General features: G+C 66.9%; 54 protein-coding genes (1 of these 54 running past the window's edge). 28 read left to right on the forward strand and 26 right to left on the reverse strand.

Annotated elements, in window-relative coordinates:
* Nucleotides 1-2,184, forward strand: the 3' portion of a protein-coding gene (locus AC4ELH_RS34930; protein ID WP_498889430.1) for an AAA family ATPase. 657 nt of this gene lie to the left of the window's left edge; 2,184 of the gene's 2,841 nt are visible here — the last part of the coding sequence; the start codon falls outside the window, past its left edge; the stop codon is at nt 2,182-2,184.
* Here the strand turns inward: AC4ELH_RS34930 and AC4ELH_RS34935 are convergent.
* A complete protein-coding gene (locus AC4ELH_RS34935; RefSeq protein ID WP_448442331.1) occupies nt 2,142-5,081 on the reverse strand; it encodes an aminotransferase in 2,940 nt (979 codons plus the stop codon). The genes AC4ELH_RS34930 and AC4ELH_RS34935 overlap by 43 nt on opposite strands.
* The gene (locus AC4ELH_RS34940) at nt 5,078-5,914 is read right to left on the reverse strand and encodes an alpha/beta fold hydrolase (protein WP_448442408.1); all 837 of its coding nucleotides are present in this window, start codon (nt 5,912-5,914) and stop codon (nt 5,078-5,080) included. Before AC4ELH_RS34940 ends, AC4ELH_RS34935 begins: the two co-directional genes overlap by 4 nt.
* A 135-nt stretch (nt 5,915-6,049) precedes the next feature.
* Between AC4ELH_RS34940 and AC4ELH_RS34945 the strand changes: the two genes are divergently transcribed.
* From AC4ELH_RS34945 to AC4ELH_RS34965, 5 genes are all read left to right on the forward strand, one after another.
* On the forward strand, nt 6,050-6,691 hold the full coding sequence (locus AC4ELH_RS34945) for a TetR/AcrR family transcriptional regulator (RefSeq protein ID WP_448442333.1): 642 nt from the start codon (nt 6,050-6,052) through the stop codon (nt 6,689-6,691).
* Between the two features lie 130 nt (nt 6,692-6,821).
* Entirely contained in the window at nt 6,822-7,481 is a 660-nt protein-coding gene (locus AC4ELH_RS34950; RefSeq protein ID WP_448442335.1) for an Rv1363c family protein, read from the forward strand.
* Nucleotides 7,478-8,278 (forward strand): hypothetical protein, encoded by an 801-nt coding sequence (locus tag AC4ELH_RS34955; RefSeq protein ID WP_448442337.1) that lies wholly within the window; start codon nt 7,478-7,480, stop codon nt 8,276-8,278. The genes AC4ELH_RS34950 and AC4ELH_RS34955 overlap by 4 nt, the downstream gene beginning before the upstream one ends.
* The gene (locus tag AC4ELH_RS34960) at nt 8,275-9,180 is read left to right on the forward strand and encodes an alpha/beta fold hydrolase (RefSeq protein WP_448442339.1); all 906 of its coding nucleotides are present in this window, start codon (nt 8,275-8,277) and stop codon (nt 9,178-9,180) included. Before AC4ELH_RS34955 ends, AC4ELH_RS34960 begins: the two co-directional genes overlap by 4 nt.
* A gap of 25 nt (nt 9,181-9,205) precedes the next feature.
* On the forward strand, nt 9,206-10,426 hold the full coding sequence (locus AC4ELH_RS34965) for a WS/DGAT domain-containing protein (RefSeq protein ID WP_448442410.1): 1,221 nt from the start codon (nt 9,206-9,208) through the stop codon (nt 10,424-10,426).
* A 9-nt stretch (nt 10,427-10,435) separates the two neighbouring features.
* Here AC4ELH_RS34965 and AC4ELH_RS34970 read toward each other — a convergent pair whose 3' ends face one another.
* Nucleotides 10,436-11,035 carry a TetR/AcrR family transcriptional regulator gene (locus AC4ELH_RS34970; protein WP_498889434.1) on the reverse strand — a complete coding sequence of 200 codons (600 nt, stop codon included), beginning with the start codon at nt 11,033-11,035 and terminating at the stop codon, nt 10,436-10,438.
* Nucleotides 11,036-11,059: 24 nt separating this feature from the next.
* Between AC4ELH_RS34970 and AC4ELH_RS34975 the strand changes: the two genes are divergently transcribed.
* The 3 genes from AC4ELH_RS34975 to AC4ELH_RS34985 all read left to right on the forward strand — a co-directional run bounded on the left by AC4ELH_RS34975 (nt 11,060) and on the right by AC4ELH_RS34985 (nt 14,236).
* Nucleotides 11,060-11,833, forward strand: a complete 774-nt coding sequence (locus AC4ELH_RS34975; protein ID WP_498889436.1) for an SDR family NAD(P)-dependent oxidoreductase — start codon at nt 11,060-11,062, stop codon at nt 11,831-11,833.
* A 22-nt stretch (nt 11,834-11,855) separates the two neighbouring features.
* Complete coding sequence (locus AC4ELH_RS34980) at nt 11,856-12,377, forward strand: DoxX family protein (protein ID WP_064882941.1); 522 nt, start codon at nt 11,856-11,858, stop codon at nt 12,375-12,377.
* 107 nt (nt 12,378-12,484) lie between these two features.
* Entirely contained in the window at nt 12,485-14,236 is a 1,752-nt protein-coding gene (locus AC4ELH_RS34985; protein WP_498889438.1) for a DUF3556 domain-containing protein, read from the forward strand.
* 36 nt (nt 14,237-14,272) lie between these two features.
* Here AC4ELH_RS34985 and AC4ELH_RS34990 read toward each other — a convergent pair whose 3' ends face one another.
* A complete protein-coding gene (locus AC4ELH_RS34990) occupies nt 14,273-15,064 on the reverse strand; it encodes a FadR/GntR family transcriptional regulator (RefSeq protein ID WP_064882945.1) in 792 nt (263 codons plus the stop codon).
* Nucleotides 15,065-15,266: 202 nt separating this feature from the next.
* Between AC4ELH_RS34990 and AC4ELH_RS34995 the strand changes: the two genes are divergently transcribed.
* The 3 genes from AC4ELH_RS34995 to AC4ELH_RS35005 are packed head-to-tail and all read left to right on the forward strand — an operon-like array spanning nt 15,267 to nt 18,358.
* Entirely contained in the window at nt 15,267-16,415 is a 1,149-nt protein-coding gene (locus tag AC4ELH_RS34995; protein ID WP_498889441.1) for a thiolase family protein, read from the forward strand.
* Nucleotides 16,412-17,212 carry a crotonase/enoyl-CoA hydratase family protein gene (locus tag AC4ELH_RS35000; RefSeq protein WP_498889443.1) on the forward strand — a complete coding sequence of 267 codons (801 nt, stop codon included), beginning with the start codon at nt 16,412-16,414 and terminating at the stop codon, nt 17,210-17,212. Before AC4ELH_RS34995 ends, AC4ELH_RS35000 begins: the two co-directional genes overlap by 4 nt.
* A 3-nt stretch (nt 17,213-17,215) precedes the next feature.
* Nucleotides 17,216-18,358: an acyl-CoA dehydrogenase family protein gene (locus AC4ELH_RS35005; RefSeq protein WP_448442351.1), complete on the forward strand. Its 1,143-nt coding sequence runs from the start codon at nt 17,216-17,218 to the stop codon at nt 18,356-18,358.
* 105 nt (nt 18,359-18,463) lie between these two features.
* Here the strand turns inward: AC4ELH_RS35005 and AC4ELH_RS35010 are convergent, their stop codons facing one another.
* Nucleotides 18,464-19,174 carry a fasciclin domain-containing protein gene (locus tag AC4ELH_RS35010; protein ID WP_498889445.1) on the reverse strand — a complete coding sequence of 237 codons (711 nt, stop codon included), beginning with the start codon at nt 19,172-19,174 and terminating at the stop codon, nt 18,464-18,466.
* A 158-nt stretch (nt 19,175-19,332) separates the two neighbouring features.
* Nucleotides 19,333-20,670, reverse strand: coding sequence for an MFS transporter (locus AC4ELH_RS35015; RefSeq protein WP_498889447.1), 1,338 nt, complete (start codon nt 20,668-20,670; stop codon nt 19,333-19,335).
* Nucleotides 20,671-20,710: 40 nt separating this feature from the next.
* Here AC4ELH_RS35015 and AC4ELH_RS35020 point away from each other — a divergent pair, with 40 nt between their 5' ends.
* The 4 genes from AC4ELH_RS35020 to AC4ELH_RS35035 are packed head-to-tail and all read left to right on the forward strand — an operon-like array spanning nt 20,711 to nt 24,064.
* Entirely contained in the window at nt 20,711-21,667 is a 957-nt protein-coding gene (locus tag AC4ELH_RS35020) for a GlxA family transcriptional regulator (protein ID WP_498889449.1), read from the forward strand.
* 31 nt (nt 21,668-21,698) lie between these two features.
* Nucleotides 21,699-22,220: a gamma carbonic anhydrase family protein gene (locus AC4ELH_RS35025; RefSeq protein WP_064882980.1), complete on the forward strand. Its 522-nt coding sequence runs from the start codon at nt 21,699-21,701 to the stop codon at nt 22,218-22,220.
* A gap of 46 nt (nt 22,221-22,266) precedes the next feature.
* Nucleotides 22,267-23,418, forward strand: a complete 1,152-nt coding sequence (locus AC4ELH_RS35030; protein WP_498889452.1) for an NAD(P)H-binding protein — start codon at nt 22,267-22,269, stop codon at nt 23,416-23,418.
* A complete protein-coding gene (locus AC4ELH_RS35035; protein ID WP_448442360.1) occupies nt 23,384-24,064 on the forward strand; it encodes a CPBP family intramembrane glutamic endopeptidase in 681 nt (226 codons plus the stop codon). The genes AC4ELH_RS35030 and AC4ELH_RS35035 overlap by 35 nt, the downstream gene beginning before the upstream one ends.
* On the opposite strand, the gene tet(V) is transcribed toward AC4ELH_RS35035, so the two are convergent.
* Nucleotides 24,061-25,341, reverse strand: coding sequence for a tetracycline efflux MFS transporter Tet(V) (gene tet(V) / locus AC4ELH_RS35040; protein ID WP_110917033.1), 1,281 nt, complete (start codon nt 25,339-25,341; stop codon nt 24,061-24,063). The two genes, AC4ELH_RS35035 and tet(V), sit on opposite strands and share 4 nt — an antisense overlap.
* A gap of 77 nt (nt 25,342-25,418) precedes the next feature.
* A complete protein-coding gene (locus tag AC4ELH_RS35045; protein WP_064960542.1) occupies nt 25,419-26,222 on the reverse strand; it encodes an enoyl-CoA hydratase in 804 nt (267 codons plus the stop codon).
* A 135-nt stretch (nt 26,223-26,357) separates the two neighbouring features.
* Between AC4ELH_RS35045 and AC4ELH_RS35050 the strand changes: the two genes are divergently transcribed.
* The 3 genes from AC4ELH_RS35050 to AC4ELH_RS35060 all read left to right on the forward strand — a co-directional run bounded on the left by AC4ELH_RS35050 (nt 26,358) and on the right by AC4ELH_RS35060 (nt 29,286).
* On the forward strand, nt 26,358-27,443 hold the full coding sequence (locus AC4ELH_RS35050; protein WP_498889455.1) for a CaiB/BaiF CoA transferase family protein: 1,086 nt from the start codon (nt 26,358-26,360) through the stop codon (nt 27,441-27,443).
* A gap of 65 nt (nt 27,444-27,508) precedes the next feature.
* Entirely contained in the window at nt 27,509-28,264 is a 756-nt protein-coding gene (locus AC4ELH_RS35055) for a 3-hydroxyacyl-CoA dehydrogenase (protein ID WP_064882985.1), read from the forward strand.
* Nucleotides 28,265-28,272: 8 nt separating this feature from the next.
* The gene (locus tag AC4ELH_RS35060; protein WP_064882966.1) at nt 28,273-29,286 is read left to right on the forward strand and encodes an NAD(P)H-dependent flavin oxidoreductase; all 1,014 of its coding nucleotides are present in this window, start codon (nt 28,273-28,275) and stop codon (nt 29,284-29,286) included.
* A 68-nt stretch (nt 29,287-29,354) separates the two neighbouring features.
* Here AC4ELH_RS35060 and AC4ELH_RS35065 read toward each other — a convergent pair whose 3' ends face one another.
* Together AC4ELH_RS35065 and AC4ELH_RS35070 are read right to left on the reverse strand one after the other, a co-directional pair.
* Nucleotides 29,355-29,486, reverse strand: coding sequence for a hypothetical protein (locus AC4ELH_RS35065; protein ID WP_088305117.1), 132 nt, complete (start codon nt 29,484-29,486; stop codon nt 29,355-29,357).
* 245 nt (nt 29,487-29,731) lie between these two features.
* Nucleotides 29,732-30,268 (reverse strand): DoxX family protein, encoded by a 537-nt coding sequence (locus AC4ELH_RS35070; protein ID WP_498889458.1) that lies wholly within the window; start codon nt 30,266-30,268, stop codon nt 29,732-29,734.
* Between the two features lie 155 nt (nt 30,269-30,423).
* Between AC4ELH_RS35070 and AC4ELH_RS35075 the strand changes: the two genes are divergently transcribed.
* The 3 genes from AC4ELH_RS35075 to AC4ELH_RS35085 are packed head-to-tail and all read left to right on the forward strand — an operon-like array spanning nt 30,424 to nt 34,080.
* Complete coding sequence (locus tag AC4ELH_RS35075; protein ID WP_064882678.1) at nt 30,424-32,727, forward strand: MMPL family transporter; 2,304 nt, start codon at nt 30,424-30,426, stop codon at nt 32,725-32,727.
* Nucleotides 32,728-32,734: 7 nt separating this feature from the next.
* The gene (locus AC4ELH_RS35080; RefSeq protein ID WP_498889556.1) at nt 32,735-33,439 is read left to right on the forward strand and encodes a TetR/AcrR family transcriptional regulator; all 705 of its coding nucleotides are present in this window, start codon (nt 32,735-32,737) and stop codon (nt 33,437-33,439) included.
* Between the two features lie 5 nt (nt 33,440-33,444).
* Nucleotides 33,445-34,080 (forward strand): class I SAM-dependent methyltransferase, encoded by a 636-nt coding sequence (locus AC4ELH_RS35085; protein ID WP_064882679.1) that lies wholly within the window; start codon nt 33,445-33,447, stop codon nt 34,078-34,080.
* Here AC4ELH_RS35085 and AC4ELH_RS35090 read toward each other — a convergent pair.
* Nucleotides 34,077-34,805: an NAD-dependent deacylase gene (locus AC4ELH_RS35090; RefSeq protein ID WP_064882681.1), complete on the reverse strand. Its 729-nt coding sequence runs from the start codon at nt 34,803-34,805 to the stop codon at nt 34,077-34,079. The two genes, AC4ELH_RS35085 and AC4ELH_RS35090, sit on opposite strands and share 4 nt — an antisense overlap.
* 37 nt (nt 34,806-34,842) lie before the next feature.
* Between AC4ELH_RS35090 and AC4ELH_RS35095 the strand changes: the two genes are divergently transcribed.
* Nucleotides 34,843-35,208, forward strand: a complete 366-nt coding sequence (locus tag AC4ELH_RS35095; protein ID WP_064882684.1) for an Rv1152 family transcriptional regulator — start codon at nt 34,843-34,845, stop codon at nt 35,206-35,208.
* Nucleotides 35,209-35,219: 11 nt separating this feature from the next.
* On the opposite strand, the gene AC4ELH_RS35100 is transcribed toward AC4ELH_RS35095, so the two are convergent.
* Nucleotides 35,220-36,449 carry an Rv1453 family transcriptional regulator gene (locus AC4ELH_RS35100; RefSeq protein ID WP_448449180.1) on the reverse strand — a complete coding sequence of 410 codons (1,230 nt, stop codon included), beginning with the start codon at nt 36,447-36,449 and terminating at the stop codon, nt 35,220-35,222.
* A 100-nt stretch (nt 36,450-36,549) separates the two neighbouring features.
* Between AC4ELH_RS35100 and AC4ELH_RS35105 the strand changes: the two genes are divergently transcribed.
* The gene (locus AC4ELH_RS35105; protein WP_448449179.1) at nt 36,550-38,028 is read left to right on the forward strand and encodes a flavin-containing monooxygenase; all 1,479 of its coding nucleotides are present in this window, start codon (nt 36,550-36,552) and stop codon (nt 38,026-38,028) included.
* Between the two features lie 9 nt (nt 38,029-38,037).
* Here the strand turns inward: AC4ELH_RS35105 and AC4ELH_RS35110 are convergent, their stop codons facing one another.
* A complete protein-coding gene (locus AC4ELH_RS35110; protein WP_498889462.1) occupies nt 38,038-38,871 on the reverse strand; it encodes a class I SAM-dependent methyltransferase in 834 nt (277 codons plus the stop codon).
* A gap of 103 nt (nt 38,872-38,974) precedes the next feature.
* On the opposite strand from AC4ELH_RS35110, the gene otnI reads away from it, so the two are divergent.
* Nucleotides 38,975-39,760 (forward strand): 2-oxo-tetronate isomerase, encoded by a 786-nt coding sequence (gene otnI / locus AC4ELH_RS35115; protein WP_498889464.1) that lies wholly within the window; start codon nt 38,975-38,977, stop codon nt 39,758-39,760.
* 4 nt (nt 39,761-39,764) lie between these two features.
* Here the strand turns inward: otnI and AC4ELH_RS35120 are convergent, their stop codons facing one another.
* From AC4ELH_RS35120 to AC4ELH_RS35130, 3 genes are read right to left on the reverse strand one after another with little or no spacing between them, the layout of a single operon-like run.
* Entirely contained in the window at nt 39,765-40,280 is a 516-nt protein-coding gene (locus AC4ELH_RS35120; RefSeq protein WP_448449008.1) for a DUF1697 domain-containing protein, read from the reverse strand.
* A 17-nt stretch (nt 40,281-40,297) separates the two neighbouring features.
* A complete protein-coding gene (locus AC4ELH_RS35125) occupies nt 40,298-41,284 on the reverse strand; it encodes an alpha/beta hydrolase family protein (RefSeq protein ID WP_448449007.1) in 987 nt (328 codons plus the stop codon).
* Nucleotides 41,285-41,310: 26 nt separating this feature from the next.
* Nucleotides 41,311-42,141: a class I SAM-dependent methyltransferase gene (locus AC4ELH_RS35130; protein WP_463794983.1), complete on the reverse strand. Its 831-nt coding sequence runs from the start codon at nt 42,139-42,141 to the stop codon at nt 41,311-41,313.
* Nucleotides 42,142-42,172: 31 nt separating this feature from the next.
* Here AC4ELH_RS35130 and AC4ELH_RS35135 point away from each other — a divergent pair, with 31 nt between their 5' ends.
* Both AC4ELH_RS35135 and AC4ELH_RS35140 read left to right on the forward strand, forming a co-directional pair.
* Nucleotides 42,173-42,616: a PPOX class F420-dependent oxidoreductase gene (locus tag AC4ELH_RS35135; RefSeq protein ID WP_064882694.1), complete on the forward strand. Its 444-nt coding sequence runs from the start codon at nt 42,173-42,175 to the stop codon at nt 42,614-42,616.
* A 42-nt stretch (nt 42,617-42,658) separates the two neighbouring features.
* A complete protein-coding gene (locus AC4ELH_RS35140) occupies nt 42,659-42,829 on the forward strand; it encodes a DUF5302 domain-containing protein (RefSeq protein WP_110777269.1) in 171 nt (56 codons plus the stop codon).
* Nucleotides 42,830-42,908: 79 nt separating this feature from the next.
* Here the strand turns inward: AC4ELH_RS35140 and AC4ELH_RS35145 are convergent, their stop codons facing one another.
* The 9 genes from AC4ELH_RS35145 to AC4ELH_RS35185 all read right to left on the reverse strand — a co-directional run bounded on the left by AC4ELH_RS35145 (nt 42,909) and on the right by AC4ELH_RS35185 (nt 52,115).
* Nucleotides 42,909-44,234 carry an acyltransferase family protein gene (locus AC4ELH_RS35145; RefSeq protein WP_498889468.1) on the reverse strand — a complete coding sequence of 442 codons (1,326 nt, stop codon included), beginning with the start codon at nt 44,232-44,234 and terminating at the stop codon, nt 42,909-42,911.
* Nucleotides 44,235-44,269: 35 nt separating this feature from the next.
* Entirely contained in the window at nt 44,270-45,448 is a 1,179-nt protein-coding gene (locus tag AC4ELH_RS35150; protein WP_498889470.1) for an MFS transporter, read from the reverse strand.
* Nucleotides 45,449-45,565: 117 nt separating this feature from the next.
* The gene (locus tag AC4ELH_RS35155; protein ID WP_498889472.1) at nt 45,566-47,197 is read right to left on the reverse strand and encodes a monocarboxylic acid transporter; all 1,632 of its coding nucleotides are present in this window, start codon (nt 47,195-47,197) and stop codon (nt 45,566-45,568) included.
* Nucleotides 47,194-47,538: a DUF485 domain-containing protein gene (locus AC4ELH_RS35160; protein WP_498889474.1), complete on the reverse strand. Its 345-nt coding sequence runs from the start codon at nt 47,536-47,538 to the stop codon at nt 47,194-47,196. The genes AC4ELH_RS35155 and AC4ELH_RS35160 overlap by 4 nt, the downstream gene beginning before the upstream one ends.
* 150 nt (nt 47,539-47,688) lie before the next feature.
* The gene (locus AC4ELH_RS35165) at nt 47,689-49,419 is read right to left on the reverse strand and encodes a sodium/solute symporter (protein ID WP_498889476.1); all 1,731 of its coding nucleotides are present in this window, start codon (nt 49,417-49,419) and stop codon (nt 47,689-47,691) included.
* Nucleotides 49,416-49,784: a hypothetical protein gene (locus tag AC4ELH_RS35170; protein WP_498889478.1), complete on the reverse strand. Its 369-nt coding sequence runs from the start codon at nt 49,782-49,784 to the stop codon at nt 49,416-49,418. Before AC4ELH_RS35170 ends, AC4ELH_RS35165 begins: the two co-directional genes overlap by 4 nt.
* Nucleotides 49,777-50,568 (reverse strand): LytR/AlgR family response regulator transcription factor, encoded by a 792-nt coding sequence (locus AC4ELH_RS35175; RefSeq protein WP_498889480.1) that lies wholly within the window; start codon nt 50,566-50,568, stop codon nt 49,777-49,779. Before AC4ELH_RS35175 ends, AC4ELH_RS35170 begins: the two co-directional genes overlap by 8 nt.
* A complete protein-coding gene (locus AC4ELH_RS35180) occupies nt 50,565-51,764 on the reverse strand; it encodes a sensor histidine kinase (RefSeq protein WP_498889482.1) in 1,200 nt (399 codons plus the stop codon). Before AC4ELH_RS35180 ends, AC4ELH_RS35175 begins: the two co-directional genes overlap by 4 nt.
* Before the next feature lie 48 nt (nt 51,765-51,812).
* Nucleotides 51,813-52,115, reverse strand: coding sequence for a DUF732 domain-containing protein (locus tag AC4ELH_RS35185; RefSeq protein WP_463794973.1), 303 nt, complete (start codon nt 52,113-52,115; stop codon nt 51,813-51,815).
* Nucleotides 52,116-52,206: 91 nt separating this feature from the next.
* Between AC4ELH_RS35185 and AC4ELH_RS35190 the strand changes: the two genes are divergently transcribed.
* A complete protein-coding gene (locus tag AC4ELH_RS35190; protein ID WP_498889484.1) occupies nt 52,207-52,791 on the forward strand; it encodes an HhH-GPD-type base excision DNA repair protein in 585 nt (194 codons plus the stop codon).
* Nucleotides 52,792-52,836: 45 nt separating this feature from the next.
* Here AC4ELH_RS35190 and AC4ELH_RS35195 read toward each other — a convergent pair.
* Nucleotides 52,837-53,611 (reverse strand): IS30 family transposase (locus tag AC4ELH_RS35195; protein WP_498889486.1); only part of this gene is annotated, 775 nt, incomplete at its 5' end.

The raw sequence follows: 53,611 nt of genomic DNA on the forward strand, positions 1-53,611 counted from the left end.
GAGACCCGGGGTAATCCGCTTGCGTTGGTTTCACTTCCGCATGATCGTGCCGCCGCAGAACTTGCCGGGGCGCTGCGCCGCGGCGACACCCCGTCGGGGGTCAAAAGAATCGAGCTCGACTATGTCGAGTTGATTCGCGCGCTGCCCGAATCGACTCGGCAGCTGCTCCTCGCCGCTGCGGCCGAGCCCGTCGGTGATGCCGCTGTGTTGGGTCGCGTCGCGGACCGGCTTGGGATCACTGCCGACATGCTGGCGCCCGCGGTGGTCGCCCGAGTGATCGAAATCGACTCCGATGTGCGGTTTCTGCACCCCCTGGCCCGGTCGGCCGCTTACCACGCTGCCGACCCGTCCGCACGCCGCGAGATGCACCGTGTACTGGCCGAAGTCACCGATGTCGAGATCGATCCGGACCGCCGGATCTGGCATATCGCCAACGCCGTGACGTGGCCCGACGATGAGGTGGCAGCGCAACTGGAAGTCGCTGCCGGTCATGCGCACGCGCAGATCGGTATGGCCGTTGCCGCAACATTTCTCGAGCGGGCCGCGGTCCTGACATCGGTTCCGGAACTTCGCTGTGACCGCGCGCTGGCCGCAGCGCGGGCCAAGCTCGATGCCGGCGCCTTTTCCGATGCCGACACGTTGCTCGGCGTGGCAGGCCTGGCACCGATGACCGGCCTGCAGCGGGCACGAGCCGCGCGGTTGTCCGCGCAGATGGAGTTCGCCAAGCGGCGCAGCGGCGACGGCGCGGCGGCTTCGTTGAGTGAGATAGCATCCCGGATGAGTGATGCTGCAGTCGAATTCGAGCACTTCGACGCTGAAGTGAGCCTTGAGACGCATCTCGAAGCTCTCGCTGCGGCGATGTACGCAGGCCGGCTCGGAGATATCCCGGCCGTGGCGCGGACGGCCGAGACCGCGCGGTGCGGTATCGAACGCCTATCCACCGGTTCTGGGCCGGTGGGCACCGTGTTGCGGGGCATGACGGCTCAGATCACCGGTGTTCCGTATGCCGGGGAGGGATTGCCGGCGGCGGTGGAGAGGCTGGGCGCGCATCGTCTCGATGCCGATTCCCCGGCGTCGCGGTGGATGGTGCCCGCGCTGCCTCTCATCCAGCAGTCCACGGCCTATGAACTATGGGATGACGGGTTGGTGCACCGGCTCTCCACGGCGGCGGTGCGACGAGTCCGGGCGTCCGACGCGTTGGCGCTGCTTCCGGAGACCCTGGCCTACCGGGCCGTCGTGCACATGTTGGCCGGCGAGCTCGTTTCCGCCGAAGCCCTTCTGACGGAGGCTGATTCGACCTTTCTGTCGACCCGCTACTACTCACCGCTGCGCTATCACTCTCTTGCGCTGGATGCGTGGAAGGGTGATCCGGAAGATCTCGATGCGCTCAAGGCTGGTGCCGAGGCGGCATCGGCCTCTGGGGAAGGCCGGGTGCTGGGCCTGGCCCGATATGCGACCGCCGTGCTCTGCAATGGTCTGGGCCGCTATGAGGAGGCGTTCGTCGCGGCCCAGCAGGCTGCCGAGTATGAGGACCTCGGACTGTACGGCTGGTATCTGGTCGAACTGATCGAGGCGGCGACCCGCATCGGCAACATCGACGCTGCGCAGGAGGCCTGCGGGCGCCTTACCGAGCGTTTATCGGTTCGCGACACGGATTGGGCTCTGGGGACTTTGGCGGGTGCACGGGCTCTGGTGGCCGACGATGGAGATGCCGAGGCTCACTACCGTGAAGCGATCGACCGGTTGGGGCGTACCCGCATCAGGGTCCACCTGGCCCGGGCCCATCTGCGCTACGGAGAATGGCTGCGCCGTCGGAAGCGCCGGTCGGCGGCCAAGGAACAGCTCACCATCGCGCACGACATGTTCCGCACCTTCGGTGCCCGGGCTTTCGCTGATCGTGCCGGGCGCGAGTTGATCGCGAAGGGCGAGCGCGCGGGCCGGCGGCCGGTCGCCGGCGGCGACGTCCTGACGGCTCAGGAGGCACAGATCGCGCGGCTCGCAGCAGCCGGACTGACCAACGCTGCGATCGGAGAGCAGCTGTTCATCAGCACCCACACGGTCGAGTGGCACCTGCGGAAAGTGTTCGCCAAGCTCTCGGTTACCTCTCGTCGGCAACTTCGGGGCTTGTCGGACAGCCTCGCTCACCAGCCTTCGGTAAGTACCCGGTCCAGGGTGTCGGCGTAGAAATCGGCCGCTTCGATGTCGATGCACAACGGCGGCTTGGTTTTCAGGATGTTCTGGTGGTCGCCGGTCGGCTGGATGATCACCCCGAGTTCGAGCATCCGATCACAGATGAGGGCCGTTTCCTCGGTGGCCGGCTCGAGGGTGTCGGGATCGCGGATCATCTCGACGCCGAGGTACAGGCCGACGCCATGGACGGTGCCGATGATCGAGTGCCGCTCGGCCAGTTCCTCCAGTCGCGACTTCAGATGAGCGCCGACGCGGGACGCGTTGCCTTGCAGGTCTTCGTCGTTCAGCACGTCGAGCACCGTCATTCCGATCGCGCATGACAGTGGACTGCCGCCGGTGGAGGAGAAGAAGTAACCCTGGCTGCGGAAGGCCTCGGCGATGGCGCGGCTGGTGACCACCGCCCCCAGCGGATAACCGTTACCGACCGATTTGGCCATCGACACAATGTCGGGGACCACTCCCTGTTGGTCGAAGCCCCAAAACCATTCGCCCAGACGACCGTAGCCGACCTGGACTTCATCCGCGACCGCGTATCCGCCCGCCCCGCGCACCGCCGCGTAGACCTGCTCCAGGTATCCGTCGGGTAGGGCCATGCCGCCGGCATTGCCGTATACCGTCTCGCAGATGAACGCGGCCGGGGCGCGCCCCTCGGCGATCAACTGGTCGATCTGGGCCACCGCGTCCACCGCGTATCGCCCGACCTCACTACCGCGGTACTTGCCGCGGAAGCTGTTGGGCGATTCGACGGTGTGCACCCAATCCGGCCGGGTGGTGAGCGCATTCGGGTTGTCCGCGGTAGAGGTCGACACGGCGTCGGTGCCGTACGTCCAGCCGTGATACGCCTCGCGCATCGCCACCACATCGGGGCGCCCGGCCGCTGCGGTCGCCAACCGCAGCGCCAGGTCACTGGCCTCAGATCCGGAGTTGACCAGAAATACCGTGTCGAGCGGATCTGGCAGGAGCTCGGCCAGGCGTTCGCTGAATTCGACGACGGAGGCGTAGTTGAACCGTGAGTTGGTGTTCAGCTTGCGCAGCTGCCGGGCTGCTGCCGCCGCGACCCGCGGGTGCGCGTGGCCCAACACCGTGACGTTGTTGACCATGTCCAGATAGCAGCGTCCGCTGGTGGACATCAGGAAGTGTCGCCAGCCCCGTTCGATTCGCGGCGGTCGGCGGTAGTAGTGCTCCTGTACGGGTGCGAATGCGCGGTCGCGCCGGACCATCAGATCGGGCTCGGAATCATCGGCGGATAGTGGCGGTAATCCCAGCAGCGGCCGTGGATCTCGGCACAGTGCCAGCCAGCCGGGAGCGAGTGCGGGCGTGGTCAGATGCGGTGCCACCGGCGCGCCGACGGGCCGCACTGCGAGTTCGACACGTCGACTCGGTGCGGCCACGCCCATCCCGTCTCCCGAACCGGCGCTCACTCCGGTCAAAGTCAGCTCGAAGTCGGTGCCGCGGAACGTCACCGCAGAGGCTGAGCGATCGACGATCTCACCGCTGAAAGGCACTACCAGCGGGGTGGATTCAGCAGCCCACATACTGATTCCGGTCGGCACCACGGCCGGCTCGTCCTGGCTCAACGCGGGAGCCTGCGCGATCCGCGGTTGTCCGTACCGGGTCACCACCAGGGCGGCGCCGTCGGCCAGTGCGGCCCTGGCCAATTCGTCTTCGATATCGGGTTTCACCCAGCCGCCGGCCGTGAAGGCGTCGCTCAGATCATCGGACGTCGCACCCAGATCCAGCGTCACCACCGGCCCCGGCACGGTGAGCATCGGCCGGTCAACCGGAACCGGCTCGGGCGGTGCGGCCAGCCCGAGGTCGGCCTTGATCAGCGCCGTCATCACGTCCATCGGCACCGAGGTGGCGGACTCGAACATCTGCCACTCGCCGTCGGACTGCTCGGTGAGGTAGTCGTTGTCCGGGTCGAAACCGGCCTGATGTGCTCCGCTGACGATCAGCACCGCGGTGCGCAGTACCAGCAACGGCCACAACGCTTCTGCCTCGGTAACGCTCAAGGGTCGGATGGCATGGAAGGCTCGGATGCCGGGCAGCACGGCCACCGGGTCGGCTCCGGGATGTTGCAGTACCGAGGACAGTGTGATGGCCAGTTCGCTCACGGCCCAACTGTCGGCCAGATCGCCGAGATCGATGATGCCGTCGGGGTGCACGGTACCGCCGACGCCGCGGGAGACCACGACATTGGCGTCGGTCAGGTCCATGTGCACGGCTTGCCGGGGCAGTGCGTCGGCCAGTGGTGCGATGCGGGCCCACGCCGCATCGGCCGCAGTCTCCAGGCGGGTACGTGCAGCATCGTCGTCGACGTGGACTGCCAGGTGGGATACCACCTCGGCGCCGTAACGCAGGTCCCACTGCAGGATCCGGTCCAGGCCGGGATGGCTGAAACCGGCCAATGCTCGGCTGACCCGTCCGGCCAGTGCACCCAGTTCGGCGACCGTGGCCGGCGGCAGGTAGCCGGACTCGATGAGGGTTCCGCCGGGCAGGTGTCGCAGCAGTCGCACGTAGGCGGTGTCGTCGGTCCGGTTCAGGCCCAGACCGGTTACCGCGGTGAGCTTTTCGCCGCACTGATTGGGCAACGGCTGCGCCACGCGCAAATTCGGTTCGGCTGCTGCGATCAGGTCCGCGGCCAACTCCTGAGCAGTCAGCTCGATCTCGTTGAACGCGGGGTTCGCGATCTTCAGCACCCCGGTGATCGCGTCGTCGCCGTCACCCACCAGGAAATTCTTATCCTGCTGGCTGCCCAGGGATTTCACACTTGCCCGTAGGCCGAAATGGGTGGCCAGGATGTCGCGGGCGGATGATTCGCCGACCTGAGGTGCGGGCAGCTCAGGCTGGCGCAGAAAGTTGAAGCCTACGGTGTCGCGGGTGGCGCTCACCGCCCGACGAACTCCACGACGACCTCGGTGAATGCGTCGTTGTCGTCCCCGGCGGCGGTGTGCCCCGCATCGGACAGCTCGACGAACTCGGCGGCAGGCACCTTCTCCAGAAAGTCCTGCACGCCCTCGGGGCTGACCACATCGGAGAGCTTGCCGCGGATCAGCAGGATCGGGATGGTCAGGTTCATCGCGGCTGATTCCAGCTTGTCCACCCGGGCGAACGGATCGTCCTCGGGCTTGGTGAGGAAGGCCGGATCCCAGTGCCAGTACCAGCGCCCGTCGCGCTGCCGCAGGTTCTTCTTCAGCCCCTCCGGGCTGCGCGGCTTCGTGCGGTGGGGCAGGTAGGCGGAGACCGCCTCGGCAGCCTGTTCGAGGGAGTCGAAACCGTCCACGTTGGTGAACATGAAGTCGCGGATACGCGCGCTACCGCTCTTCTCGAACCGGGGCACCACATCGACCAGCACGAGTTTGGTGACCAGCTCCGGGCCGGCCTCGTGGGACGCCAGGATGCTGGTCAGCCCGCCCATGCTGGCCCCGATCAGCACCACCGGCCGGCCGACTTGATACAGCACGTGCTGCACGTCGGAGCTCAGCGCTTCCACCGAATAGTTCGCGCTGGGGGAGCGGTCGCTGTCGCCGTGACCACGCGCGTCGAGCGCGATCACGTGCAGGCCGTCGTCGGCCAGGATCTGCCCGGTGTTCTTCCAGGAGTACCGGTTCTGCCCGCCGCCGTGAAGTAGCAGAACCGTAGGTCGGCCAGCAGCGGACGCGGCGTCGCGGTTCCATTCGTCGCCGACCAGATTCAGATCGTCGACGCCCCGGAACGTGACGATGCTTGACTCGCTGTGCGCGGTTTTCCCGGTGCTCACGGACATTCCTCTCGGCAGGCCCCGGAAGTCACGTTACCCAGGGGTGTTTTCGTCGCATCTGCGACCCGTGCAAGCGGGCCGTTTCTAGAATCGTCAATCGTGCGGATTGATCCAGGTATCGAGCCGGATGACGCGGCGCGGGACGCCGCCGAGCGCCGCGCGATCATCAGGGCCGCCTTCACCTGCCTGGCCGAGCCCCACACCGGTGCCGTGCCGATCGCATCGGTGCTGGCTCGCGCCGGGCTGTCCACCCGGGCCTTCTATCGCCACTTCGAATCCAAGGACGCGTTGTTCCTGGCCATGCAACAGAGCGCGGGCAGGGCGTTGGGTCGCAGGCTCGACGAGATCGCCGACGACACCGATGGTGCGCCCGCACAACAGCTCGAGCAGTGGATCAGGGTGTCGTTCGACGTGATACACGACGCGCGACTGCGCGGGCAGGCGTTGGTTCTGGACCTGGAGGAGGTTCGCTCGGCCAAGGGCTACCTCGCCGGGCAGGAACAGTGGCGGATCGACCGCGAACGGTCGCTGGCAGCTCTCCTGCGCCGCGGTCTGGACGACGCGTCGTTTCCGCTGACCAGGCCGGAGCGGGATGCCGCGGCCATCCGCGCAGTGGTCAGCCATGAGCTGTCCCGGCTGGGAGCCGACGGGGATTGGGAGGGTGCGTGCGCCGCCGCGGTGGACTTTGCGCTGCGTGCGGTGGGGGCGCGCATCACGTGCAGAGAGCCCGGTAGCACGTAAGGGCGGCCGCCCGAGAGGCGTATCCGGGACTGCCGGTACCGCTGATGACGGTGTGACCGGTGCCACGTACGTTGGACCGCACGCGTGCTGTCGCACGCGCGATACCGCAGTGCCACCGAGGAGCAGATGTATGGCAGACGACAGCGCCGACGCCGAGTCGGTCGAGCCGACCGAGGCCGAGGAGCCGAGCCCGTCCGCCCCAGAACCCGACGCCGAGGCTGTCGAACAAACCGACGAGGACGCCGACGGTGAGGTCGCCGAGGAAGAGTCGGACGAGGCCGAGCACACGGCCCCCGAACGACGCCGGTCCCTGCGCCCGAAGATTGTGTCGGTTGTCGGCGGCGCGTTCGTCGTCGCGCTCGTGGCGCTGACCGGTTGGCTGGGCTTTGACTACTACCAGGTCCATCAGGAACAGCAGCGACGTGACATGTTCCTGGAAACTGCCCGCCAAGGCGCGACCAACCTGACAAGCATCGACTGGGAGCACGCCGAAGACGACGTCCAGCGAGTGCTCGACTCATCGACCGGACGGTTCTACGACGACTTCGAGAAACGTTCGAAGTCCTTTCTGGACGTGGTCAAACAGATCAAGTCGAAGTCGGTGGGCACGGTTACCGCATCGGCTCTGGAGTCCTACTCGGAGGACAAGGCGGACGTGCTCATGTCCGTGACCGTTCGGTCCACGAACGCGGGCGTGCCCGAGCAGGATCCCCAGGTATGGCGAATGGTGTTGACAGTGCAGGATATTGAGGGCAAGGCGAAGGTTTCCAACGTGGAGTTCATCCAGTGAGCGGCCGGCACAAGATGCCGCCGGCGGGGCGTCGTAAGGCCGCAGCCGAATCCGCAGAGATCGCCGAGCCCGTAGCCGCCGAGCCGGTCAACCTGGAGAAGGCGAGCCCCGAGCCCGACAGCGTCGAGTCGGGCAGTGCCGAGTCGGACAGCGTCGAGCCGGACGGTGCCGAGGAGGCGGCGGTCGAGGAATCGGTCGGGCCAGCCGACGAGCCCGTCGTCGCCGACAAGCCCGCCGACGAAGCCGACGAAACCGAAGAAGCTGACGAGGCGGTGGAGCCCGCGGAACGCGCCGAAGAGGCCGAACCGTCCCATCCGCGCGCTCGGGTCAGCCTGCCTGTCGTGCTGGCGATCATCGCCTTGGTGTTGGCGACGGCCTCTGGGGTGCTGCGCTGGCTGACCGTGTCGCAGAACGAAAGTGACACGGCACGAGTCGAATCGGTTCAGGCGGCCAAGGACATCACGGCCCAGATGCTGTCGTATGAGACCGAAACCGTCGACCAACAGCTCACCGCGGCCCGCGACCGGATGACCGGGAATTTTCGCGGTACCTACACAGCGATGATCAACGAGGTGATCCCGGCCGCACACGCGCAGCGGATCGCGGCAGTCGCCGACGTACTGGAGGCTGGGACCGCGACCGCGAAACCCGACCGCGTCGAGTTGGTGCTGTTCGTCAATCAGAGTGTCCAGGTCGGCGACGAAATGCCGAAGAAGCACCCGTCGGTGGCGCGGGTGACGATGGTCAAAGACGGTGGCCAATGGCTGATGTCCGAGTACGAGCCGGTGCCACTGTGACCGAGCCGCGCTGGATCGATGTCGCCACCCCTGCAGTACAACTGCGGGCGTTGGCGTGGGGGCCCGATGACGGTCCGGTGGCGTTGTGCCTACATGGGTTTCCCGACACCGCCTACGGTTGGCGCAAGGTCGCCCCGACCTTGGCGGAGGCCGGCTGGAAAGTGGTGGCGCCGTTCATGCGGGGCTACGTGCCCTCGTCGATTCCTGCCGACGGCAGCTATCACGTCGCTGCGCTGATGGACGACGCGCTGAACCTCTTGCAGGCGGTCGGACCGACGGGGCGTGATGTGATCATCGGCCATGACTGGGGTGCCATGGCGGCAGCGGGAGTGGCTGCGCTGCCGGACAACCCGTTCGCCAGAGCGGTGATCATGTCGGTACCGCCGATGGCCTCGTTCCAGCCGCTGGGACGGGTGCCTGACGCGGGCAAGCTGTTGGCTCAGCTGCCGCGTCAGGCATTGCGCAGCTGGTACATGATGTACTTCCAATTGCCTTGGTTGCCTGAGCGTTCCGCGTCCTGGGTGGTGCCGCGGTTGTGGAAGACATGGTCGCCGGGATACGACGCCGCCGAGGACCTGCGCCACGTCGACGCCGCGATCGGGGCGCCGGACCGCTGGCGCGCCGCGCTGGGCTACTACCGGGCCACGATCCGGATGAGCAAGCCACCGGCCCGGTACGCCGAGCTACACGAGCACTTGGCGTTGCCGCCGGTGCTGCCGTCGCTGTATCTGCACGGTACCGATGACGGCTGTGCCGCACCGGATTACATCCGCTGGGTGCGCGAGGTGCTGCCCGCAGGCAGCGACACCCATGTCGTCGAATCCGGTGGTCACTTCCTGCAACTCGATCAGCCCGACGCCACAGCGGCCCGCATCCTGGACTTCATCGGACGTGCCGGTTAACCGACTCACTGCGGTCGATGCGCAGATGTTCTGGATGTCGTCCAGGATGCCCAACGACACGTTCCTGCTGTACGGATTCGACGGTGTGCCCGTCGATCTGCCCGGGGTGCTCGCCGAGTTGGCTGCCAACGCCCGCACCAGCCCTGACCTCTCGCAGCGGATCGATGACGGCGCACGGCTGCACTACCCGTCCTGGGTACCAGCTCCGGTCGACGAATTCCGGTTCGTGGTACACGATCTCGATCAGCCGACCTGGCTGGGTTGTCTGGCCGCCGTGGGCGAGCTGGTGGACGCTCAACTCGATGCGCAGCTGGCGCCGTGGCGGCTTCATGTCTTCCCCGGCGTCGAGGGGATACCTGGTGTCACTGGTGCCGGCACCGTTGCGGTCCTGCAGATCACGCACGCCCTCGGCGGTGGTGGGCGCACCTGCGGTCCGGCGGCGCTGATGTTCGGTCGTCAGGGAGCGGTTGCACCGGTTGTGCCGGTGTACGGCCACCCGGCGATGCTGCCTTGGCGGAGCATCGAAGCGGCCCGGGCGCACCGGCAGTTGGTGGCCGACACCGAGGCCGGGCGGGTGCCGCCGGCCGCGACACCGCGCCGTCCTTTCCGGACCAACGACCGTCCGACGGGTGTACGGAGTATGCGGACGGTGGTCCGCGATCGGGCGCAGCTCTCGGGCGCCACCGTGACGGTCTGTGCCCTGGCCGGAATCTCCGAAGCCCTGGCCGGGCAGCTCCGTGAGCTCGGGACGGATCCGGCCACTCTCGGTGCCGAGGTGACCATGGCGAAATCCGGTCCTCGCCAGGCCTACAACCATTTCGGCACGGTCGGCGTTGGGCTGCATCCGTCGCTGCCGGTGACGCAGCGCCGCGCCGCGATCGCTGCTGAACTGGCGGCGCGGCGGGAACGCGCCGCACACCCGGCGATGCGGGCCTCGGAACGTGCCTTCGCCGCCACTCCGGCCCTGCTTCTGCGGTGGGGGATCGGCCAGTTCAATCCCGACGCACGTTCGGCGACGGTCACCGGGAACACCGTGGTGTCCAGCGTGAACTGCGGCGCCGCGGATTTCTCGTTCGGAGGTATGCCGGTACGGCTGGCTGCGGCGTTTCCCGGATTGTCGCCGATGGTGGGGCTCACTCACTGCGTGACGGGCGTGGGGGACACCATCTCGATCAGTGTGTTCGGGGCAGAGTCGGCGATCGGGGACGTCGACGGGTATATCGAGCGACTCGAAGCGGCGTTGTGAGTGATCGGCCTAGCGACGCAGCATTTCGATGCCGACATCCAGCGCGGACTCGAGGTAGCTCAGGTCACCGGAGGCCAGCATCACGCTGACCCCGCCCTGGATCCCGGCCAGCAGGGCGGCGCCCACCTTTTCGGCATCCAGATCGGCAGCCATCTTTCCCTGCGACTGCATGTGCCGGATACCTGCTGAGATCTCGTCATGCCATTGCTGCAGTAGGGCTTTGGTGACCGCCTGGGCGCCGGGAGTGGTGCGGCCGATCTCTGACGTCAGCAGACTCAGCGGGCAGCTCTGTCCCTGGCGGCGGTAGCGTTCCACGACCGCGTCGCGCCAGCGCTGCCAGGCGGCCCAGGAGGTCAGCTCACCGAGGTAGGGCTGCTGATCCTCCAGCACCATCTGGGCTTCGCGTTCGGCCACCGCGAGCAGCAGTTGGTCCTTGCCGTCGGGAAAGTAGTGGAACAGCTGGCTCTTGGACGTCTGGGTATGGGCGCGGATATCGTCCAACGTGGTGGCAGCCACCCCGTGGCTGCGGATCACCGATGCGGCACCCTCGACGATGCGGCGTCGGGTGGCCTCGCCCTTGGCGGTCAGTTTCTGGACTTGCAGGTCCATTTTTAGCGGCCTATACCTGGACTCATGAGTCCAAACACTACGCGCCTCCAAGGCCGCACAGCACTTGTCACAGGATCCACCGGCGGCCTCGGTGTCGCCATCGCCAAGGCCCTCGCCGCGCAGGGTGCCTTGGTCATCGTCAGCGGCCGCAACAAGGAACGCGGCGACTCCGTCGTCGCCGAGATCCGTGCCGCCGGAGGGCGAGCCGAGTTTGTCGCCGCCGACCTCGGGGCCGGGGCGGGCGAGGTGCAGCGCCTGGCCCAGCAGGCCCGCGAGGTCGCTGCGGCGGCCGGCGGGCAGCTTGACATCCTCGTCAACAACGCCGGGGTCTGGGGGATGCCCGAACCTACCGGCGAGGTCACCGAGCAGGCGCTGCTGGAGTCCTACCAGACCAACGTCATGGCACCGTTCCTGCTGACCGGAGCGCTGGCGCCGGCCATGGCCGAACGTGGCCACGGCGCGGTGGTCAACGTCGGCTCGATCACGGGACTGATCGGTGGAGACCGCGCGGCGCTGTACTCGTCGACCAAGGCGGCGGTGCATTCGCTGACGAAGTCGTGGGCGGTCGAGTACGGCCCGCGCGGGGTGCGGGTGAACGCGGTGGCTCCCGGCCCGATCGCGACCGAAAGGGCAGCTGACGTGGCCGACGAGATCGGACCGGTGCTGGCCCGCATCCCGTCGCGTCGGATGAGCACCCCCGAGGAGGTCGCCGCGGCGGTGACCTTCCTGGCCGGTGACGATGCCGGAAACATCCACGGCGTGATCCTCAGTGTGGATGGGGGCTGGGCGGCGGCTTAACAGATGTCCTAGATTCTGTTACATGGCTTCCTCTGCTTACGACACTGCGATCCTGCTCCTGCGCGTGGTGCTCGGCCTGACCATGGCCGCACACGGCTACAACAAGTTCTTCGGTGGCGGGCGGATCCCGGGCACCGCGGGATGGTTCGACAGCATCGGCATGAAGCCGGGACTGTTCCACGCCCGGGTCGCAGCCAGCACCGAAATGGCGGCTGGGCTGGGCTTGGCTTTGGGCCTGCTGACCCCGGTGCCCGCAGCCGGGTTCGTGGCGCTGATGCTGGTGGCGGCCTGGACCGTGCACCGGCACAACGGCTTCTTCATCGTCAAGGAGGGCTGGGAGTACAACCTGATCCTCGCGGTGGCCGCCGTGGCGATCGCCGGCACCGGTGCAGGTCGCTACAGCCTCGACCACCTGCTGTTCTCCAGTTCGAGCTTCTACCACTACCTGCATGGCTGGTGCGGTCTGGCGATCGCGGTCGTCCTCGGCCTGGCCGGTGGCATCGGCCAGCTGGTGATCTTCTTCCGCCCGCCCGTGAAGTCCTAGCTTTTCCCCGCCGAGCAGACGCCAACTCGCACATCTCCGGGTCGATTTGTGCGAGTTTGCGTCTGTTCGCGTGAGGTCCGACTAGAACACGTTCTAATCTGTCGGGCATGGGTTTTCTCAAACAGGAATCGCCCCAGATCGACTTCGAGCAGTGGAGCAAGGGCACGCGCGCGGAAAAGATCCAGCCGATGGCCCGGCACTGGGCGGAGGTGGGGTTCGGAACCCCGGTTGTGCTGCACCTGTTCTACGTCGTCAAGATCCTGGCCTACATTCTCGGTGCCTGGCTGATCGCGCTGACCACCGAAGGCGTCGACGGGTTCACCAACGTCGCCTCCTGGTACGCCGAGCCGATCGTCTACCAGAAGGTCGTCTTCTACACGATGCTGTTCGAGGTCATCGGCCTCGGCTGCGGCTTCGGCCCGCTCAACAACCGGTTCTTCCCGCCGATGGGGTCGATCCTGTACTGGTTGCGGCCCAAGACGATTCGGCTCCCACCGTGGCCCAGCCGGGTCCCGCTGACCAAGGGTGACGACCGCACCATCGTCGACGTCGCACTGTACGGCGCGCTGCTGGTGATGCTGGTGGTGGCGCTCGCCTCGCAAGGTACCGGTCCCATCCCCGCGCTCGGCAGCGAGATCGGCGTGCTGCCGGTGTGGCAGACCGCGGCGATCGTCGGCCTGCTGGCCGTGGCCGGCCTGCGCGACAAGGTGATCTTCCTGGCGGCCCGCGGCGAGGTGTACGGGTCCCTGGCGGTCTGCTTCCTGTTCAGCGGGGCTGACATCGTCATCGCGGCAAAGCTGATCTGCCTGACGATCTGGATCGGCGCGGCCACCTCGAAACTCACCAAACACTTCCCGTTCGTCATCTCGACGATGATGAGCAACAACCCGGTGTTCCGGCCACGGTTCATCAAGCGCAAGTTCTTCGAGCACTTCCCGGATGACCTCCGGCCAGGGCGGCCGTCGCGCTTCGTGGCGCATTTCTCCACTGCCATCGAGGGTCTGGTCCCGTTGGTGCTGTTCTTCTCGCACGGCGGGTGGGCGACGGCGATCGCGGCCTTCGTGATGCTGGTGTTCCACTTCGGGATCCTGAGCGCCATTCCGATGGGCGTGCCGCTGGAGTGGAACGTCTTCATGATGTTCTCCGTGCTGGCGCTGTTCGTCGGGCACGCCGGCGTGGGTCTAGGGGATCTGGGCAGCCCGTGGCCGATCGTGCTGTTCGCGGTGGTGGCAGGCACTGTGGTGCTGGGAAACCTGTTCCCGCGCAAGGTTTCGTTCCTGCCGGGTATGCGCTATTACGCCGGCAACTGGGACACCTCGCTGTGGTGCGTCAAGCCGTCGGCCGCGGAGAAGATCGAAAAGAACATCGTCGCGATCGCCAGCATGCCCGCCGCCCAGATGGAGCGTTACTACGGCAGCCCCGAGGTCGCCCAGATGTACCTCTACATGGGATATGCGTTCCGTGGCTTCAACTCTCACGGCCGGGCGCTGTTCACTTTGGCGCACCGGGCGATGGCCGGCTGCAACGAGGACGACTATGTGTTGACCGATGGCGAGCGCATCGTCTCGACGGCCATCGGCTGGAACTTCGGTGACGGGCACATGAGCAATGAGCAGCTCGTGGCGGCCCTGCAGAAGAGGTGCCATTTCGAGCCGGGGGAGGTGCGGATCGTGATGCTCGACGCGCAACCGATCCAGCATCAGACCCAGCAATACCGATTGGTCGATGCGGCCACCGGGGAATTCGAGCGGGGATACGTCAAGGTGGCCGACATGGTGACGCGGCAGCCCTGGGACGACGAACTGCCGGTCCATGTCGAATCGGTATCGACTGTGCGTTCAGATCGCGATTCGGGCTGAGTTTCCGATCTGAGCGCACGTTCGGCGAAAATCGCCTCAGCGCATGACGTCGCGGACCTTGACGCTCTCGATGTCCTGCAGCATCAGGATGCGTGCGGTGTCGAGGTGCTTGCGCCAATGTGCTTCGGCGGCATCGCCGTCGCCGGAGCGAATGATCTGGATCAGCTTGCGGTAGGACCGCATGAGCTTGTCGTAGTCGGTCTTCGACACCGGCCGGCGCTCTTTGAACAGGAAGGCGTGGTGGCGCACGGTGATCTCGTGCAGCATGCCGGCGATGATGCCCAGTGTGGCGTTGCCCGACAGCTCCACCACCCGGCGGTGAAAGTCGCCCGTGGTTGCGGCCAGTTGGTCCGACAGATGGTCCTTGGGGATGTGCTCGTCGAGCATCTGCTCAAGTTCGGCGAACGCCGCCTCGTCGCCCTTCTCGGCGAGCAGGCGGGCGGCCATGGGCTCGATCGCCGCACGGCCCACCAGGAGATCGGCGATGTCGGCGCCGGACAGCTCGAGCAGAAGACCCGCCGGGCGGGCGACGATCTCAGGGCCCGGAACCCGGACGCGGGCTCCTGTCCGCGAGCCGCGGCGGACCTCGACCAGGCGCTCGGATTCCAGCACCCGCACGGCCTCACGCAGTGTCGGCCTGCTGACCCCGAAATGCTCCATGAGCTCGGCCTCGTTGGGCAGGAAGTCGCCCTCTTTGAGCTGGCCGTCGACGACCATGCGCCGTAGGGTGCCCGCGACGAGCTCGGCGGTCTTCGGGGAACGGACCGGTGCCTGCGGTGCGATCGCGTCGGGGCCGATCATCGGCGCCAGCGGTGTGGTTCGAGCCACCAGACACTCCCAGGTGAGACAACTTTTAGGCTGGCCGGATGGTCAGCTGTACAACTCAGTAAACCATCTGTTCACCGTGGGAACGGTACATCGACGTCTACCAACCAGTAGGTTGACCTAGTAAACCTACTGGTCTATTTTCACCTCGAGTGCCCCGTTTGGGTCCAACCGGGGTAGCACCCCACCCTTCAAAGGAGAAGTCATGGCTGAAGCCGTCATCGTCGAGGCTGTCCGGTCACCAGTCGGGAAGCGCAACGGCGCCCTGTCGGGTGTGCATCCGTCGGAGCTGTCGGCCCAGGTGCTCAACGGTCTGGTGCAGCGCGCCGGCATCGACCCCGCCCTCGTCGACGACGTCATCTGGGGCTGCGTCATGCAGGCCGGTGAGCAGGCGCTCGACATCGCCCGGACCGCCGTGCTGACCGCGGGCTGGCCCGAGACCGTCCCCGGTGTCACCGTCGACCGCCAGTGCGGTTCGAGTCAGCAGTCCCTGCACTTCGCCGTGGCCGGGGTCGTCGCCGGGCACTACGACGTCGTGGTCGCCGGTGGTGTCGAGTCGATGTCGCGCACACCGATGGGTTCCTCGCTGGCCAACGGCGGCCACCCCTACCCGGAGGCGTTCCGGGAGCGCTACAACGGCCAGACCCCGAACCAGGGCGTCGGTGCCGAGATGATCGCCGAGCAGTGGGGCCTGTCGCGGACCCAGCTCGACGAGTTCTCCCTGCGCTCGCACGAGAAGGCGGCGGCCGCACAGGATGCGGGTGCGTTCAAGGACCAGATCGTCGGGATCAAGGACCAAGATGCCAACGTCGTGTTGGAAGACGGCGGCATCCGCCGCGGCGGCACCGTCGAGTCCATGGCTGCCATCAAGCCGGCCTTCAAGGAGGACGGCGTGATCCACGCCGGTAACTCCAGCCAGATCTCCGACGGGTCGGCCGCGCTGCTGATCATGTCGGCCGACAAGGCAAAAGACCTGGGGCTCAAGCCGCTTGCGAAGGTGCACACCGCGGTGCTCGCCGGCGCTGATCCGGTCATCATGCTGACCGCGCCGATCCCGGCCACCCAGAAGGCGCTGGCCAAGTCCGGGCTGAGCGTCGACCAGATCGGTGCGTTCGAGGTCAACGAGGCCTTCGCCCCGGTTCCGATGGCCTGGCTCAAGGACATCGGCGCCGACGAGGAGCGCCTCAACCCCAACGGCGGCGCAATCGCGCTCGGCCACCCGCTCGGCGGCTCCGGCGCGCGCATCCTGACCACGCTGCTGTACCACATGCGGGACAACAACATTCAGTACGGCCTGCAAACCATGTGTGAAGGCGGCGGCCAGGCCAACGCGACCATCCTGGAGCTCCTGTGACCGACACCGACACCCAGCCAGGCGCGCTCGTTGAAAAGCGCGGCAACGTTCTGCTCATCACCATCAACCGGCCCGAGGCGCGCAACGCGATCAACGGCTCCGTCAGCATCGCTGTCGGCGATGCGTTGGAGCAGGCCCAGAATGATCCCGAGGTCCGGGCCGTGGTCATCACGGGTTCGGGGGACAAGTCGTTTTGTGCCGGTGCCGACCTCAAGGCGATCTCCCGCGGCGAGAACCTCTTCCACCCCGAGCATCCGGAATACGGATTCGCCGGCTACGTCAGCCATTTCATCGACAAGCCGACGATCGCCGCGGTCAACGGCACCGCCCTTGGCGGCGGCACCGAACTGGCTCTGGCCAGTGACCTGATCGTCGCCGAGGAGAGCGCCAAATTCGGTCTGCCCGAGGTGAAGCGCGGCCTGATCGCCGGTGCCGGTGGCGTTTTCCGCATCGCCGAGCAGCTGCCCCGCAAGGTGGCCAACGAGCTGCTGTTCACCGGTGAGCCGATGTCCTCGGCCGATGCGCTGCGGTGGGGTCTGATCAACCAGGTCGTGCCGGACGGCACCGTTGTCGACGCCGCACTCAAGCTGGCCGAACGGATCACGGGCAACGCACCGCTGGCCGTGCAGGCCAGCAAGCGCGTCGCCTACGGCGTCGACGAGGGCGTCATCACCGGCGACAAGGACGGCTGGAAGCGCACCAACCGCGAATTCAGCACGCTGCTGAAGACCGAGGACGCCATGGAAGGGCCGCTGGCCTTCGCGCAGAAGCGCGAACCTGTTTGGAAGGCAAAGTAAGCCATGAAGCGACAGATCTACACCTCGGAGCACGAGGCATTCCGGGAGACGGTCAAGGAATACATCGAGCGTGAGCTCGTCCCCAATTCCGAGAAGTGGGAGACCGAGCGCATCGTCGACCGGTCGGCGTACACCGCCGCGGGCAAGTACGGCGTCATCGGGTTCAACATGCCCGAGGAGTTCGGCGGCGGCGGTTCAGATGACTTCCGGTTCAACGCGATCATCGACGAGGAGATCGCCAAGGCCGGCGTGCACGGCCCGGCGCTGAGCCTGCACAACGACGTTGTCGGCCCGTACTTCAAGGACCTCACCAACGACGAGCAGAAGCAGCGCTGGCTGCCCGGCATCGCCAGCGGCGAGACCATCATCGCGGTCGCGATGACCGAACCGGGCGCAGGCAGCGACCTGGCCGGCATCCGCACCTCCGCGGTACGTGACGGTGACGACTGGATCATCAACGGCTCCAAGACGTTCATCTCCTCGGGTATCAACTGCGACCTGTGCGTCGTGGTGGCCCGCACCGACCCCGAGGCCGGCCACAAGGGCTTCACGCTGTTCGTGGTGGAGCGCGGCATGGAGGGCTTCACCCGCGGTCGCAAGCTCGACAAGATGGGCCTGCACAGCCAGGACACCTCCGAGCTGCACTTCGAGAACGTCCGGGTGCCGAACGCCAACCTCCTGGGCAAGGAAGGTCGCGGGTTCTACCACCTGATGACCAACCTGCCCTCGGAGCGGCTCTCGATCGCCATCTCGGCGATCTACGGTGCGCGCGCGGTCTTCCAGGAGACGCTGCAGTATGCCAAGGACCGCAAGGCTTTTGGGCAGCCGATCGGCAGCTTCCAGCACAACCGGTTCCTGCTCGCCGAGATGGATACCGAGCTGGAGGTCACCGAGAACTACCTCGACCGCTGTCTGCAGGGCGTGGTCGACGGTGAACTGACCGCCGTCGAGGCGGCCAAGGCCAAGTGGTGGGCGACCGAGGTCGCCAAGAAGGTCATCGACAACTGCGTGCAGCTGCACGGCGGCTACGGCTACATGATGGAGTACCGCGTTGCGCGGGCCTACGTCGACGGACGGATCCAGACGATCTTTGGTGGCACCACCGAGATCATGAAGGAGATCATCGGCCGCGATCTCGGCGTCTAGTTCTTTCGCCGAACAGTCCCCCGCAAGCGGGAGGGGCCCCCACCAAAACTGCCCATTTCCACACGGAAATGGGCAGTTTTGTGTCTGCTGGCGCAGAGGAAGAAATCAGCCGATCGGGGCGTCGGCGGCCGGGGTCTCCGGGGCCTTCGTCGTGGTCGTGGTCGTGGTCGTGGTGCTGGAGCCCGACGGCACGATGGCCTCCGGCGGGCTGTTGGGATCCAGCACGGTGTCGATCAGGTAGATCCGGGCGTTGGCCGCCTGGATGGGACCGCAGATTAGCTTGGCGGTGTCGTTGACCTTGATGTCGCCGCCCTTGCCGGTCACCTTGACCTCGGCGCCCTGCTGGGTGGGCCGCTGGCCCTTGACGTCATCGGGGCCGAGCAGGCCCAGGAACGCGTGGTAGTAGTCAAAGCTGGTGAGCGCGGCCACGTCAGCCTTGAGCGCATCGAGCTTGCCGGGCTCCATCGCGGCGAACGCGTCGTTGGTCGGCGCGAAGATGACGTACGGGCCGTTGTCGAGCACCGGGACGATGTTGACGGCCGGGTTCATCCCACCCGAGATCGCGGCATTGAACGTGCTGATGTCCGGGATGCTGGCCAGCACCTTGCCGGTCGGCAGATCCGCGAAGCTCTTCCAGTCCGGCATCGCCTTCTTGAAGTTGTCGCAGCCAGAGCCCTGCGGGTCGGGGATTTCGACGACCGGGGCGGTGGTCGTCGTCGGCGCCGGGTCGGCGTAGGCGGTGACTGCCAGCGGCAGCGACGCCGAGATCGCGGCGACGGCCGCAGCAACGCCCAGTGTCTTGGTGCGAGTCTTCATTTGGTGGGTTTTCCTCCCGCTCATGCCTAGCCTGGTATTCGTCGGCTGTCGGTGACGCGTTACGCGGTTCTCCGCGCGACTATGGCGAGCGACCACGAGCAATGACAGCCTCAGCGTTCCCCGCGGCGCCGCATCGGATGTTAAGGGTTACGAAGCGGTTACGGCAAAGCCGAAGTGGCAACTGTGACCAGGTCGGACGTTGTGACCTGCGCTTTTCGAATACTGAGGCACAAAGCGGCGGCTACGAAGCACAGCCCGGCGGCCAGCTGGAAGGCCAGGTCGTAATCGCCGTTCAGATCCCGCAGCCATCCTGCACCCGCGGCGGCGATGGCCGCGCCGACCTGGTGGGAGGCGAACACCCAACCGAACACCACCGGCGAACGGTCTCCGAAGTAGTCCCGGCACAGCACGATGGTCGGCGGCACGGTGGCCACCCAGTCCAGTCCGTAGAAGATGACGAACACCCACGTGCTCGGTTCGGCATGGGGGGACAGCAGGGACGGCAGCAGCATCAGTGACAGGCCGCGGCCCGCGTAGTAGACGAGCAGCAGCAGTCGGGGGTCCACGCGGTCGGTGAGCCAGCCGGAGAACACGGTGCCTGCGACGTCGAGGATGCCGATGGTGGCGAGCAGGCCTGCGGCGATCGTGGTTGGCATGCCATGGTCGTTCGCGGCCGGAATGAAGTGGGTGCCGATCAGACCATTGGTCGTCATGCCGCAGATCGCGAAGCTGGCGGCCAGCAGCCAGAACACGCGGGTCCGTGCGCCGAGGCGCAGGCCATCGAAAGCGGCGGCGAATCCGCCAGTCGGAGCCGGCGCGGCCGGGACAGGCTCAGTGGCTCCGTACGGTGCCAAACCCACGTCGGCGGGGCGGTTGCGCATGAACAACGCGACGAGCGGGACGACGGCCAGCGAGGCCGCCGCGACGATCAAAGAGGCCCAGCGCCAACCATATTGTGTGGTGACGGCCGCGACCACCGGTAGGAAGACCAGTTGCCCCGTCGCGCTGGCCGCGGTGAGCACGCCGGTGACCAGACCGCGGCGCTGTGCGAACCAACGGGTCGCGATGGTCGCCACGAACCCCATCGAGATCGACCCGGTTCCGACGCCGACGAGCACGCCCCACAGCAGCACCAGTTGCCAGCTCGCGGTCATCAAGGTGCTGACTGCCGAACCCGTCGCGATCAGCAGCAGCGACACCGTCAGCACGGGGCGGACACCGAATCGGTCCATGAGTGCCGCGGCGAACGGTGCGGTGAGTCCGTACAACATCATGTTGACCGACATCGCCAGCCCGACCGTGCCGTGCGACCAACCGAATTCGTGATGCAGCGGGTTCATCATCACGCCCGGGATGGATCGGAACCCGGCTGCGCCGAGGATCGCCACGAAGCTCACTGCGGCGACCACCCAGGCCCAGTGGATGCCGATGCGGATCGGGGTAGGCGAGGTCACCCGAACACTGTTGCCGAGGATGGCCGTCGCGACCAGTGGCATAAACGACAGCAATCATCAAAAACGTGCCACAATTGGCGTCGTGCACCGTGTTGCCGTCCTGCTGCTGGCGCCGGTGGTCGGGTTCGACGCGGCCATCGCGCCGACGTTGTTCTCCAATGCCACCGACAGCGAGGGCAATCCGCTCTACGACGTGGTGACGTGCGGGCTCACCACTGACCCGGTGCCGTCGACGACCGGGTTTGCCATGGTGCCCGGCGCGGCAGCCGAGGCATTGGAATCGGCCGACACCGTCGTGATCCCTGGCACCAGGTACGCGCCGGCCCGTGCCGACGGTGTGTTGGGCACCGAGGTGAGGGAGACCCTGTCGCGGATCCGCCCCGGCACCCGGCTTGTTTCGATCTGCACCGGAGCTTTCGTGCTGGCCGCCGCCGGCCTGCTGGACGGCAGACCGGCTACCACGCACTGGCGCTTCGCCGCGGACATGCGCCGGCTGTACCCGGACGTTCGCCTCGACGAGGACGTACTGTTCGTCGACGACGGCGACGTGCTCACCTCGGCCGGCCTGGCCGCGGGAATCGACTTGTGCCTGCACATCATTCGCTCCGATCACGGTGCGCAGGTGGCCAACACGGTGGCTCGCTACTGCGTGGTGCCGCCGTGGCGGGAGGGCGGGCAGGCGCAGTTCATCGATCACGGGCCCACGGTCAACGACCATGCCTCGACCGCCGCCACCCGTGAGTGGGCGTTACAGCACCTCGCCGAGGAACTCACCGTGACGCGCCTGGCTGCGCACGCCCACATGAGCGCCCGCACGTTCAACCGCCGCTTCCGTGAGGAGACCGGGCAGGCGCCCGCTACCTGGGTCCGCAGCCGCAGGCTGGACCTGGCGCGCGAACTTCTGGAATCGGGGGACCTGCCGGTGGACGAGGTGGCCAGGCGTTCGGGTCTGGGCACGTCGGGCAATCTGCGTCATCACCTGCGCCGCGGGCTCGGGATGTCACCGTCGAGCTACCGCAAGGTGTACCAGGGCGCGTGAGCCGGCCGGTCGGCTGTCTACCATGACCGGCATGCCTGAGCCGCTGATCGTCTCCGTCGCTGGTCACACCCCGCAGATCGACCCGGACGCCTGGGTTGCCCCCAATGCCAGTGTGATCGGCCAGGTTTCGCTGGCCGCCGGTGCCAGCGTCTGGTACGGGGCGACGCTGCGCGCCGAGGTCGAGCCCATCGAGATCGGCGAGGGCAGCAACATCCAGGACGGGGTGACCGTCCACGTCGACCCGGGTTTCCCGTGCCGGGTTGCCACCGGGGTCACCGTCGGCCACAACGTGGTGCTGCACGGCTGCACCGTCGAGCAGGACAGCCTGGTCGGGATGGGTGCTGTGGTGCTCAACGGTGCGGTGATCGGCGCCGGTTCGCTCGTGGCCGCCGGTGCGGTGGTGCCGCAGGGCATGGTGGTGCCGCCGCGCTCACTGGTGGCCGGTGTCCCGGCCAAGGTGCGCCGCGAGCTCAACGATGACGAGGTCGGCCACAACCAGTTGAACGCCGCGGCCTACACGCATCTGACGGGTTTGCACCGCGACGCGGAGTGACCTGCCCGACGATTGCGACCGCGCCAAGCCGGGTATTAACCGCCGCGTGACTGATACGGCGAGTAAACGGATTCTGGTGATCGGTGCGAGCGGCTACGTCGGTTCGCGTCTGGTGAGTGTGCTGTTGACGGCCGGGCACCGCGTGGTGGCGGCCGGGCGCAGCCTCGACAAGCTCGCCGACTACGGCTGGTTCCACGACGTCACCGCGGTGCAACTCGACGCCGGCGACCCGCTGTCCACCAAGGCCGCGTTCGAGCAGATCGGCCCGGTCGATCTGGTGTATTACCTGGCCCACGGGATCGGGCAGTCCGGCTTCCGGGAGGCTGACTGCAAGGCCGCTGCCAACGTCGCCGCCGCGGCAAAGGAAGCCGGCGTCGAACGAATCGTGTATCTCGGCGGTTTCGTGCCGGATTCGACGAGCCTGTCGGACCATCTCGCAAGCCGGGCGGAGGTAGCTCAGGCGCTGCGCGTCGACGGCGGGCCGGAGGTGGTGTGGTTGGGCGCCGCGTTGATCATCGGCTCGGGGTCGACGTCGTTCGAGATTCTGCGCTATGTGGCCGACCGGTTCCCGGTCCTGCCCGCCCCGGCTTGGATGGCCAACCGGATCGATCCGATCTCGATCCGCGACGTACTGCACTACCTGGTGGCCGCCGGTGAATCCAAGCAGGTGCCCGCCGGCGACTACGACATCTGCGGACCGGACATCACGGCCTATCGAGACCTGGTGGCGACCTATGCCCGGCTCGCGGGCAAGCGCCGACTGACCGTGCCGATCGGTGGGCCGACGGTCGGGGTGGCGGCCCGCGTGTCGGCGGCCACCTTGCCGATTCCCGGCGGTCTGGCAACGGATGTGATCACCTCACTCGACCATCCGATGAGCGCCGCACGCGAGGGCATCCGCACCGTGGTGCCGGATCCGCCGGGCGGGCTGCTGGGTGTCGACGAGGCGATCCGACGGGCCTTGGGACCCGATGCCCTGCCGGCCGAGCGGCGGCCGGTCAGCGCACTGGCCGATCCGCACGACCTGGCCGACACCGACCCGGTGTGGGCCGGCGGTGACGCCGCGCGGATCCGGCAACTCACACCCGGCTTCGCACGGCCTGTACTCGGCCTCCTGCCCCCGATCCCCGGACCGGTCGCGGCCGTGGTGCGCTACGGCCTCGATGTGGCAGCCCGCCTGGTTCCGAGCGGGGCCTGAAGGTGGCGTGCCGGGGGTGACGACGGACGAACCGGCCGGGTTGCTGCGTCGGCGGGTCGTCGTCGGCGTGGTACTGGTTGCCGGAGCCGTTGTCCTGGCGGTGTCGCTGGGGGTCGAACCGGGTGAGAGTTCCTTCTACTGGCTGACTTTGGCTCTGGCCGGGGTCTGGACGGTGGGTGCGCTGACATCCGGTCCGTTGCACCTGGGCACCGGGCACCGGCCGGTGCTGCTCGGCACTGCGGTGGGTCTGGCCCTCGGTCTGGTGTTCGTGGTCGGCGCGCTGGTGGCCCGCCTGATCCCTGGTCTGCGCGAATATGTCACTGCGGTACTGGAATTCGCGAATCACGGCAGCCTGGTGGTGGTCGTGCTGATCACGCTGATCAACGGGGCGGCCGAGGAATTGTTCTTTCGCGGCGCGTTGTACACCGCGCTGGGTGATCATCATCCGGAGCTCATCTCCACGGTGGTCTACGTCGCCGCGGTGATGGCGTCCGGTAACCCGATGCTCGGGTTCGCCGCGATCCTGCTCGGCACGGTCTGCGCGGTTGAACGCCGAATGACCGGTGGCGTACTGGCGCCCATGCTGACCCACTTCTTCTGGGGCCTGATCATGGTGCTGGTACTGCCACCGATCTTCGGCGTCTAGCGCAGCGGGTGCGCGAGCTCGTCGCGTGGCATCCGTGCTGCGGTCACGGCCACCGCGGCCAGCACCGCGGGCAGCAGCCCGGCCACCAGGAAGATGGACTCCATCGAGACGACCTTCGACAACGGGCCGACGATCGCGAACGACAGCGGCATGAAGGCCAGCGACACGAAGAAGTCCAGGCTCGACACGCGGCCCAACATCTCCGTCGGCACCCGGCGCTGAAGCAGCGTTCCCCAGATCACCATGCCCGCACCGTCGGTGACGCCGATGCAGAACGTGGCCAACGCCATCAACGGGAACGACGAAGTGACGCCGACGACCACCAGCGGCACCGAGCCCAGGCCCCACATCAGCATCATCGTGGTCAGGTAGCGCCGCGGCATCCGGCGCGAGGACACCGTCAACGCCCCCAGGGCGCTGCCGAATCCGAAGAACGCCAGGATGAATCCGTACGCCCGCGCGCCGTCGGCGAACCGGTCCTGGGCGATGAACGGCAGCAACACCTCGATCGGCCCGAGGACGACGAGCACGAACATGCTCGCGAACAACAGCGTCGCCAGCAGCCACGGTGTTCGCACCATGAACGCGAAACCGTCACGCAGATCGCGCAATACGTGCGGGCGCTCGCCGGCATCCTGTGCCGCAACGGAGTCCACGGTGGGGCGGGTGGCGACCAGTAGGACCAGGCCCGCGCCGAACAACGCAGCCACCACGACCGCGCCCAGGGACGGGAAGGTCGCGGCGATCACCATGCCTGCCACTGCAGGCCCCACCGAACGCTGAAACACCGGCCGCACCACGCCCTCGACACCGTTGGCCGCCAACAGTTGTTCGGGCGGCAGGATGCGGGGCAGCAGCGCGCTGTAGGCCGGGAAGAAGAATGCCGCGGCGATGCCGAGAATGCCTGCGGCGACGGCCAGATGCCAGATCTTGAGCAGGCCGAGCAGGCCCAGCGTCGCGACGGTCGTGACCGTGACGAGGTTGACGGTTTCCACCGCGATGATGATCGTGCGCTGGTTGATCCGGTCGGCGGTGATCCCGCCGATGAGAACGAAGCCGACAAGGCCGACACCCATGCACGTGGCGACCAGCGACAGTGAGGTCGGATTGTTGTCGATCGCGATGACCTGCAACGCCATCACCACCGACCACATGCCCTCGGCGAAGATCGACAACGTGACCGCGGCAATCAGCAACCGATATTCGCGGATGCGGAAGGGTGCGAGCACACGCCAGCCGCCGGTCTGGTCGACCGGCGTTTGGATGTCGTGCTGCATGCTCACAACATTCGATGGTGCCTACCCGGAGTGGGTTGAGTCCAACGATTTTCGCCGGCGTGAGTCCGGCGGAGCGCTTACTGCTGGGTGAACTCCGGGCGCCGGTTCTGCTGGAACGCCTTGGTGCCCTCGCGGAAGTCGTCGGACACCAGCAGCTGCAGCTGGCCCTTGCGCTCGCGGGCGAAGGCGCCCTCGAGCTCGGTGAGCGTGGCCGCGTTGACGGCCTGCTTGGTCTCGCGCAGGGCCACCGCCGGACCGGAGCGCAGCTTGGCGACGATCTTGTCCACCGCGGCGTCGAACTCGTCGGCCGGGTACACGGCGCTGATCAGACCCCAGTCGAAGGCATCGGCGGCGCTGAGGCGGTCGGCCAGCAGCGCCAGCCGCATGGCCCGGATCCGGCCGATGTTCGCGGCGACCAGTGCCGAGGCACCGCCGTCGGGCATCAACCCGATTTTGGTGAAGGCGAGCAGGAAGAAGGCCGACTCCGAGGCCAGCACGACGTCACATGCCAGTGCCAGCGACACCCCGACGCCGGCGGCAGGCCCCTGCACGACGGCCACGACCGGCTTGGGCAGCGCCACGATCGATGCGACGGCCCGGTTGGCAGCGTCCAGCACGCCTTCGGCGTCGTGGCTCTTGGCGTTCTGGTCGTCCTCGCTGATGCCGGCGCCGGAGCTGAATCCGCGGCCCGCTCCGCCGAGGCGAACCACGCGCACCTCGGAGTCGGTGGCGGCCAGATCCATGGCGTCGGCGATCGCCACGAGCATGTCCTGCGTCAGGGAGTTGAGGCTGTCGGGCCGGTTGAGGGTCACCGACAGAACGCCGCCCTCAAGGGACACGGATACGTCTTTGACTTCGGGGTAAGCGTGGGTCGCGGTCATCTGTGCACCTTAGGTCTGGCGGGCCTGTGGCCCGCTCCGGGCGGGGGCGGCTATGGCCATACCGGGTCGAGAAGGTTATACAAGTAAGCTATGTCACCGGTCAACCGACACCCACACGCGAAGGGGCGAAAGAGCATGGCTGGACCACTGCAAGGTTTGCGCGTTGTTGAGCTGGCGGGCATCGGCCCCGGCCCGCACGCGGCAATGATCCTCGGCGATCTGGGTGCCGACGTGGTGCGCATCGAACGGCCGGGCAAGGGCACCGGTACGCCCAGCGCCGATACCATGCTGCGTAACCGCCGGTCGGTGGCTGCGGACATGAAGAGCGACGAGGGCCGTGCGCTGGTGCTCAAACTCATCGAGAAGGCCGACGTCCTGATCGAGGGCTTCCGTCCCGGCGTGACCGAGCGTCTGGGGCTGGGACCCGACGACTGCGCCAAGGTCAACGAACGGCTGATCTATGCCCGGATGACGGGCTGGGGCCAGGAAGGCCCGCGGGCCCTGCAGGCCGGCCACGACATCAACTACATCTCGCTGAACGGCCTGCTGCACGCCGTCGGTCGCAAGGGTGAGCGGCCGGTACCGCCGCTGAACCTCGCCGGTGATTTCGGCGGCGGGTCGATGTTCCTGCTCGTCGGCATCCTCTCGGCGCTGTTCGAGCGGCAGACCTCGGGCAAGGGGCAGGTAATCGATGCCGCGATGATCGACGGGTCCAGTGTGCTGATGCAGATGATGTGGAGCTTCCGCAGCCAAGGTCTGTGGTCCGACGAGCGTGGCACCAACATGCTCGACACCGGTGCTCCGTACTACGACACCTACGAGACCTCCGACGGCCGCTACATGTCGATCGGGGCGATCGAGCCGCAGTTCTACGCCGAGCTGCTCAAGGGCCTGGGTCTGGATGACGCCGACCTTCCGGACCAGAACGACATGGCGCGCTGGCCCGAGCTGCGTGAGGCGTTCACCAAGGCATTCGCCGCGCAGGACCGGGATCACTGGGCCAAGGTGTTCGCCGGTACCGATGCGTGTGCGGCTCCGGTGCTGTCCTTCGCCGAGGTGCTCACCGAACCGCACATCGCCGAGCGAAACACGTTCTTCGACGAAGGCGGCAACCTGCAGCCGATGCCGGCACCGCGGTTCTCCCGCAGCGTCCCGGCGGTGCCGACGCCACCGGGCCCGCGCGGGGCCGACACGGAAGCTGTTCTGCGGGACTGGGTTTAGTCCAACCACTGTTTGGTTCGACCATAGGGGTCGGTGGGAACGCCGGCCGGAAAGGAATGCGGTACATGGAGATCAAGGACGCGGTAGCCGTTGTCACCGGCGGTGCCTCCGGCCTCGGATTGGCCACCACCAAGCGCCTGCTGGATGCAGGTGCCCAGGTGGTCGTGATCGACCTCAAGGGTGAAGAGGTCGTGGCCGAACTGGGTGATCGGGCCAAGTTCGTCGCCACCGACGTCACCGACGAGGCGGGCGTGACCGAGGCGCTCGACGTCGCGGAATCGCTTGGCCCGGTGCGGATCAACGTCAACTGCGCGGGCATCGGCAACGCGATCAAGACCCTGAGCAAGAACGGTGCGTTTCCGCTCGACGGCTTCCGCAAGGTGGTCGAGGTCAACCTGATCGGCACGTTCAACGTGATCCGGCTGGCCGCTGAGCGCATCGCCAAGACGGAGCCGCTCAAGAATGAAGAGCGCGGCGTCATCATCAACACCGCCTCCGTGGCGGCGTTCGACGGCCAGATCGGGCAGGCCGCGTATTCGGCGTCCAAGGGCGGCGTGGTCGGCATGACCCTGCCCATCGCGCGCGACCTCTCGCGTGAGCTGATCCGCGTGTGCACCATCGCGCCGGGTCTGTTCAAGACCCCGCTGCTGGGCTCGCTGCCCGAAGAGGCGCAGAAGTCGCTGGGCCAGCAGGTGCCGCACCCGGCCCGGCTGGGCGATCCCGACGAGTACGGCGCCCTGGCCGTGCACATCATCGAAAACCCGATGCTCAACGGCGAGGTCATCCGCCTCGACGGTGCTATCCGTATGGCCCCTAGGTAAGGACTAATATGGCATTGAAGACGAAGTTCACCGAGACGTTCGGGATCGAGCATCCCATCGTGCAGGGCGGCATGCAGTGGGTCGGCCGCGCCGAACTCGTTGCGGCCGTGGCCAATGCGGGTGCGTTGGGTTTCATCACCGCGCTCACGCAGCCGACTCCGGCCGATCTGGCCAAGGAGATCGAGCGGTGTCGTGAGCTCACCGACAAGCCGTTCGGTGTGAACCTGACCATCCTGCCGACCATCAACCCGCCGCCATACGACGAGTACCGCCAGGTGATCGTCGACTCCGGCATCAAGATCGTCGAGACCGCGGGCTCCAACCCGGCGCCGCACCTGCCGATGTTCCACGACAACGGCATCAAGGTGCTGCACAAGTGCACCTCGGTGCGCCACGCGGTCAAGGCGCAGAGCCTGGGTGTGGACGGCATCAGCATCGACGGGTTCGAGTGCGCCGGTCACCCCGGCGAGGACGACATCCCGGGCCTGGTGCTGATCCCGGCGGCGTCGGCCAAGATCGACATCCCGATGATCGCCTCGGGCGGTTTCGCCGATGCGCGTGGTCTGGTGGCCGCACTGGCGCTGGGCGCCGACGGCATCAACATGGGTTCGCGGTTCATGTGCACCGCGGAATCGGCGATTCATCAGAAGGTCAAGGAAGCGATCGTGGCGGGCACCGAGCTCGACACCGAGCTGATCTTCCGCAGCCTGGGCAACACCGCGCGGGTGGCGAGCAATACGGTCTCGCGTGAGGTGGTGCAGATTCTCAAAGATGGCGGCCAGTTCGAGGACGTCAAGGATCTGGTGGCCGGCAAACGCGGCGTGAAGGTCTATGAGATCGGTGATCTCGACGCAGGCATCTGGTCGGTCGGAACCTCGATGGGTCTGATCAACGACATTCCCACCTGCGGCGAACTCGTCTCGCGGATGGTGTCGGAGGCCGAGGAGCTGATCAGTGGGCGCCTGGCGAACATGATCGGCGCGGACGAAGCCGAGCCGGAGAAAGAAGCAGTCCTCGCCTGAGACGAGGACTGCGGCCCGTTACGGGCAAACTCAGCATGGGAAACGCGCGCCGTGAGGCGCGCGTTTTCTCATACTGCGGTGGGCAGCTCCTGGTAGTCGTCAAACTGCTCCGAGGTGTCGCCCTCGACGAGGAAATCGCCGTGGTAGAGGGCCTCGAAGTCGACCTTGATGACATCTGCACTGGTGTCGTCGATCCACATGACACTGAGCGTATGGGTCACTATTAAGGAATCTTTGAGTCACGGTTCGGAAAATGGTGGCAATCCTACTTTTGGGTAGGTTTCTGGCGAGTAGCTCCGACCGGCGGGCGTGCGCGGCTGTGACGATGGCCGCGGGGGCGTGGCGGCGGAGTGGTTGCCGCCGATTTCTACGCAAGGGTCGCTTGGGCGCGCTGGCCGCAGCCCGGGTGTAGAAAACCGGCCGGCGATCAAGCGCGAAAATGTGATCAGGCACCCGGCTTGGTGAAGTGGATCGGATTGCCGGGGTTCAGCGCGATCCAGGTCACCACCGCGGCGACGACGCCGATCACCACGAGACCCACGGATGACCGGGCCGACACCCGGGAGCGGCCGAACACCCGGTGATCGACCGAGAACGCGCCGGCGCCGGTGAACAGCAGCGCGACGGCGGCGAATGCGGCCAGGAACGGAACGTTGAACGGCTGGGACCAGAAGGCGTCGGCCGAGACGTTCACCGCCCAGGCGTCGACCATTGCACCGATCACCGCGCAGGCGGCCAACGGGGTGAGGATGCCCAGGAGCAGGCCGATGCCGCCGAGGGTTTCGGCCGCCGTGACCATGAACGCGCCGAATGCGGGTAACCGCCAACCGGCGGATTCCATGAATTCGACGGTGGTGCCGAAGTCGAATGCCTTGATCAGGCCGGCCTGCAGCATGGTCGCGCCGGTGGCGATGCGCAGGATGAGCAATCCGGTGTCGGTCATGCCGGTAGTCGTGGTTCCGGGGTCGCTGGTGATCGTCATGCCTTATTAGACGCACCGAACCCGCCGAATTCATCGCGTACGAGGGAGTTGAACTCTTCGGCGCCGGTCGCCGTATGTAGAGCGAGGCCCACGTTGACGCTGGAAACTTACCGTTGTTAACTTAACGGCGGTATTCATCGGGGGAAGGACACGCAGTGCTGCACCGAATCGCCCATCTGGCCCTCGCCGCACCGCGGCGGGTACTTGTCGTGGCCGCACTGGCGATGGTCGCCGCAGGCATCTTCGGCATCCCGGTCGCCAAGAGCCTGTCAGCCGGCGGATTCCAGGACCCGACCTCGGAATCGGCACGGGCCACGCAGCTGCTGTCGGACAAGTTCGCCCGCGGCGACATGCAGTTGGTCATCAGCGTCACCGACGACAACGCCGGCGCCCAGAGCCCCGCCGCACGAGCTGCAGGCGCGGACATCGCCGCCCAGCTCAAAGCATCGCCATTCGTGACCGAGGTCAGCTCGGCATGGACCGTGCCCGCACCGGCGGCGGCCACGCTCATCAGTAAGGACGGCAAGACCGGTCTGATCCTGGCCGGCATCACCGGCGGGGAGAGCGGCGCACAGAAACACGCCAAGGAGCTCACCGATCAACTCGTGCACGACCGCGACGGCGTCACCGTGCGCGCCGGCGGCGAGGCGATGATCTATGTCCAGATCAACGGGCAGAGCGAAAAAGACCTCTTGATGATGGAATCCATCGCGATCCCGTTGAGCTTCCTGGTGCTGGTGTGGGTGTTCGGTGGATTGCTCGCCGCGGCATTGCCGCTGGCCGTCGGGGGCTTCGCCATCCTGGGATCGCTGGCGGTGCTGCGCGGGTTCACCATGGTCACCGACGTCTCGATCTTCGCGCTCAACCTCACCGTCGCCATGGGCCTGGCGTTGGCCATCGATTACACCCTGCTGATCGTCAGCCGCTACCGCGACGAACTCGCCGAGGGCGTCGACCCGGACCGGGCGTTGGTGCGCACCATGGTGACGGCCGGACGCACGGTGCTGTTCTCGGCGATGACGGTGGCGTTGTCGATGGTGGCGATGGTGCTGTTCCCGATGTACTTCCTCAAGTCCTTCGCGTACGCGGGCATCGCGGTGGTGGCGCTCGCGGCATTCGCGGCCATTGTGGTGGCCCCGGCCGCCATCGCGCTGTTGGGTGACCGCCTGGACGCCTACGACGTGCGCCGGTTCATCCGCCGCGTCCTGGGCCGGCCGGAGCCCGTGCGTAAGCCCGTGGAGCAGACGTTCTGGTACCGCATGACCAAGCGCGTCATGCGCCGGTCGGTTCCGGTCGGGCTCGCCGTGATCGCGCTGCTGCTCATGCTGGGCGCCCCGTTCCTCGGCATCAAATGGGGATTCCCCGACGACCGGGTGCTGCCGTCGTCGGCGTCGTCCCGTCAACTCGGCGACGAACTGCGCAACGACTTCGCCGTCGACTCGTCGACCGCCGTCACCGTGGTGCTGCCCGACGTGACCCGGCTGGCACCCGCCGAACTCGACCGCTATGCCGGCGATCTGTCCCGCGCCGCCGACGGGGTTTCCGTGTCCGCGCCCGGGGGCACCTTCGTCGACGGGCGCCGGGTCGGGCCGCCGACGTCGGGAACCGGAATAGCCGACGGCAGTGCCTATCTCACCGTCGGCAGCCATGTCCCGCTGTTCAGCGACGCCTCTGAGGCCCAGCTCGACGCGTTGCACGCCGTGCCTGCGCCGGCCGAGGTGCAGTTCACCGGGCTCGCGCAGGTCAACCGGGACAGCTCACACGCGATCACCTCCCGGTTGCCGCTGGTGCTGGGCATCATCGCCGCGATCACTTTCGTGTTGTTGTTCCTGCTCACCGGCAGCGTGGTGCTGCCGTTGAAAGCGTTGGTGCTCAACGTGTTGTCGCTGTCGGCGGCGTTCGGTGCGTTGGTGTGGATCTTCCAGGACGGACACCTGGGCGCGCTCGGGACGACATCGACGGGCACCTTGGTGGCCAACCTGCCGGTGTTGTTGTTCTGCATCGCATTCGGGTTGTCGATGGACTACGAGGTGTTCCTGGTCTCGCGCATCCGCGAATACTGGCTCGAATCCGGCCAGACCCGAGAGGATAACGACGAGAGCGTCGCGCTCGGGCTGGCCCGCACCGGCCGGGTGGTGACGGCAGCGGCACTGCTGATGTCGATCTCGTTCGCGGCGCTGATCGCCGCTCAGGTCGCCTTCATGCGGATGTTCGGCCTCGGCCTGACCATCGCGGTACTCGTCGACGCCACCTTGGTGCGCATGTTGTTGGTGCCGGCCTTCATGCACCTGATGGGACAGTGGAACTGGTGGGCGCCCGCACCGTTGGCTCGGCTGCACAAGCGAATCGGGATCAGTGAGTCGGGACCGGCCGAGTCGGACGCCATCGGAGCCGGCGATGCTCCCACGGACCGGGACAAGCGTGAGCCGGCCGATGCCTGCGTGAAGGACGCTGGTTAGCGTGGTCATGCAATCGCGCAAGCGGCGCCGCGCCCCTCGTGGCTCCGGGGAGCTGCTGCGCGATGAGATCCTCGACGCCACAACCGAACTACTGCTGGAAACCGGTCATGCCAAGGCCGTCTCGATCCGGTCGGTCGCTCAGCAGGTCGGGGTCACACCGCCGTCGATCTACCTGCACTTCGAGGACAAGGACGCGCTGCTGGATGCAGTGTGTTCGCGGTATTTCGAGAAACTCGACGAGGAGATGCAGCGCGCCGCCGCCGACCACGACTCGACCATCGAGGTGTTACGAGCGCAGGGACACGCCTACGTGAACTTCGCGCGACGCACACCCGAGTTGTACCGGCTGGCGACCATGGGTGAGGGCAGGCCCGGCAGTGACGTCGACGTCGCACTCAACAGCTCTGCGTTCCAACACATGCGCGCTGCCATGGAGGCGCTGATCGCCGAGGGCGTGTATCCGCCCGGCGACCCCACGATACTGGCGTTGGAACTGTGGACCGCGGCGCACGGGGTTGCCGCGATCCTGATCTCCAAGCCGTATCTGCCGTGGGGAGATGTCGAGGAATTCACCGACCGCGTGCTACGTGCGGTGTCCACCGGCCAGATCGTCTCGGGGATCATCGGAACCGACCTCGCACCTGCCGAAGCAATCGCACGGTTGCAGGGCTTGGCCAGTGAACCCGCCGACCAAGGCGCCGACGAAGGGTAGAAGCCGTGACTGACAAGACCGTCGACAATCCGTTCTTCGCCCGGGTGTGGAAGACGCTGTCGAGTTCGGAGCCCAAGGCACTGCGCCGGCTGCGCGGTGACAACCTCGCCGGACTCAGCGGCCGGGTGCTGGAGATCGGTGCGGGTACCGGGACGAACTTTGCCTTCTATCCGTCGACGGTGACCGAGGTGGTCGCCATCGAGCCCGAACGTCACCTTGCCGAAGTGGCCCGCAGCGCGGCGACGCGGGCGCCGGTGCCAGTGACCGTCACCAGCGACACCGCCGAGAAGTTCAGCAGCGCAGAGCCGTTCGACGCGGTGGTCTGCTCACTGGTGCTGTGCTCGATCGATCAACCCGATACGGTGCTGCGCCAGCTGTTTTCGATTGTCCGGCCAGGTGGCGAACTGCGGTACCTGGAGCATGTCGCCGGTCTCGGCTGGCGGGCCGGAATGCAGCGCGTGGCCGATGCCACCGTGTGGCCGCGGTTGTTCGGCAATTGCCACACCCACCGGCACACCGAGCAGGCGATCGCCGACAGTGGATTCCAGGTTGAGACTGCGCACCGTGAGATGGCGATGCCGGCCTGGGTGCCGCTGCCGGTGACGGAGTTCGCGATCGGGCGTGCGGTCAGGCCGGCCTAGCCGGCGTCGCGAGTACCGAGGAGCGTCGGCAACCGCTGCAGCAGATTCGGCAGGGAGCCGCCCGCGGTCTCGCGGAGTGAGAGCGTCGCGCTGTCCGACAGCGGGGTGCGTTCCGGATTGACCTCGACCACCACGGTGCCTGCGGCGACGGCGGCTTCGGCCAGTCCCGCCGCGGGATAGACGATCGAGCTGGTGCCCACCACGATCACCACATCGGCGTTGCTGACGGCCAGCACCGACCGTTGCCAGGCATCGTCGGGCAGCGGCTCGCCGAACCACACGACGCTCGGCCGGATCAGGCCGCCGCACGGGCAAACCGGAGGTTCGATCGTCTCGACCGGCTCAGGCATCTCGGGCAGCTCGCCCTCGAACTTCGAACCACATGCGTCGCAACGGAACTCGAACAAGTTGCCGTGTAGGTGGTAGACGTTCGTACTGCCGGCCCGCTCGTGCAGGTTGTCGACGTTCTGGGTGATGACGTGGACGTCGGCGAAGTCCTGCCAGGCGGCCACGGCCCGATGTCCGTCGTTGGGCTGCACGTGGGACATCATGTAGTGGCGCCACAGATACCAGGCCCAGACTTTCTCCGGGTGCCGCTGCCAGCCTTCGATGCTGGAGATCTCGTAGGGGTCCACCTTTGCCCACAGGCCCGTTTCGACGTCGCGGAACGTTGGTACACCGCTCTCCGCCGAGATTCCGGCACCACTGAGGACAGTCACTTGCACATCACCAACGTAGTCGGTTTGGGTGATACTTGAGCACGTGGTTGAGTTGGGGGATTGGGTTCTGATTGATTCGAGCGCGGAAAAGCCGCTGTTCGATCAACTCCGGATCCAGATTATCGAGGGCATCCGGCAGGGGCGCCTGACGCCGGGTACCCGGTTACCGACGGTGCGTGAGCTGGCGGCGAAGGTCGGGCTTGCGGTGAACACCGTGGCCAGGGCCTATCGCGAGTTGGAGTCGGCGGGGGTGTTGGAGACCCGGGGGCGGTACGGCACCTTCGTCGCACGGGCCGATCCGGCCGATGCCGCGATGGCCGCCGCCGCGCATTCGTTCGCCGAGGCCGCCCATGCGCTGGGGATCGGCAAGGCCGACGCCCTGCGTTATCTGGACAGCGCGTTCGACTGATCCGGGCTGGCTCAGCCGGTCCGGATGCCGTGCCAGCGGTGCACATCCAGGGCGACGGCTACCGCGACACTGTTTTCGGCGAGCGGGCGGGGCAGGAGCTGGTCGGCGCGAGCCAGTCGTCGCAGCAGCGTGTTGCGGTGGAGGTACAACCGTGCCGCGGCGCGTGAGGCGTTGCACTGTTCGTCGACGAATACCCTTACCGTTTCCTGTAATTCAGGGTCGGCGGTCTCAAGATCGCCGAGATTGCGGCTGACGAACTCGGCGGCACGATCGGGGTCGGCGGTGGCCAGTGCGACGAGTTCGACGTCGGCGAACTTTGCGATCTGCTGTGTGGAGTGCAGCCGGGCCATCATCTGCTGTGTGGTGATCGCGTCGAAGTGGCTGCGCCGGAACCCATCCAGACCGTCGGACGGCGGGCCGATGGCGATCCGGACGCCGTCCAACTCTGCGGCGACGCGGGTGAGTGCTTGGAAGCCGTGCTGAATGTCGGCGCCCCCTGCGGCCCACACCCAGCGGGTGGCGGTGCTGGCCAGCACGCTCAACGGTCGCGGATCGCCGCAGTCCTGGCCGAATGCCTCGGCGGCCCGGTCCAATCCGGACAGGTCGCCCGCCGGGTCCTCGCTCCAGATCACTGCCGCGGTGTGCGTTCCGGTGAGCGCGTGGCCCAGGCGCGCCTCGGCGCGCTGCCGGGGGATCGGGGCGCCCTCCAGCAGGAGCGCGACGGTCTCGCGCCGTTCGGCATGGGTGCCGCGGGTCAGGTCATCGCGTTCCAGGTCGATCTGGGCAGCGATCCCGGCCAGCGTGGCGTCGACGAACGCACTGATGGACTGCGAGCACACGTCGAGCATCTCGTGTAGTTCGCCGGGGTCGGACGTGAGCTCGAAGGCGATCTCCATGAGCCGGCGCCATGCCACACCCTCGCCGACCCGATACGCATCCAGGGGGAACTCGCTGACGCCGCGGCGCACCAGTTCCCGCGCGATGCTGAGTGGCTCCGGACCGGTATTCGGCGGCACCGGAGCACCTGGATCGCGCACATTCGCCGTGCCCCAGAAGAACAGGTTGGCGTGGTTACTGCGGACGACCGCGCCGGCGAGCTCGGGGTCGGACGCGATTGCCGGGCTGGCGGCCAACACTGCGGCATCGAATTCGTCGAGCCATTCCTGGCGGGGGTTGAGCACAATCTGTGCGCATTGCCGGATCAGGTCCTGCACCCGAGGTGACGGTGGCTTCCACGCCATCACCCCAGCGTAGAACTGTGGTGCAAACTGCACCATAGGATGCCGAAGATTTGGAACTTCCGACCTTGGGTGACGATCGGCTGACCGCAACCATTGAGACATGAACCACACCGAACACGTCGACGTACTCATCATCGGCGCCGGAATCTCCGGCATCGGTGCCGCCTACTACCTGCAGCGCGAACACCCGGGCCGCAGCTACACGATCCTCGAGGCCCGTGGCGCTACCGGCGGCACGTGGGACCTGTTCCGTTACCCGGGCATTCGGTCGGACTCCGACCTGCACACCTTCGGGTACGAATTCAAACCGTGGCGCGACGAGCATGCCATCGCGACCGCCGACAAGATCCTGGCCTACCTGCGCGAGACGGTGTCGGAGAACGGCATCGACCGCCACGTCCGGCTTCATCACAAGGTGCTCGGCGCGGCCTGGGACTCCGCGACTGCCGCCTGGACCGTGGACATCGAGCGGACCGGCAGTGACGGCGCGGATCCCGAACTCGTGCAGATCTCGGCGAACTGGTTGTTCTGCGGTGGCGGGTACTACCGCTACGACCAGGGCTACACCCCGACCTTCGAAGGTCAGGACCGGTTCACCGGACGAATCGTGCATCCGCAGCACTGGCCGGAGGATCTCGACTACACCGGCAAGAAGGTCGTCGTGATCGGCAGCGGTGCCACCGCGGTGACGCTGGTGCCGTCGATGGCGCCGACCGCCGGGCACGTCACGATGCTGCAGCGCTCACCCACCTACGTGCTTCCCGTCCCGGCCAAGGACGCCTTCGCCAACACCGCCAGGCGGCTGCTGGGCGACCGCCTCGGGTATGCCGCGGCCCGGCGCAAGAACATCATCAAGCAGCGCTCCGTCTACGTGCTGTGCCAGAAGTACCCGACGGCCGCCCGGTGGCTGATCCAGAAGGTCAACGCCGCCAAGCTGCCCAAGGGCTACCCCGTCGACGAGCACTTCGCGCCCCACTACAACCCGTGGGACCAGCGGTTGTGCGCCGTACCCGACGGCGACCTTTTCGAGGCCATCAGCAACGGCAGCGCCTCGGTGGTCACCGACCGCATCGCGACGTTCACCGAGAACGGAATCCTGCTGGAGTCCGGCCGTGAGCTTGACGCCGACATCATCGTCACCGCAACGGGTCTCAACATCCAGCTGTTCGGCGGGATGTCGCTGACCGTCGATGGCGCACCGGTGGACCTCGCCGACACGGTCGCCTACAAGGGCATCATGCTCTCGGGCGTGCCGAACTTCGCCTTCGCCTTCGGCTACACCAACTCGTCATGGACGCTCAAGGTCGGGTTGCTCTGCGAGCACTTCTGCCGGTTGTTGAAGCACATGGACGACAACGGTTTCGACGTCGTCCGGCCGGAGTTCGCCGGCGGTCAGACCCGCCCCCTCCTGGATTTCGGGGCCGGGTACGTGCAGCGTGCCATCGACGAGATTCCCCGTCAGGGGGTTGACGGACCGTGGCAGATGACCATGAACTACACGTTGGATGCCGAGACGTTGCGCAACGGACCCGTCGAGGACCCTCACCTCAGGTTCGAAAAGTCCTTGGTGGCCGTCTAGTTCGGCGGACTAGCCGAACTCCAGCAGACCTACCACCGGGCGGACGGGGTCGAAGATCGGCAGGTGGTAGGTCCGCAACAGGGCGTTGAAGATCGCGCCGCGGCCGGGTGGCATCGGCAGATCGCGAACCGCCCGTACTCCGGGGACGGTGTTGACCAGATCGGCGAGCTCGCCCGGGGACAGGCTGAACGGCATGGGCGGCACCCGATAGCGCATCGAGGTCGGCATCCCTTTGCGGGTGAGAAACGCGAAGAACGCCGGAGGCAGGTCGAACATCATCTGTCCGCCCGGAAAGCGCTGCGCGCAGGCACGGATCAGTGACATGGACTCCTCTGGCTGCAGATACATCAGGAGGCCCTCGGCGGTGATGAACACGCCGTGATCGGTGTCGACGTGGTCCATCCAGCTGAAGTCCAGTGCCGACTGGGCGCGCTGCGTGACGCGGTCGGGCTTGGGCAGCAGCTTGTTGCGGAGCTCGATCATCGGCTCCAAATCGACTGACATCCAGCGGAACTCATGTCCCACGCCGGCGGCGTCCAGGCGGTAGAAGCTGGTCTGCAACCCCTCGGCCAACGCCACCACGGTGGCCTTCGGATGCTCGCGAAGATAGTCGCCGGTGATCCGGTCGAACAGCAGTGAACGCAGGGCCATGTCCTGGCGGCGGGTATAGCCGAACTTGGCGAAATCAAAATCGATCGAGTCGACCAGTTGCAGCGCCACCGGATCGTCGATCAGACCGTCCGGGCGGCGTGCCTCGTGCGCGCGCACCTGCAGGGTCAGCAGTGCCGTCTCGGAGACACCGGTGAGCGCACTGCCACTGACCTTCTCTGAGCCACCCGTCATGGCGCGAATGTACCCGCGTTCCGCCGGCCGGTGCCAACCTCGTCGATCGCACGCGCAAAGATGCTCTCAAAGGGTGATTCGGTTCAGCTGGAAGGAGTCCGCCGTGCCACGCTTCGCGGCCAATCTCTCCATGATGTACCCCGAACACGCCTTCCTCGACCGGTTCGCCGCCGCGGCGGCCGACGGGTTCACCGCGGTGGAATTCCTCTTCCCGTACGAGTACCCGGCCGAGCAGCTGCGCGTTCGCCTCGATGCCTGCGGTCTGGAGCAGGCGTTGTTCAACGCTCCTCCCGGCGATTACACGGCGGGGGAACGCGGCACCGCCTCCCTGCCCGGCCGCGAGGCCGAGTTCAGGGATGGATTCGTCCGCGCACTGGGCTACGCCGAGGCGCTGAATTGCCCACGGGTGCACGTGATGGCCGGCGTTGTCCCGACCGGTGCCGGGCGCGAGGAGCGGCTGGCCGTGTACCGCGACAACCTCACCTGGGCCGCCGATCAGGCCGCCGGCCTCGGCGTCGACGTGCTGATCGAACCGATCAACCAGCGCGACATGCCCGGCTATCTGCTGAGCCGGCAGGACGAGGCGCACCGCATTGTGGGCGGTATCGGGGCGCCGAACCTCAAGGTGCAACTCGACCTGTACCACTGCCAGATCACCGAAGGTGACGTGACGGTCCGGCTGCGGTCGGACATTCCGACCGGTCACGTCGGGCACCTGCAGATCGCCGGAGTTCCCGATCGTCACGAACCCGACAGCGGCGAACTGGCGATCGACTACCTGCTCGCCGTCATCGACGAGACCGGTTACGACGGTTGGGTGGGCTGTGAGTACCGTCCCGCCGCCGGCACGAGCGCAGGGTTGGGGTGGCTGCGAAGAGCGCGCGGGTGACGGCTCAGCGCAGCACCTTGTCCAGGGTCCGTAGATTTCTGGTGGTGGTGCAGGATTTGTAGCGCTTCTTGCCCATGGTCTTGCCGATCGCGCTGTCGAGCGTCGCGGCTCGGGGCACCTGCCAATAGAGCACCCCGTCGCCGCGTTGCACCTTTTCGTCGTCGCCCGGGGTCAGCGCCGCGAGCTCGTCGAGCAGGTTGTCGTCACTCACGAACGTGACATACGAGTGGTGGTCGGGGACTTCCCGCGCGAACGGATAATCGGCGGAGATCTTCTGCAGCGTGGAGATGTCGTACACCAACACCCATGCCTCGTAGCCGAAGGCGTCGCGCAGTGCCTTCTCGGCGGTGGTGCGGACCTTCGGGGCCTTGGAAGTGCTGTCCAGCAAGACATTTCCGCTTGCCAGAATCGTCTTGACCTCGGTGAATCCGGCTGCCTCCATGGCTTTGGCCACGTCGGCCATCTTGAGATTCACGCCTCCCACGTTGATGCCGCGCAGGAACGCGATGTAGCCCGTCACCGCTCCAGCCTAACCAGTCACTTCACCGGCAGTTGGTCCAATTCGGCCTTCGAGGTGGCGGTGATGAGGTGGAGCACCCGCCGGAAGCTGGGGGATCGCGTCGACACGATCGACGTGTGATTCTCACCCGGGAGCAGTTCGACGCTGGCCCGGCCGCCGCGCTTCTTGAGCGCTGCGACATAGCGCTGCGAATTGGCCGGTGCCACAACGGTGTCGAGGGTTCCGTGCACCGCGATCACCGGCACGCTCGGGTCGAGGTTCTGGATCGGATCGACCGAGGCGTACCGCTGCGGCACCTCTGCCGGGCGGCCGCCGAGCACTGCGACGATGCGTTTGTCGCCGTGGTCGGCGGCGTAGACCATGTCGAGCGGACCGGCCAGCGAGATGACCCTGGTCGGCCGGAACCGGGGCCGGGATCCGACCTCGTCACCGCGCAGGTCCTGGCGGGTGCTGGCCCATACCGCCAATTGGGCTCCTGCACTGTGGCCCACGACCAGCGCGTCGTCGATGGCCAGCTGCGGATACTGCAGGGCCACCTCGGCGACATAGTCCATGGCGCCGGCCACGTCGTCGAACGTGGTCGGCCACCCACCGCCCGACCCCATCCTGCGGTACTCGATGTTGTAGACCGCCATGCCGCGGCTACTGAGCTCGCGGGCCAGGCCCTGGAACACCCCCGCGCCCATCGTGCTCTGCCACCCGCCGCCGTGGATCAGCACCACCAGCGGGACCGAATTGAACGCATGCCTGCCGGCGGGCAGGTAGAGATCTGCCCAGTTCTGGTCGGGGTACCGGTCGGTGGGCCGGGCGTCGGACCGGTAGTGGACGCGGGTGACAGTCACGTCGTGCAGGGTGAGGGCCTCGGGGACCACCGCGACCGCAGCGGACCTCTTTTCCGTTTTCGCCTCGGTTGTGCAGGACGGCGTGACACCGACGACGAGCAAAGCGGTGAGCGCGATCAGCGCCCGCCGGTACCGCCGGCGATGCAGTCCTGGAATCAGCACAGTCGTCTCTTTCTCGATCCCTCGGGTCAGAAGTCCAGTGCCGTGATGGACGGTCTGATGCGGTGGATCGCGCCGATCCGGTCCAGCCACGGCTCGGCCGCCAGCTTGAACAGGCCGCGCCCGGCCTGCATGGGCACGTCCCGAGCCGACCTCACCCCGGCGATGGCTCCCGGTCCCGTCCCAGCCATGGCCAGGCCCTCTTCGGCGGTCAGCGCGAACGGCATCGGCGGCGCGATGTAGCGGTCGGACAGGTGCAGACCCTTGATGGTGCGCCGGCTCGCCCAGTGCGGGATCGAGTCGAACACCATCCGCCCGCCGGGGAACCGTGCCGCGCAGTCGGCGATCAGGCTGCGCACGTCGTCGGGTTCCAGGTACATCAGAAGTCCCTCGGCGGTGATGAACACACCGTTGGTGGCGTCGACGTGGTCCATCCAACTGCGGTCGAGTGCCGACTGGGCCAGGGCGACGATGCGGTCGTCATGAGGCAATAGTTTGTCCCGGATCGCGACCACAGGCGGTAGATCGACTGAATACCAGGTCAATTCGTCAGCCACCCCGGCCTGATCGAGGCGCCAGAAGCTGGTCTGCAGACCCTCGGCCAATGCCACCACCGCGGCCTTCGGATGCGACGAGAGGTAGTCGCGGGTCTCGACGTCGAAGGTGCGGGCCCGCAGCGCATGGGCTTGGGTGGGCCTGCCGAACTTGCGGTAGTCGTAGTCGATGGAGTCACGAAGGGCCACGGCCCACGGGTCGCGGATCACGCCGTCGGAACGTCTGGCCTCGAGACCGCGGTTGCTCAGGGTCCACAGCGACGTCGCCGAGACGCCGTCGAGGGTGTTGCCGTCAATCACGCTCATCGAACCGATGGTAAAGACGTACGCTCGTCACATGGGGCGCCAGGTTTTCGACGACAAGCTTTTGGCCTTGATCGGCGGCAACTCGATGGGAGTTCTCGCGACGATCAAGCAGGACGGTCGTCCGCAACTGTCGAATGTCTCCTACTACTTCGACCCGCGGGCAGTGCAGATCCAGGTGTCCATCACCGAGCCGCGGGCCAAGACCCGCAACCTGCGACGTGATCCTCGGGCATCCGTCCATGTCAGCTCCGACGACGGCTGGTCGTATGCGGTTGCCGAGGGCGACGCGATCCTCACCCCGCCCGCCGCCGCGCCCGACGACGATACGGTCGAGGGGCTGATTGCCTTGTACCGCAACATCGCCGGAGAGCATCCCGACTGGGACGATTACCGGCGCGCCATGGTCGACGATCGCCGCGTGTTGCTGACCCTGCCGATCACGCACGTGTACGGGATGCCGCCGGGCCGTCGGTAATACGCGTGACTATGGACTCGGAGTCGGACTACGCTGCGGCGTATGGCTGACGACACACCGGAAGACGACAACAAGCGCAAATTCCGGGAGGCCCTGGAGCGCAAGAAGGCGCAGTCGTCTGGGGGCGCTGCGCACAAGGACGGCGGGCGTGACAAATCGCGGGCACATGGCCCGGTCGAGAACCGGCGGGAATTCCGCCGCAAGAGCGGGTAGATACAGGTTCGTCAACGCCGAGTGTGCGTACAGATCGCTATTCCGTGGAAATTCGCGATCTGTACGCACACTCGACGTGTTAGTCGCGGGCCAGCGCCCGGGCCGCCACGAGGGCGGCCAACATGACCGCCACGCAGTACACGCCCTGATCTTTCAGGCCCCAAGCGACCGAGGTCAGTGTCGCCGCACCGGCCAGGCACAGCAGCAGCCCCACCGTGGCGCTGCGGATGCCGGTGTCGGCCACCGCGCCACCGTCCCACAGTGGCAGCGGCGAGTTCTCCAGCGGTCGCAGCGCGACGAAGGCGACCGCGACCAGTCCGGCCATCACGGCCAACTGCAGCACTGACAGCGCGATGAAGCCGGGGGCAGACGGGTCGATGCGGTCGAGCCCAAGGTAGTCGAACACCAGGTGCAGGCCCAGCAGCAGCGGCATGTGCCACAGGTACAGCGTCATCGCACCGGAGTTGCCGATCGCGGTCAGCCACCACACCCGCGGCCGCTGGGCCCACCGGTTGATGGCGGGGGCGGCGGCAATCGCGAACGCGCACATCATGATTGCGTGGCCGGCCAGCAGCAGCGACGGCGGCGTCATGTTCTTCAGGTGCTGGGTCTCGATGCCGACCAGGCTCAGCTCGTAGGGGCCGAAGTACAGCAATGCCAGGTTCACCCCGAGCATGCCGATCCCGATCTTCAGCGCGGCACTGCTGGACAGCAGGTGGCGACGGTAGGCCACACCGAACACTCCGGGGATCAACCACACCACGGTGTTGAGGTAGCCGAGTGTGGCGTAGCCGTCCATGTTTATCCGGACCATGTCGATCACGGCGATGAACGCATATGTGCCGATGATCACGCAGGCCATCTGCCCGGTGGTGGTGATACGGGCCAGCATCGGTATCGCCGCCAGCACCAGGACATAGGCGCCCAGGAACCACAGCAGCTGGATGGAGATCCCGGCGATGGGCTCGTAGACGTGCTCGGGGAGCACGAACCGCAACACCGCCAGGGCCGCGGTCCAGAAAGCCAGGTAGTAGAACACCGGCCGGTACAGCCGGGTGCAGCGTCGCAGCAGCCACCCGCCCCACGAGGAGCCCGGCTTCCAGGACTGCACCGAAGCGGCCACGCCGGCGAAGAAGAACAACGGCATGATCTGGAACACCCAGGTCAGCGCCTGAAACACGACGGACGCGGTGAGCAGGTTGCTCCAGATGAACACGTCGGCACGGATCGTGCTGGTCGCCATCATCGTGTGGCCGAACACCACACCGACCAGGGACACGATCCGGATGACGTCGATGGCGCGGTCCCGGTCCGGTGGGGTCTGCGCCTCGACCTCGGCGGGCGAGGGAAACAGCCCGGCTTTCGCGGGGGCATTCTTGGCAGCTGTGTCAGCAGCAACGGTCATGGCTAGAACGCTATGGCCCCACGGCTGCGTAGTCCCTAGGTAGAAGCACTCAACTTCGCTCTGGCCTCCGCGAACAGGATCGCGGTCAGACAGACCGCGGCCAGCACCGCGACCGTGATCGCGAAAGTGATGCCGGCGGTCCGCAGGCCCAGTGATTGAGCGGCCAGGCCCTCGCCGATTACCGGAAGCGAGATGGCGACATAGGCGACGACGAAGTAGGTGGAGCTGACCTCGGCGCGACGCTGGGCCGGGGCGCGCTCGACGACCGCGGCCAGGCCCCGGCTGAAGCTCATGCCCTGGCCGATGCCGGATACCACCGCGGCTGTGATCAGGCCGGGCAGCGAGGAAAAATACAGTGCCGCAGTCAGAATCATCATGCCCACCATCAGCAGTCCGCAGCCGACCGCCACCGCCCGCTCGGCGGCCATTCGATTCGCTGCCACCTGGGTCAGGGCCGAGGCCGCGAAGATCGAGCAGGCGATCGCGCCCGCCACCGCGTGGTTGCCGATGCCGATGACGTTCGACAGGAACGACGGCGCGACCGCGGTGAACAGTCCGGTCACCGCGAATCCGGCGAAGGCGGCGAGTGCGGCGATGACGAAGACGGTCCGGACCTCGGTGGGTACGGACAGCCGCTGCAACCCGATCCTCCCGGTGCGCGCCGACGTCTCCGGCACAACGAGCACCGCGATCCCGGCCAGGACAGCAAGGCCGATGTGAATCAGGAACGGCAGCAGAAGGGGTTGGGGTGCGTACTGCACCAGTAGACCGGCCAGCAGCGGGCCGGCGCCCAAGCCGCCGATGTTGGCCACTGTCGCCACCGCCGCGGCCCTGGATTCCCAGGCCTGCGGGGCGGCCTCGATGACGGCCGCCGTGGCCGTTCCGGTGAAGAGACCCGCCGACAGACCGGACAGCACCCGACCGATCAGCAGCAGCGGCACCGAATCGGCGAACAGGAACACCACGGCGCTGACCAGGGCCGCCGCCACGCCGGCCAGCAGCATGGGCCGCCGGCCCACGGCATCCGACCAGCGGCCGAACACCAGCAGCGCGAACAACACACCGCCGGCGTAGGTGGCATAGATGACCGTCGTGGTCAGCACCGCGAAATGCATGCGGTCGGCGTACAGCGCGTACATCGGGGTGGGCAGCGTGGTGCCCACCATGATCGCGGCGAACGCGTACGCGAGGAGAGGAAAGGAGAGGCGGCGCACGCTGAATGGTAGCGGCGCTACCTAACGTTTGTATTCCGCTTATTCCGCCGAAACGGCATTCCAGCAGGCTGCTACTCGCAGTTTCTCTGCTGGAATGCCGTTTCGGCGGAGTGGCGTCTAGTGCGCGACCGCCTTCTCGGCGCCGACGCCGGTCAGCGACCGGACCTCCATCTCGGCGTTGAGTTCGGGGTTCCCGGTGTCGGGCGACGTGAGCGTGCCGATGATGCCGAGCGCGAATGCGAGCGGGATGGACACGATGCCTGGGTTGGCCAGCGGGAAGAAATCGAAGTCCGCGCCGGGGATCATGGCGGTCTTCGAACCCGATACGGCGGGGGAGAACACAATCAGCACGATGGTCGAGATCAGGCCGCCGTACATGCTCCACAGGGCACCGCGGGTGTTGAACCGCTTCCAGTACAGCGAGTACACGATCGTCGGTAGGTTGGCCGCAGCAGCCACGGCGAATGCCAGGGCCACCAGGAACGCCACGTTCTGGCCGTTGGCGAGAATGCCCAGCCCGATCGCGAACACGCCGAGCACGACCGCGGTGATACGCGAGACCCGCACTTGCTCGTCTTCGGTCACCTTGTGCGACTTGAGTACTGACGCATAGATGTCGTGGGCGAACGAGGCCGACGCCGTGATGGTCAGACCGGCCACGACGGCGAGGATCGTCGCGAACGCCACCGCGGAGATGACCCCGAGCAGGATCACCCCGCCGAGTTCGAACGCCAGCAGCGGGGCGGCCGAGTTGACGCCACCGGCTGCCCCAAGAATGCGGTCCGGACCGACCAGGGCGGCCGCGCCGTAGCCGAGTACCAAAGTAAATAGGTAGAAGGCGCCGATCAGCGCGATCGCCCAGACCACCGAACGCCGAGCCTCTTTCGCGGTCGGCACCGTGTAGAAGCGCATCAGCACGTGGGGTAGGCCCGCGGTACCGAGCACCAGCGCCAGCGCCAGCGAGATGAAGTTGATCTGCGAGGTGAGCGATCCGCCGTACTGCGCGCCCGGGGCGAGCACGTCACGGCTGGACACGCCCTTGGTGGTGGCCCCGGAGATCGCCGATTGTGCCGAACCGAGGATCTCGGAGAAGTTCAGCCCGAACTTGCTCAGCACCATCACGGTCATCAGAGCGGCACCCGCGATCAGCAGCACGGCCTTGATGATCTGCACCCACGTGGTGCCCTTCATGCCGCCGACCAAGACGTAGACGATCATCAGGATGCCGACGACGGCGATCACGATCGACTGCCCGGTGCGGCTGTTGACGTCGAGCAGCAGGGCGACCAGACCGCCGGCTCCGGCCATCTGGGCCAGCAGGTAGAACAGCGAAACCGTCAGTGTCGAGATGGCCGCGGCCAGCCGCACCGGACGCTGCTTGAGCCGGAAGCTCAGCACGTCGGCCATGGTGAATTTACCTGTGTTGCGCAGTAATTCGGCCACCAGTAGTAGGGCGACCAGCCAGGCCACCAGGAACCCGATCGAGTACAGGAAGCCGTCGTAGCCGTAGACGGCGATGGCGCCGGCGATGCCGAGGAAGCTGGCCGCCGACAGGTAGTCGCCGGCGACGGCGATGCCGTTCTGCGGGCCGGAGAAGCCGCGGCCGCCGGTGAAGAACTCGTCGGCGGTCGCATTTCGCTTGCTGGCCTTGATCACCACGATCATCGTGACGACGACGAAGAGGCTGAAGATGCCGATGTTGGCCACCGGGTTACCGACGGTCTCCGCGGCGAGCGTTGTGACTGTCATCGGGTGCCCTCCAGCTCTTCGCGGATGGCGGTGGCCCGCGGGTCGAGCTCCCGGTTCGCGAAGCCTACGTACAACCCGGTGATGAGGAACGTGGTGAGGAACTGGCCCAGCCCGATCAGCAGGCCGACGTTGACGTTGCCGAACACCCGGATGGCCATGAAGTCGTGGGCGAACGCGCCGAGAGCGACGTAGAGGCCGTACCAGACCAGGAAGAACGCGGTCATCGGAAAGACGAAGCGGCGCAGGCGGGTACGCAGTTCCTGGAATTCAGGACTGGCCTGCATGGCGAGGAACTGCTCCCCGGTGGGGGCAACCCTCTCGGGAAGGTCGGTTTCGGTCACCCGAGAACTCCTGACAATTGGCTGTGAGAGCGGATAGCGCCTGAACCTAATTGAGAGCTGGGTCACATGGGCGGGGTATCGAGGTCGATACGCCGAATTCGGTCATCGCTGCGCCGAGCGGTCGGTCGTCGGGGCTGAGCGGCAGGCGGTTCAGCCTGCGGGCACCCGCTCGACGCCGAGGCCGAGGCGTTCGGGCACGTGCATGCGCGCGAAGATCTGCGCGACGCCCGCGATGGGCCGGGTGAACATGCTGACGACGATCATGGTGAGGAAGGCGATCGGCACGCTGACCGCCGCCGGGTAACCGACCATCACCGCCGGCCATCCGCCGAGTACGTCGTCATCGATACCACCGCTGATCGCCACGAGTGCCGCGCTGCCGCACACACATCCGCCCACCGCGAGGCCACATGCCGCACCGATCGCGGTCAGGCCGCGCCACCAGATACCGAGCACCAGTAGCGGGCACAGGGTGGACGCGGCGACCGCGAAGGCCAAGCCGACGCTGCGTGACAACTCCAGCCCGGACACCATCAGCGACAACGGGATCGGGATGAGCCCACCGAACACTGCGGCGATCCGGAAGTCGCGCACCCGGCCGCGCAGCACATCGGTGGCCAGGGCGCCGGCGACGCTGATCAGCAGGCCCGAAGAGGTTGCCAGGAACGCCGCGATGGCGCCGGCGGCCACCAGGGCGGCCAGCAGTTGGCCGCCGATCCCGCCGACGGCCGCGCCGGGGGCCAAAAGCACTGCAGCGTCGGCAGTTCCGGTGATGAGCAGCTGCGGCACATACAATCGGGAGAAGACCCCGAGCAGGATCGGGAAGAAGTAGAACACTGACAGCAGCGCCACCACCGCCAGCGCGGTACGGCGGGCCGCCCGACCGTCGGGGTTGGTATAGAAGCGAACCAGCACATGCGGCAGGCCCATGGTGCCCAGGAACGTCGCCACGATGATCGACAACACCTGATACAGCGGATGTCCACCGCCCAGGCCGCCGCCCGAGGCGATCCACTCACTGCCGGTCCCCGGAGTGCCGGCCACCACCGGCGTGGCCGCGCCCGCGGCCAGCGTGAGCGTGGTGCCCGCGCCGAGGGTATGTTGCCCGGGCGCGGTGATCCTGGCGGAGTCGACGTGTCGGCCGTCCAGGTCGCCGGACACGGTGATGCCCGCCGGATCGATCACCTGGACCACCACTGAGGTCTCGATCTGCACGGTGGTCTGCTGTTGCACAGTGGGCGGCAGTGGACCGCCCAAATCGCCACGGTCGCCGATGAACAGCCCGAGCAGGGCCAGCGCCGGGATCGCAATGGCGGTGAGTTTGAGCCAGTATTGAAACGCCTGCACGAAGGTGATCGACCGCATGCCGCCGGCCACCACGTTGGTGATCACGATCCCGGCGACGAGCAGCGGTCCGATCCAGACCGGAACGCCCAGAAGCGTTTTCAGGGCGAGCCCGGCGCCCTGATACTGCGGCGCCAGATAAAACAGGCAGATCACCACGACGACGAGCATGGCCACCTTGCGCAGACGGACCGAGCCGAGCCGGAATTCGGCGAAGTCGGGGACGGTGTAGGCCCCCGAGCGTCGCAGCGGTGCGGCCACGAACAGCAGCACGCCCAGATAGCCTGCGGTGAAACCGACCGGATACCACAGCGCGTCGGCGCCGTACTTCGCGATCAGCCCGGCCACCCCGAGAAACGAGGCGGCGGAGAGATATTCACCGGAGATCGCGGCGGCGTTCCACTGCGGGCCGACGCTGCGCGAGGCCACCAGGAAGTCGGAGGTGGTGCGCGACAACCTAACCCCGTAGGCGCCGATGGCGATGGTGGCCACGACGGCGGCGAGCAGGGCAGCGGCGGTCAGCGGTGCGCCGGTCATGGTTCGCTGTCGACGACGCGGACGAAATCGCGCTCGCCCTGCTCGGCCAGTCGGATATAGAGCCGGCCTACGCCGTACAGCAGGGGATACAGCAGCCCGGCGAGGATCAGCCAGTTGAGCCGGATGCCGAGTACCGTGAGCGCGGCGAACTCCGGTACGGCGGAATTGAGTAGCACCAGGGCCACCACGACCGTGACCACTACGGCGGCGAGTCGCAAGGCGAGCCCCAACTGTGTGCGCACCAGGCCGCGTACCAGTGCGTCGCCCACCTGTGTCTGCTCGGCCACCTCGATGCGCGTGCGCACCATGCGGGTACCGCGGCGGTGGGCGAGCACCACCCGCTGCCGCTGGGGGCGCTCACTCATCGCTGCCCGCCGGTTTGAGGGAACGCATCGGATCGCGGACCAGTCGGTCCCGCAGTTCGCGGGCCTGGCGCCGGCTCACCGGAAGCTCCACGGCGGGGGAGGTTCCGTTGGCGCGTAACCGCACCAGCACGGCGCCTTCGGCCGTACGCAGACCGGTGACCTGTCGCAGTGACACGAGGTACGACCGGTGGATGCGCTGGAACCCATGGTCGCGCCAGCGGGTTTCCAAGGTGCTCAACGGGATCCGCACCAGGTGGGCACCGGTGGCCGAGTGCAGCCGGGCGTAGTCACCTTCGGCCTCGACCCAGCCGATGCTGTCGCGGGGCACCAGGTGGGTTATACCGCCCAGTTCGGCGGGAACCACGTTCCAATCCCGATCCTCGGGCTGCGCCGGTTCAGCGGCCGCGGCCTTCGGCGCGGCGGACGCGACCCGGCGCACGGCTTCGTCGAGGCGGTTCTGCCGGATCGGCTTGAGCAGATAGTCGACGGCGCCGACATCGAAGGCCGCCACTGCCTTGTCCTCGTGGGCGGTCACGAACACCACGGCGGGCCGGTTCGCGTAATTGGCCAGCACCCCGGCCAATTCGATGCCGGACAGGCCGGGCATGTTGATGTCGAGGAACACCGCGTCGAAAGCGTGCTGGTTGAGTTCGCGTAGTGCCGAGGTGGCGTCGGACGCGGTGTGCACCTCACCGACGTCGGGGTGTTGCCCCAGCAGATAGGCCAACTCGTCGAGGGCGGGCGCCTCATCGTCGACGGCGAGCACGGTCAGGCCAGAACTCATGCGAAACCACCTCCGCCGGCTCGGACCCCTGAACGGAACTTCGGCACGCGCATCACCACTTTGGTGCCCGCGCCGACCGCTGTCTCGACCACAAGACCGTAATCGTTGCCGAATGCCGCGCGCAGCCGATGGTCCACATTCGTCAGCCCGACATGCGCGGACTCCCCGGTACGGTCGGCCAGTGCGTCGCCGGGGCCGGCGCGCAGCGTGTCGGGATCGATGCCTGCCCCGTCGTCCTCCACGGTGATCACGCATTCAGTGCCCGCATCGCGGGCGATGATCTCCACGGATCCGCCGCCCTGCCCCGCCAGCCCGTGCCGCACAGCGTTTTCCACCAGCGGCTGCAGCGCCAGGAACGGCACGACGACGTTGAGCACCTCGGGCGCCACCTGAAGCCGTACCCGCAGGCTGGTGCCGAACCGGGCACGTTCCAGCGTCAGGTAGCGGTCGATGTTGCGCAGTTCGTCGGCGAGCGTGGTGTACTGCCCGGCCGCCCGGAACGAGTAGCGGGTGAAATCCGCGAATTCCAGGATCAGTTCGCGGGCCCGGTCCGGGTCGGTGCGGACGAACGAGGCAATCGTGTTGAGCGCGTTGTAGATGAAGTGCGGGCTGATCTGGGCACGCAGCGCCAGCACCTCGGCCCGGTCCAGTCGGGCGCGTGACGCGTCGAGTTCGGCCAGCTCGAGCTGGCTGGCAGCGTAGCGAGCCACCTCGCCGACCGCGCCGAGCATGCCCGGCCCAGGGCTGGCCGGTGCCAGGACCACCAGGGCACCGAGCACCTCGCCGCCCTCGGTCAGCAGCGGCTGCGCCACGACAGCTGTCGACCGTGCGGTGTGCAGTACCCGGCGACCGGCACTGATCGACTCGCGGGCGGTGTCGGCACAGACCTCGACGGTGCCGGACTGCCAGATCGCCTCATCGTCGTGGTCGCGGGCCAGCAGGGCCGCGTCATCGTCGAACAGCGCGAGCCCCGCGGTACCGGTCAGCTCGCGCAGATAGGGCGCCGCGGTCTGGGCGGATTCGGTGTCCAGGCCTTGACGTAACGCGCGGGCGGCCTGCGCGGCGGTGTGCAGTGCGGCGTGCACGGCACGTTCGGTGGGGGTGGCCACCACCCGCCGGGTGCGCACCACGACGACGGCGGCGATCGCCGCCAAGATCAGCGCCAGGGCCAGCGCGACTGCCACTTCGCCGGACATCGTGGGCCAACCTTAGATGGCTGTGCGGCGAAACCGCAGCTAGCTCACCTACTGAACGGGGCAGGCGTACTTCCTGGCCACGTCGTACACCCGCTGCTCCGCACCGGGGCCGATCACACCCTGGGCGGCCAACTCCCAGCTGATGTACCCCGGGATGCTGCCCGTACACGCCTGGTGAGCGACGCGCCACGCGGTGTCGGGATTCAAGTGGAATCCGTTGCGGTCCAGGCCCTGCATGTAGTTGTCGAACTCCGGCGTGCCCTGATCGGGGATCGCGTTGGCCGTGGCGGCCAAGGCAAGCGCGGTAATCACCGCTGCAAAGAAGGGTGCAACGACGCGTCTCATGTCCATCTCCTATGGGCACATCACCGGGTAACGCGTACACATTCGCACACTCCACCGACACAGGCGTCAAAAACGTGGCTAGTCCTAGACTGGCGACGTGGGAAAACTGCAGCTAGTCCAAGACCCGGAGGCCGACGCCCTGCTGGAGTCCAACCCGTTCGCGCTGTTGGTCGGGATGTTGTTGGATCAGCAGATTCCGATGGAGACGGCGTTCGCCGGGCCCAAGAAGATCGCCGACCGTCTCGGTCGTGTCGACGCCCGCGAGATCGCCGACTACAACCCGGACGAGTTCATCGCGCTGGTGTCGCAAACCCCTGCCATTCACCGGTTTCCGGGGTCGATGGGCAAGCGGGTACAGGACGTGGCGCGGGCCATCGTCGACGAGTACGACGGCGATGTCACCGCGCTGTGGACCAGCGGCGATCCCGATGGCAAAGAGGTGTTGCGCCGGCTCAAGCGCCTGCCCGGGTTCGGTGACCAGAAAGCCCGGATCTTCTTGGCGCTGTTGGGCAAGCAGTACGGCGTGACGCCGACGGGCTGGCGTGCGGCGGCGGGGGATTACGGCACGGCCGGCAGCTTCATGTCGGTGGCCGACGTGGTAGATCCCGGGTCGCTGCAGAAGGTCCGCACCTACAAGAAGCAGATGAAGGCAGCCGCCAAAGAAGCCAAGGCCAAGAGCTGATGTCGGCGTCGAGCGTGCGCTGAGATCGCGTTTCGTGGCTTGGATTCAGGCGGTGGCTGCAACGAATGTGGACGGGTCTGACAGTAGTCGGTCGAGTTCTTCGGCGGGGGTGCGCCATTTGAGTCGTTTGCGGGGTCGGGCGTTGAGTTCGGCGGCGACCTCGTCGAGCCAGCCTGGCCCGTAGAACGACAGGTCGGTGCCTTTGGGGAAGTACTGACGCAACAGGCCGTTGGTGTTCTCGTTGGTGCCGCGTTGCCAGGGGCTGTGGGGATCGCAGAAGTAGATCGGCAGTCCGGTGGCCTCGGTGATCTTGGTGTGCAGCGCCATTTCTTTGCCTTGGTCCCAGGTCAGCGATCGACGCAGAACCTCAGGGATGTCGGGAAGCTTGACGCTCATGGCTGAGGCCAGGGTGGCTGCGGTGCGGTCATCGGGCAGGTGCAGTAAGACCACAAATCCGGTGGTCCGCTCCACCATGGTGCCGATCGCCGAAGCCGAGGCGGTGCTACCCAAGATCAGGTCCCCTTCCCAGTGGCCGGGGATCGCCCGATCATCGGCCTCCTTGGGGCGTTCACTGATGTTGATCATGTCTTTGATCTTGCCGCGATCACTAATACTGCTGCGGCCCTGCGGTTTGCGCTGTACGCGCCCGGTGCGCAACGCGGTCTTGACCAGCCGGGCCAACTCCCCGCGCGGTTGGACATAGAGGGCCTGATAAATCGTCTCGTGTGACACCCACATCTCCGGATCGTCGGGGAAATCTTCGCGCAGTCGTTCGGCGATCTGCTCGGGACTGTGCCGCTTTTCCAAGCGTGCCACCACT

It is taken from the genome of Mycobacterium shunyiense, assembly GCF_058270075.1.

What these genes read in the sequence shown, in the direction of transcription:
- AC4ELH_RS34950 (WP_448442335.1), top strand. Translation starts at nt 6,822, where the DNA reads ATGGCAGACGACAGCGCCGACGCCGAGTCGGTCGAGCCGACCGAGGCC.
- AC4ELH_RS34965 (WP_448442410.1), top strand. Translation starts at nt 9,206, where the DNA reads ATGTTCTGGATGTCGTCCAGGATGCCCAACGACACGTTCCTGCTGTAC.
- AC4ELH_RS34970 (WP_498889434.1), bottom strand. Translation starts at nt 11,035, where the DNA reads ATGGACCTGCAAGTCCAGAAACTGACCGCCAAGGGCGAGGCCACCCGA.
- AC4ELH_RS34975 (WP_498889436.1), top strand. Translation starts at nt 11,060, where the DNA reads ATGAGTCCAAACACTACGCGCCTCCAAGGCCGCACAGCACTTGTCACA.
- AC4ELH_RS34980 (WP_064882941.1), top strand. Translation starts at nt 11,856, where the DNA reads ATGGCTTCCTCTGCTTACGACACTGCGATCCTGCTCCTGCGCGTGGTG.
- AC4ELH_RS34985 (WP_498889438.1), top strand. Translation starts at nt 12,485, where the DNA reads ATGGGTTTTCTCAAACAGGAATCGCCCCAGATCGACTTCGAGCAGTGG.
- AC4ELH_RS34995 (WP_498889441.1), top strand. Translation starts at nt 15,267, where the DNA reads ATGGCTGAAGCCGTCATCGTCGAGGCTGTCCGGTCACCAGTCGGGAAG.
- AC4ELH_RS35005 (WP_448442351.1), top strand. Translation starts at nt 17,216, where the DNA reads ATGAAGCGACAGATCTACACCTCGGAGCACGAGGCATTCCGGGAGACG.
- AC4ELH_RS35010 (WP_498889445.1), bottom strand. Translation starts at nt 19,174, where the DNA reads ATGAAGACTCGCACCAAGACACTGGGCGTTGCTGCGGCCGTCGCCGCG.
- AC4ELH_RS35015 (WP_498889447.1), bottom strand. Translation starts at nt 20,670, where the DNA reads ATGCCACTGGTCGCGACGGCCATCCTCGGCAACAGTGTTCGGGTGACC.
- AC4ELH_RS35025 (WP_064882980.1), top strand. Translation starts at nt 21,699, where the DNA reads ATGCCTGAGCCGCTGATCGTCTCCGTCGCTGGTCACACCCCGCAGATC.
- AC4ELH_RS35035 (WP_448442360.1), top strand. Translation starts at nt 23,384, where the DNA reads ATGTGGCAGCCCGCCTGGTTCCGAGCGGGGCCTGAAGGTGGCGTGCCG.
- AC4ELH_RS35045 (WP_064960542.1), bottom strand. Translation starts at nt 26,222, where the DNA reads ATGACCGCGACCCACGCTTACCCCGAAGTCAAAGACGTATCCGTGTCC.
- AC4ELH_RS35050 (WP_498889455.1), top strand. Translation starts at nt 26,358, where the DNA reads ATGGCTGGACCACTGCAAGGTTTGCGCGTTGTTGAGCTGGCGGGCATC.
- AC4ELH_RS35055 (WP_064882985.1), top strand. Translation starts at nt 27,509, where the DNA reads ATGGAGATCAAGGACGCGGTAGCCGTTGTCACCGGCGGTGCCTCCGGC.
- AC4ELH_RS35060 (WP_064882966.1), top strand. Translation starts at nt 28,273, where the DNA reads ATGGCATTGAAGACGAAGTTCACCGAGACGTTCGGGATCGAGCATCCC.
- AC4ELH_RS35065 (WP_088305117.1), bottom strand. Translation starts at nt 29,486, where the DNA reads ATGTGGATCGACGACACCAGTGCAGATGTCATCAAGGTCGACTTCGAG.
- AC4ELH_RS35070 (WP_498889458.1), bottom strand. Translation starts at nt 30,268, where the DNA reads ATGACGATCACCAGCGACCCCGGAACCACGACTACCGGCATGACCGAC.
- AC4ELH_RS35080 (WP_498889556.1), top strand. Translation starts at nt 32,735, where the DNA reads ATGCAATCGCGCAAGCGGCGCCGCGCCCCTCGTGGCTCCGGGGAGCTG.
- AC4ELH_RS35100 (WP_448449180.1), bottom strand. Translation starts at nt 36,449, where the DNA reads ATGGCGTGGAAGCCACCGTCACCTCGGGTGCAGGACCTGATCCGGCAA.
- AC4ELH_RS35105 (WP_448449179.1), top strand. Translation starts at nt 36,550, where the DNA reads ATGAACCACACCGAACACGTCGACGTACTCATCATCGGCGCCGGAATC.
- AC4ELH_RS35110 (WP_498889462.1), bottom strand. Translation starts at nt 38,871, where the DNA reads ATGACGGGTGGCTCAGAGAAGGTCAGTGGCAGTGCGCTCACCGGTGTC.
- AC4ELH_RS35130 (WP_463794983.1), bottom strand. Translation starts at nt 42,141, where the DNA reads ATGAGCGTGATTGACGGCAACACCCTCGACGGCGTCTCGGCGACGTCG.
- AC4ELH_RS35135 (WP_064882694.1), top strand. Translation starts at nt 42,173, where the DNA reads ATGGGGCGCCAGGTTTTCGACGACAAGCTTTTGGCCTTGATCGGCGGC.
- AC4ELH_RS35140 (WP_110777269.1), top strand. Translation starts at nt 42,659, where the DNA reads ATGGCTGACGACACACCGGAAGACGACAACAAGCGCAAATTCCGGGAG.
- AC4ELH_RS35145 (WP_498889468.1), bottom strand. Translation starts at nt 44,234, where the DNA reads ATGACCGTTGCTGCTGACACAGCTGCCAAGAATGCCCCCGCGAAAGCC.
- AC4ELH_RS35155 (WP_498889472.1), bottom strand. Translation starts at nt 47,197, where the DNA reads ATGACAGTCACAACGCTCGCCGCGGAGACCGTCGGTAACCCGGTGGCC.
- AC4ELH_RS35165 (WP_498889476.1), bottom strand. Translation starts at nt 49,419, where the DNA reads ATGACCGGCGCACCGCTGACCGCCGCTGCCCTGCTCGCCGCCGTCGTG.
- AC4ELH_RS35170 (WP_498889478.1), bottom strand. Translation starts at nt 49,784, where the DNA reads ATGAGTGAGCGCCCCCAGCGGCAGCGGGTGGTGCTCGCCCACCGCCGC.
- AC4ELH_RS35175 (WP_498889480.1), bottom strand. Translation starts at nt 50,568, where the DNA reads ATGAGTTCTGGCCTGACCGTGCTCGCCGTCGACGATGAGGCGCCCGCC.
- AC4ELH_RS35180 (WP_498889482.1), bottom strand. Translation starts at nt 51,764, where the DNA reads ATGTCCGGCGAAGTGGCAGTCGCGCTGGCCCTGGCGCTGATCTTGGCG.
- AC4ELH_RS35185 (WP_463794973.1), bottom strand. Translation starts at nt 52,115, where the DNA reads ATGGACATGAGACGCGTCGTTGCACCCTTCTTTGCAGCGGTGATTACC.